Source organism: Streptomyces sp. NPDC022910, assembly GCF_055561075.1.
Window position 1 is genome coordinate 56916 of sequence record NZ_JBVHHL010000015.1, and the last position, 55422, is coordinate 112337.

52 protein-coding genes and 4 pseudogenes (2 of these 56 running past the window's edge) are annotated in these 55422 nt (G+C 69.9%); 14 read left to right on the forward strand and 42 right to left on the reverse strand.

Going from position 1 to position 55422, the window contains the following annotated elements:
* The 7 genes in view from ACZ3TS_RS16905 to ACZ3TS_RS16935 are tightly spaced (at most 13 nt apart) and all read right to left on the reverse strand, a layout consistent with a single transcriptional unit that may run on beyond the window.
* Nucleotides 1–424, reverse strand: the start of a protein-coding gene (locus ACZ3TS_RS16905; protein WP_467618444.1) for an NADH-quinone oxidoreductase subunit G. It extends 2081 nt beyond the left edge of the window; only the first 424 of its 2505 coding nucleotides appear in the window; it begins with the start codon at nt 422–424; its stop codon lies beyond the left edge, outside the window.
* On the reverse strand, nt 421–1809 hold the full coding sequence (gene nuoF, locus ACZ3TS_RS16910) for an NADH-quinone oxidoreductase subunit NuoF (protein WP_467618447.1): 1389 nt from the start codon (nt 1807–1809) through the stop codon (nt 421–423). The genes ACZ3TS_RS16905 and nuoF overlap by 4 nt, the downstream gene beginning before the upstream one ends.
* The gene (gene nuoE / locus ACZ3TS_RS16915; protein WP_467618448.1) at nt 1806–2678 is read right to left on the reverse strand and encodes an NADH-quinone oxidoreductase subunit NuoE; all 873 of its coding nucleotides are present in this window, start codon (nt 2676–2678) and stop codon (nt 1806–1808) included. Before nuoE ends, nuoF begins: the two co-directional genes overlap by 4 nt.
* Nucleotides 2675–4006: an NADH-quinone oxidoreductase subunit D gene (locus ACZ3TS_RS16920; protein WP_467618450.1), complete on the reverse strand. Its 1332-nt coding sequence runs from the start codon at nt 4004–4006 to the stop codon at nt 2675–2677. The genes nuoE and ACZ3TS_RS16920 overlap by 4 nt, the downstream gene beginning before the upstream one ends.
* The gene (locus tag ACZ3TS_RS16925; protein WP_467618453.1) at nt 4003–4794 is read right to left on the reverse strand and encodes an NADH-quinone oxidoreductase subunit C; all 792 of its coding nucleotides are present in this window, start codon (nt 4792–4794) and stop codon (nt 4003–4005) included. The genes ACZ3TS_RS16920 and ACZ3TS_RS16925 overlap by 4 nt, the downstream gene beginning before the upstream one ends.
* On the reverse strand, nt 4791–5345 hold the full coding sequence (locus ACZ3TS_RS16930; RefSeq protein WP_023547484.1) for a NuoB/complex I 20 kDa subunit family protein: 555 nt from the start codon (nt 5343–5345) through the stop codon (nt 4791–4793). Before ACZ3TS_RS16930 ends, ACZ3TS_RS16925 begins: the two co-directional genes overlap by 4 nt.
* A 13-nt stretch (nt 5346–5358) precedes the next feature.
* The gene (locus ACZ3TS_RS16935) at nt 5359–5718 is read right to left on the reverse strand and encodes an NADH-quinone oxidoreductase subunit A (RefSeq protein ID WP_007383963.1); all 360 of its coding nucleotides are present in this window, start codon (nt 5716–5718) and stop codon (nt 5359–5361) included.
* Between the two features lie 798 nt (nt 5719–6516).
* On the opposite strand from ACZ3TS_RS16935, the gene ACZ3TS_RS16940 reads away from it, so the two are divergent.
* On the forward strand, nt 6517–7320 hold the full coding sequence (locus tag ACZ3TS_RS16940; RefSeq protein WP_467618455.1) for a C40 family peptidase: 804 nt from the start codon (nt 6517–6519) through the stop codon (nt 7318–7320).
* Nucleotides 7321–7417: 97 nt separating this feature from the next.
* On the opposite strand, the gene ACZ3TS_RS16945 is transcribed toward ACZ3TS_RS16940, so the two are convergent.
* Together ACZ3TS_RS16945 and ACZ3TS_RS16950 are read right to left on the reverse strand one after the other, a co-directional pair.
* A complete protein-coding gene (locus ACZ3TS_RS16945) occupies nt 7418–9205 on the reverse strand; it encodes a hydroxysqualene dehydroxylase (RefSeq protein WP_467618457.1) in 1788 nt (595 codons plus the stop codon).
* A gap of 158 nt (nt 9206–9363) precedes the next feature.
* Nucleotides 9364–10653, reverse strand: a complete 1290-nt coding sequence (locus ACZ3TS_RS16950; RefSeq protein ID WP_467618459.1) for a geranylgeranyl reductase family protein — start codon at nt 10651–10653, stop codon at nt 9364–9366.
* Between the two features lie 156 nt (nt 10654–10809).
* On the opposite strand from ACZ3TS_RS16950, the gene ACZ3TS_RS16955 reads away from it, so the two are divergent.
* Together ACZ3TS_RS16955 and ACZ3TS_RS16960 are read left to right on the forward strand one after the other, a co-directional pair.
* Nucleotides 10810–11316 (forward strand): GNAT family N-acetyltransferase, encoded by a 507-nt coding sequence (locus tag ACZ3TS_RS16955; protein ID WP_467618462.1) that lies wholly within the window; start codon nt 10810–10812, stop codon nt 11314–11316.
* A 148-nt stretch (nt 11317–11464) separates the two neighbouring features.
* A complete protein-coding gene (locus ACZ3TS_RS16960) occupies nt 11465–11749 on the forward strand; it encodes a PASTA domain-containing protein (protein WP_467618639.1) in 285 nt (94 codons plus the stop codon).
* Nucleotides 11750–11866: 117 nt separating this feature from the next.
* Here ACZ3TS_RS16960 and ACZ3TS_RS16965 read toward each other — a convergent pair whose 3' ends face one another.
* From ACZ3TS_RS16965 to ACZ3TS_RS16980, 4 genes are all read right to left on the reverse strand, one after another.
* Nucleotides 11867–12562 carry a demethylmenaquinone methyltransferase gene (locus ACZ3TS_RS16965; protein WP_467618464.1) on the reverse strand — a complete coding sequence of 232 codons (696 nt, stop codon included), beginning with the start codon at nt 12560–12562 and terminating at the stop codon, nt 11867–11869.
* A gap of 79 nt (nt 12563–12641) precedes the next feature.
* Nucleotides 12642–13940: an acyltransferase family protein gene (locus tag ACZ3TS_RS16970; protein ID WP_467618466.1), complete on the reverse strand. Its 1299-nt coding sequence runs from the start codon at nt 13938–13940 to the stop codon at nt 12642–12644.
* Nucleotides 13937–16300, reverse strand: a complete 2364-nt coding sequence (locus tag ACZ3TS_RS16975) for a bifunctional polysaccharide deacetylase/glycosyltransferase family 2 protein (RefSeq protein WP_467618468.1) — start codon at nt 16298–16300, stop codon at nt 13937–13939. Before ACZ3TS_RS16975 ends, ACZ3TS_RS16970 begins: the two co-directional genes overlap by 4 nt.
* A gap of 19 nt (nt 16301–16319) precedes the next feature.
* Entirely contained in the window at nt 16320–16619 is a 300-nt protein-coding gene (locus ACZ3TS_RS16980) for a hypothetical protein (RefSeq protein WP_467618470.1), read from the reverse strand.
* 401 nt (nt 16620–17020) lie between these two features.
* On the opposite strand from ACZ3TS_RS16980, the gene ACZ3TS_RS16985 reads away from it, so the two are divergent.
* Nucleotides 17021–18058, forward strand: a complete 1038-nt coding sequence (locus tag ACZ3TS_RS16985; protein WP_467618473.1) for a chitinase — start codon at nt 17021–17023, stop codon at nt 18056–18058.
* Between the two features lie 3 nt (nt 18059–18061).
* On the opposite strand, the gene ACZ3TS_RS16990 is transcribed toward ACZ3TS_RS16985, so the two are convergent.
* The 5 genes from ACZ3TS_RS16990 to ACZ3TS_RS17010 form a co-directional block, all read right to left on the reverse strand.
* Nucleotides 18062–18709, reverse strand: coding sequence for an imidazolonepropionase-like domain-containing protein (locus ACZ3TS_RS16990; RefSeq protein ID WP_467618475.1), 648 nt, complete (start codon nt 18707–18709; stop codon nt 18062–18064).
* A 7-nt stretch (nt 18710–18716) separates the two neighbouring features.
* Nucleotides 18717–19916 (reverse strand): cyclic dehypoxanthinyl futalosine synthase, encoded by a 1200-nt coding sequence (mqnC, locus tag ACZ3TS_RS16995; RefSeq protein ID WP_467618478.1) that lies wholly within the window; start codon nt 19914–19916, stop codon nt 18717–18719.
* A 141-nt stretch (nt 19917–20057) separates the two neighbouring features.
* Nucleotides 20058–20783: a prepilin peptidase gene (locus tag ACZ3TS_RS17000; protein ID WP_467618481.1), complete on the reverse strand. Its 726-nt coding sequence runs from the start codon at nt 20781–20783 to the stop codon at nt 20058–20060.
* A gap of 50 nt (nt 20784–20833) precedes the next feature.
* Entirely contained in the window at nt 20834–22552 is a 1719-nt protein-coding gene (locus ACZ3TS_RS17005) for a serine/threonine-protein kinase (RefSeq protein WP_467618641.1), read from the reverse strand.
* A gap of 93 nt (nt 22553–22645) precedes the next feature.
* On the reverse strand, nt 22646–23494 hold the full coding sequence (locus tag ACZ3TS_RS17010; protein WP_467618483.1) for a menaquinone biosynthetic enzyme MqnA/MqnD family protein: 849 nt from the start codon (nt 23492–23494) through the stop codon (nt 22646–22648).
* Between the two features lie 355 nt (nt 23495–23849).
* On the opposite strand from ACZ3TS_RS17010, the gene ACZ3TS_RS17015 reads away from it, so the two are divergent.
* Nucleotides 23850–24053 carry a cold-shock protein gene (locus ACZ3TS_RS17015; RefSeq protein WP_043442843.1) on the forward strand — a complete coding sequence of 68 codons (204 nt, stop codon included), beginning with the start codon at nt 23850–23852 and terminating at the stop codon, nt 24051–24053.
* Between the two features lie 164 nt (nt 24054–24217).
* Here ACZ3TS_RS17015 and ACZ3TS_RS17020 read toward each other — a convergent pair whose 3' ends face one another.
* From ACZ3TS_RS17020 to ACZ3TS_RS17030, 3 genes are all read right to left on the reverse strand, one after another.
* Nucleotides 24218–25423 carry a cytochrome P450 gene (locus ACZ3TS_RS17020; protein ID WP_467618486.1) on the reverse strand — a complete coding sequence of 402 codons (1206 nt, stop codon included), beginning with the start codon at nt 25421–25423 and terminating at the stop codon, nt 24218–24220.
* Between the two features lie 107 nt (nt 25424–25530).
* Nucleotides 25531–26535 carry a DUF1259 domain-containing protein gene (locus ACZ3TS_RS17025; RefSeq protein ID WP_467618488.1) on the reverse strand — a complete coding sequence of 335 codons (1005 nt, stop codon included), beginning with the start codon at nt 26533–26535 and terminating at the stop codon, nt 25531–25533.
* A gap of 145 nt (nt 26536–26680) precedes the next feature.
* The gene (locus tag ACZ3TS_RS17030) at nt 26681–28618 is read right to left on the reverse strand and encodes an AMP-dependent synthetase/ligase (protein WP_467618490.1); all 1938 of its coding nucleotides are present in this window, start codon (nt 28616–28618) and stop codon (nt 26681–26683) included.
* A gap of 387 nt (nt 28619–29005) precedes the next feature.
* On the opposite strand from ACZ3TS_RS17030, the gene ACZ3TS_RS17035 reads away from it, so the two are divergent.
* The 5 genes and pseudogenes from ACZ3TS_RS17035 to ACZ3TS_RS17055 all read left to right on the forward strand — a co-directional run bounded on the left by ACZ3TS_RS17035 (nt 29006) and on the right by ACZ3TS_RS17055 (nt 34120).
* Nucleotides 29006–29857 (forward strand): MaoC family dehydratase, encoded by an 852-nt coding sequence (locus tag ACZ3TS_RS17035; protein ID WP_467618492.1) that lies wholly within the window; start codon nt 29006–29008, stop codon nt 29855–29857.
* Nucleotides 29858–30079: 222 nt separating this feature from the next.
* Nucleotides 30080–31372 carry a DUF6716 putative glycosyltransferase gene (locus ACZ3TS_RS17040; RefSeq protein ID WP_467618494.1) on the forward strand — a complete coding sequence of 431 codons (1293 nt, stop codon included), beginning with the start codon at nt 30080–30082 and terminating at the stop codon, nt 31370–31372.
* Nucleotides 31369–32049: pseudogene (locus ACZ3TS_RS17045) on the forward strand (acylneuraminate cytidylyltransferase family protein); the annotation flags it as partial. The gene ACZ3TS_RS17040 and the pseudogene ACZ3TS_RS17045, both read left to right, overlap by 4 nt.
* 117 nt (nt 32050–32166) lie before the next feature.
* Nucleotides 32167–33099, forward strand: a pseudogene (locus ACZ3TS_RS17050) (N-acetylneuraminate synthase family protein).
* Between the two features lie 25 nt (nt 33100–33124).
* Nucleotides 33125–34120 carry a hypothetical protein gene (locus ACZ3TS_RS17055; RefSeq protein ID WP_467618496.1) on the forward strand — a complete coding sequence of 332 codons (996 nt, stop codon included), beginning with the start codon at nt 33125–33127 and terminating at the stop codon, nt 34118–34120.
* On the opposite strand, the gene ACZ3TS_RS17060 is transcribed toward ACZ3TS_RS17055, so the two are convergent.
* The 6 genes from ACZ3TS_RS17060 to ACZ3TS_RS17085 form a co-directional block, all read right to left on the reverse strand.
* On the reverse strand, nt 34117–34764 hold the full coding sequence (locus tag ACZ3TS_RS17060) for a TetR/AcrR family transcriptional regulator (RefSeq protein WP_467618498.1): 648 nt from the start codon (nt 34762–34764) through the stop codon (nt 34117–34119). The two genes, ACZ3TS_RS17055 and ACZ3TS_RS17060, sit on opposite strands and share 4 nt — an antisense overlap.
* Nucleotides 34765–34805: 41 nt before the next feature.
* A complete protein-coding gene (locus ACZ3TS_RS17065; RefSeq protein ID WP_467618500.1) occupies nt 34806–35105 on the reverse strand; it encodes a DUF4229 domain-containing protein in 300 nt (99 codons plus the stop codon).
* Nucleotides 35106–35241: 136 nt separating this feature from the next.
* The gene (locus ACZ3TS_RS17070; RefSeq protein WP_467618502.1) at nt 35242–35766 is read right to left on the reverse strand and encodes a GNAT family N-acetyltransferase; all 525 of its coding nucleotides are present in this window, start codon (nt 35764–35766) and stop codon (nt 35242–35244) included.
* Nucleotides 35767–35876: 110 nt separating this feature from the next.
* A complete protein-coding gene (gene mqnE, locus ACZ3TS_RS17075) occupies nt 35877–37040 on the reverse strand; it encodes an aminofutalosine synthase MqnE (RefSeq protein ID WP_467618504.1) in 1164 nt (387 codons plus the stop codon).
* Between the two features lie 86 nt (nt 37041–37126).
* The gene (locus ACZ3TS_RS17080; RefSeq protein ID WP_467618507.1) at nt 37127–37582 is read right to left on the reverse strand and encodes an Lrp/AsnC family transcriptional regulator; all 456 of its coding nucleotides are present in this window, start codon (nt 37580–37582) and stop codon (nt 37127–37129) included.
* A gap of 116 nt (nt 37583–37698) precedes the next feature.
* Complete coding sequence (locus ACZ3TS_RS17085; protein ID WP_467618509.1) at nt 37699–38388, reverse strand: UbiX family flavin prenyltransferase; 690 nt, start codon at nt 38386–38388, stop codon at nt 37699–37701.
* A gap of 90 nt (nt 38389–38478) precedes the next feature.
* Between ACZ3TS_RS17085 and ACZ3TS_RS17090 the strand changes: the two genes are divergently transcribed.
* Entirely contained in the window at nt 38479–39087 is a 609-nt protein-coding gene (locus ACZ3TS_RS17090) for a rhomboid family intramembrane serine protease (RefSeq protein WP_467618511.1), read from the forward strand.
* Here ACZ3TS_RS17090 and mqnP read toward each other — a convergent pair.
* Nucleotides 39084–39986 (reverse strand): menaquinone biosynthesis prenyltransferase MqnP, encoded by a 903-nt coding sequence (gene mqnP, locus ACZ3TS_RS17095; RefSeq protein ID WP_467618513.1) that lies wholly within the window; start codon nt 39984–39986, stop codon nt 39084–39086. The two genes, ACZ3TS_RS17090 and mqnP, sit on opposite strands and share 4 nt — an antisense overlap.
* Nucleotides 39983–41440 carry a menaquinone biosynthesis decarboxylase gene (locus tag ACZ3TS_RS17100; protein ID WP_467618515.1) on the reverse strand — a complete coding sequence of 486 codons (1458 nt, stop codon included), beginning with the start codon at nt 41438–41440 and terminating at the stop codon, nt 39983–39985. The genes mqnP and ACZ3TS_RS17100 overlap by 4 nt, the downstream gene beginning before the upstream one ends.
* An 89-nt stretch (nt 41441–41529) precedes the next feature.
* Here ACZ3TS_RS17100 and ACZ3TS_RS17105 point away from each other — a divergent pair, with 89 nt between their 5' ends.
* Nucleotides 41530–41922 carry a PLD nuclease N-terminal domain-containing protein gene (locus tag ACZ3TS_RS17105; RefSeq protein ID WP_467618517.1) on the forward strand — a complete coding sequence of 131 codons (393 nt, stop codon included), beginning with the start codon at nt 41530–41532 and terminating at the stop codon, nt 41920–41922.
* Nucleotides 41923–42089: 167 nt separating this feature from the next.
* On the forward strand, nt 42090–43523 hold the full coding sequence (locus ACZ3TS_RS17110; protein WP_467618520.1) for a purine-cytosine permease family protein: 1434 nt from the start codon (nt 42090–42092) through the stop codon (nt 43521–43523).
* A 71-nt stretch (nt 43524–43594) separates the two neighbouring features.
* Here the strand turns inward: ACZ3TS_RS17110 and ACZ3TS_RS17115 are convergent.
* The 3 genes and pseudogenes from ACZ3TS_RS17115 to ACZ3TS_RS17125 form a co-directional block, all read right to left on the reverse strand.
* Nucleotides 43595–43923, reverse strand: a pseudogene (locus tag ACZ3TS_RS17115) (ArsR/SmtB family transcription factor); the annotation flags it as partial.
* Nucleotides 43924–44230: 307 nt separating this feature from the next.
* Nucleotides 44231–45211, reverse strand: coding sequence for an isopenicillin N synthase family dioxygenase (locus ACZ3TS_RS17120; protein ID WP_467618522.1), 981 nt, complete (start codon nt 45209–45211; stop codon nt 44231–44233).
* Nucleotides 45189–45641 carry a nucleoside deaminase gene (locus ACZ3TS_RS17125; RefSeq protein WP_467618523.1) on the reverse strand — a complete coding sequence of 151 codons (453 nt, stop codon included), beginning with the start codon at nt 45639–45641 and terminating at the stop codon, nt 45189–45191. The genes ACZ3TS_RS17120 and ACZ3TS_RS17125 overlap by 23 nt, the downstream gene beginning before the upstream one ends.
* Nucleotides 45642–45738: 97 nt before the next feature.
* Between ACZ3TS_RS17125 and ACZ3TS_RS17130 the strand changes: the two genes are divergently transcribed.
* Entirely contained in the window at nt 45739–47088 is a 1350-nt protein-coding gene (locus ACZ3TS_RS17130; protein WP_467618525.1) for a PucR family transcriptional regulator, read from the forward strand.
* A 69-nt stretch (nt 47089–47157) separates the two neighbouring features.
* On the opposite strand, the gene ACZ3TS_RS17135 is transcribed toward ACZ3TS_RS17130, so the two are convergent.
* The 10 genes and pseudogenes from ACZ3TS_RS17135 to hemL all read right to left on the reverse strand — a co-directional run.
* Complete coding sequence (locus ACZ3TS_RS17135) at nt 47158–47568, reverse strand: SRPBCC domain-containing protein (protein ID WP_467618643.1); 411 nt, start codon at nt 47566–47568, stop codon at nt 47158–47160.
* 38 nt (nt 47569–47606) lie between these two features.
* On the reverse strand, nt 47607–47798 hold the full coding sequence (locus ACZ3TS_RS17140) for a hypothetical protein (RefSeq protein ID WP_467618649.1): 192 nt from the start codon (nt 47796–47798) through the stop codon (nt 47607–47609).
* Nucleotides 47799–47835: 37 nt separating this feature from the next.
* Nucleotides 47836–48112, reverse strand: a pseudogene (locus ACZ3TS_RS17145) (RNA polymerase sigma factor); the annotation flags it as partial.
* A gap of 67 nt (nt 48113–48179) precedes the next feature.
* Nucleotides 48180–49262 (reverse strand): c-type cytochrome biogenesis protein CcsB, encoded by a 1083-nt coding sequence (gene ccsB, locus ACZ3TS_RS17150; RefSeq protein WP_467618528.1) that lies wholly within the window; start codon nt 49260–49262, stop codon nt 48180–48182.
* Nucleotides 49259–51106, reverse strand: coding sequence for a cytochrome c biogenesis protein ResB (resB, locus tag ACZ3TS_RS17155; protein ID WP_467618530.1), 1848 nt, complete (start codon nt 51104–51106; stop codon nt 49259–49261). The genes ccsB and resB overlap by 4 nt, the downstream gene beginning before the upstream one ends.
* A 3-nt stretch (nt 51107–51109) precedes the next feature.
* Nucleotides 51110–51880 carry a cytochrome c biogenesis CcdA family protein gene (locus ACZ3TS_RS17160; RefSeq protein ID WP_467618532.1) on the reverse strand — a complete coding sequence of 257 codons (771 nt, stop codon included), beginning with the start codon at nt 51878–51880 and terminating at the stop codon, nt 51110–51112.
* A 1-nt stretch (nt 51881) separates the two neighbouring features.
* Nucleotides 51882–52523: a TlpA family protein disulfide reductase gene (locus ACZ3TS_RS17165; protein WP_467618535.1), complete on the reverse strand. Its 642-nt coding sequence runs from the start codon at nt 52521–52523 to the stop codon at nt 51882–51884.
* 66 nt (nt 52524–52589) lie between these two features.
* Complete coding sequence (locus tag ACZ3TS_RS17170; RefSeq protein WP_467618538.1) at nt 52590–53882, reverse strand: polysaccharide deacetylase family protein; 1293 nt, start codon at nt 53880–53882, stop codon at nt 52590–52592.
* Between the two features lie 202 nt (nt 53883–54084).
* A complete protein-coding gene (locus tag ACZ3TS_RS17175; RefSeq protein WP_467618540.1) occupies nt 54085–54759 on the reverse strand; it encodes a histidine phosphatase family protein in 675 nt (224 codons plus the stop codon).
* Nucleotides 54756–55422, reverse strand: the 3' portion of a protein-coding gene (gene hemL / locus ACZ3TS_RS17180) for a glutamate-1-semialdehyde 2,1-aminomutase (RefSeq protein WP_467618543.1). 653 nt of this gene lie beyond the right edge of the window; 667 of the gene's 1320 nt are visible here — the last part of the coding sequence; its start codon lies off the right edge, out of view; the stop codon is at nt 54756–54758. The genes ACZ3TS_RS17175 and hemL overlap by 4 nt, the downstream gene beginning before the upstream one ends.

Genomic DNA, 55422 nt, shown 5'->3' on the forward strand with positions numbered 1-55422 from the left:
CGGCGTGGCCGTGCGACATGGCCTGGTTCTGCAGCGGGCACTCGCCGCCCTTGTCGCAGACCGGGCAGTCCAGCGGGTGGTTGATGAGCAGCAGCTCCATCACACCCTTCTGGGCCTTCTCTGCGACGGGCGAGGTGAGGTGGGTCTTCACCACCATCCCGTCCGTGCAGGTGATCGTGCAGGACGCCATGGGCTTGCGTTGGCCCTCGACCTCGACGATGCACTGGCGGCAGGCGCCCGCCGGATCGAGCAGGGGGTGGTCGCAGAAGCGGGGGATCTCGATGCCGAGCTGTTCGGCGGCGCGGATGACCAGGGTGCCCTTGGGCACGCTGATCTCGACGCCGTCGATCGTCAGCGTGACGAGGTCCTCCGGCGGGACCGCCGCCTCTCCCCCTCCCGAGGGAGCGCTGGTGGTCACAGTCATGCGGTCACCTCCGCGGGCTTGTCCGCCCAGGCCGTGGACTTGGCCGGGTCGAAGGGGCAGCCCCGGCCCGTGATGTGGTCCTCGTACTCCTCGCGGAAGTACTTGAGGGAGGAGAAGATCGGCGAGGCGGCGCCGTCGCCGAGGGCGCAGAAGGACTTGCCGTTGATGTTGTCGGCGATGTCGGCGAGCTTGTCGAGGTCGGACATCGTGCCCTTGCCCGCCTCGATGTCCCGCAGCAACTGGACGAGCCAGTACGTCCCTTCCCGGCAGGGCGTGCACTTGCCGCAGGACTCGTGGGCGTAGAACTCGGTCCAGCGGGTGACGGCGCGCACCACGCAGGTCGTCTCGTCGAAGCACTGCAGGGCCTTGGTGCCAAGCATGGAACCGGCGGCGCCCACGCCCTCGTAGTCCAGCGGGACGTCGAGGTGCTCGTCGGTGAACATCGGCGTGGAGGAGCCGCCCGGCGTCCAGAACTTGAGGCGGTGGCCGGGCCGCATTCCGCCGCTCATGTCCAGCAGTTGGCGCAGCGTGATGCCGAGCGGTGCCTCGTACTGGCCAGGGCTCGCGACATGGCCGCTGAGCGAGTAGAGCGTGAAGCCGGGGGACTTCTCGCTGCCCATCGACCGGAACCATTCCTTGCCCCGGTTCAGAATCGCGGGAACCGACGCGATCGACTCGACGTTGTTCACTACAGTCGGGCACGCGTAGAGGCCCGCGACCGCAGGGAAGGGGGGACGCAGCCGCGGTTGGCCACGGCGGCCTTCGAGCGAGTCGAGCAGTGCGGTCTCCTCACCGCAGATGTACGCGCCCGCGCCCGCGTGCACGGTGAGTTCGAGGTCGAGTCCGCTGCCCAGGACGTTCTTGCCGAGGTAGCCCGCCGCGTAGGCCTCGCGTACGGCCGAGTGCAGCCGCCGCAGCACGGGGGCGACTTCACCCCGCAGATAGATGAAGGCATGCGACGACCTGATGGCGTAACACGCGATGACGATGCCCTCGATGAGGCTGTGCGGGTTCGCGAAGAGGAGCGGGATGTCCTTGCAGGTTCCGGGCTCCGATTCGTCGGCGTTGACAACCAGATAGTGAGGTTTGCCATCACCCTGGGGAATGAACTGCCACTTCATTCCCGTCGGGAAGCCCGCGCCGCCGCGTCCGCGCAATCCGGAGTCCTTGACGTACGCGATCACGTCGTCCGGCGACATGGCGAGAGCCTTGCGGAGCCCCTCGTACCCCTCGTGCCTGCGGTAGACGTCCAGCGTCCAGGACTTCTCCTCGTCCCAGAAGGCCGACAGCACGGGTACCAGCAGCTTCTCGGGGCTGGTCTCTCCCCCACCCTCGAATCCGCTCGGGCGGGCGGTGCCCCCGTTCTCGGGTGCCAAGGTCATCACTGCCCCTCCTCGTCGACGGGCCCGGCCGGGTGCGCAGGGTCGGAGGCCGATGTGTCCTGTGGCGCGTCGTGCGAGCTGAGGTGCTCGGCCGGTGACGGCTCGTGCGCCGTCCCGTCCCGCGGCTCGTCGTGCGGCCCGCCGTCTCGCGGGTGGACCACGCGCGCGGCGGCCGTCTCCCCCTTCGCCAGCCGCAGCCCGACCAGCGAGGCCGGACCCGCGCTGCCGGTCGCCTCGACGGCACCGTCCCGTTCGTCGGGGAAGCCCGCCAGCATCCGGGCGGTCTCCTTGAAGGTGCACAGGGGAGCACCGCGGGTGGGCTCGACCTGCCGTCCCGCTCGCAGGTCGTCCACCAGGCCCTTGGCGCTCTCGGGGGTCTGGTTGTCGAAGAACTCCCAGTTGACCATCACGACCGGCGCGTAGTCGCAGGCCGCGTTGCACTCGATGTGCTCCAGGGTGACCTTGCCGTCTTCGGTGGTCTCGCCGTTGCCGACGCCCAGGTGCTCCTGGAGGGCGGAGAAGATCGCGTCGCCGCCCATCACCGCGCACAGGGTGTTGGTGCAGACGCCCACCTGATAGTCACCGGACGGCCGCCGCCGGTACATGGTGTAGAAGGTGGCGACCGCGGTGACCTCGGCCGTGGTCAGATCCAGAATGTCCGCGCAGAACTGCATCCCGGTCCGCGTGACGTGTCCCTCCTCCGACTGCACGAGGTGCAGCAACGGCAGCAGGGCGGACCGCGAGTCCGGGTAGCGGTCGATGATGTCGCGCGCGTCCCGTTCGAGCCGGGCTCGAACGTCGCCCGGGTAGTCGGGCGCGGGCAGCTCGGGCATGCCCAGGCTTACGCCCCGCTCCGAGGAACTGGTGGTCACCGGTCGACGCCTCCCATCACGGGGTCGATGGACGCGACGGCGACGATCACGTCGGCGACCTGGCCGCCTTCGCACATCGCCGCCATGGCCTGCAGGTTGGTGAAGGACGGGTCCCGGAAGTGGACCCGATAGGGGCGGGTGCCGCCGTCGGACACGGCGTGCACGCCGAGTTCGCCCTTGGGCGACTCGACCGCCGCGTACGCCTGTCCCGGTGGGACCCTGAAGCCCTCGGTCACCAGCTTGAAGTGGTGGATCAGGGCCTCCATGGAGGTGCCCATGATCTTCTTGATGTGGTCGAGGGAGTTGCCGAGCCCGTCCGGCCCCAGGGCGAGCTGGGCGGGCCAGGCGATCTTCTTGTCGGCGACCATGATCGGGCCCGGCTGCAGCCGGTCCAGACACTGCTCGATGATCCTCAGCGACTGGCGCATCTCCTCCAGGCGGACCAGGAAGCGGCCGTAGGCGTCGCAGGTGTCGGCGGTCGGGACGTCGAAGTCGTAGGTCTCGTAGCCGCAGTAGGGCTGCGCCTTGCGCAGGTCGTGCGGCAGACCGGCGGAGCGCAGGATCGGACCGGTGGCACCGAGGGCCATGCAGCCGGCCAGGTCGAGGTAGCCGATGTCCTGCATACGGGCCTTGAAGATGGGGTTCCCGGTGGCGAGCTTGTCGTACTCCGGGAGGTTCTTCTTCATCTTCTTCACGAACTCGCGGATCTGGTCCACCGCGCCGGGCGGCAGGTCCTGGGCGAGTCCGCCGGGGCGGATGTAGGCGTGGTTCATCCGCAGGCCGGTGATCAGCTCGTAGATGTCGAGGATCAGCTCCCGGTCGCGGAAGCCGTAGATCATGATGGTGGTGGCGCCGAGTTCCATGCCTCCGGTGGCGATGCACACCAGGTGGGAGGACATCCGGTTCAGCTCCATCAGGAGCACGCGGATGAGCGTGGCGCGGTCGGGGACCTGGTCCTCGATGCCGAGGAGCTTCTCGACCGCGAGGCAGTACGCCGTCTCGTTGAAGAACGGCGTCAGGTAGTCCATGCGCGTCACGAACGTGGTGCCCTGCGTCCACGTGCGGTACTCGAGGTTCTTCTCGATCCCGGTGTGCAGGTAGCCGATGCCGCAGCGGGCCTCGGTGACGGTCTCGCCCTCGATCTCCAGGATCAGCCTCAGCACGCCGTGCGTGGACGGGTGCTGCGGACCCATGTTGACGATGAGGCGCTCGTCGTCGGCGCGGGCCGCGGACTGGACGACCTCGTCCCAGTCGCCGCCGGTGACGGTGTAGACGGTGCCCTCGGTCGTCTCGCGCGAGGAGGCGGAGGACGGAGTCTGCGTGCTCATGAGTACGACCTCCGCTGGTCCGGAGCCGGGATCTGGGCGCCCTTGTACTCGACGGGGATGCCGCCGAGGGGATAGTCCTTGCGCTGCGGGAATCCCTGCCAGTCGTCGGGCATCATGATCCGCGTCAGCGCCGGGTGGCCGTCGAAGATCAGGCCGAAGAAGTCGTACGTCTCGCGCTCGTGCCAGTCGTTCGTGGGGTAGACGGAGACGAGCGAGGGGATGTGCGGGTCGGCGTCGGGGGCGCTGACCTCCAGGCGGATCAGCCGGTTGTGAGTGATCGACCGCAGGTGGTAGACGGCGTGCAGTTCCCGGCCCTTGTCGCCGGGGTAGTGCACTCCGCTCACGCCCGTGCACAGTTCGAAGCGGAGCGCCGGGTCGTCGCGGAGGGTCTGGGCGACGGTGACGAGGTACTCGCGTTCGATGTGGAAGGTCAGCTCGCCGCGGTCGACGACGGTCTTCTCGACGGCGTTCCCGGGAACGAGGCCCTGTTCCTCCAGGGCGCCCTCCAGTTCGTCGGCGACCTCGTCGAACCAACCGCCGTAGGGCCGGTTCGAGGCACCGGGCAGCCGGATGGAGCGGACCAGGCCGCCGTAGCCGGAGGTGTCGCCGCCGTTGTTGGCGCCGAACATGCCGCGCTGGACGCGGATCTCCTCGCCGTGGTCGCCACGCATGCCCGGAAGGTTCGCGGCGCCGAGGTCCTTCTCGGGGTTGACGCCGTTGCCGTTCGCCGCGGCACCGTTCACGCCGTTGCCGGGCGTGTTCGCGCCGTTGCTCTTCGCATCGCTCATCGCAGCAGCCCCTTCATCTCGATCGTCGGGAGGGCCTTGAGCGCCGCTTCCTCCGCCTCGCGGGCCGCCTCCTCGGCGTTGACGCCGAGTTTGGAGGTCTGGATCTTGTGGTGGAGCTTGAGGATCGCGTCCATCAGCATCTCGGGGCGCGGCGGACAGCCGGGCAGATAGATGTCGACGGGGACGATGTGGTCGACGCCCTGGACGATCGCGTAGTTGTTGAACATGCCGCCCGAGGACGCGCAGACACCCATGGAGATCACCCACTTGGGGTTCGGCATCTGGTCGTAGACCTGCCTGAGGACGGGCGCCATCTTCTGACTGACCCGGCCCGCGACGATCATCAGGTCCGCCTGGCGGGGCGATCCGCGGAAAACCTCCATGCCGAAGCGCGCCAGGTCGTAACGGCCGGCGCCCGTGGTCATCATCTCGATGGCACAGCAGGCGAGGCCGAAGGTGGCGGGGAAGACCGACGCCTTGCGCACCCAGCCCGCGGCCTGCTCGACGGTGGTCAGAAGGAAACCGCTCGGCAGCTTTTCTTCGAGTCCCATGACTAAAGGCCCCTCAGTCCCATTCCAGGCCGCCGCGCCGCCACACGTACGCGTACGCGACGAAGACGGTGAGCACGAAGAGCAGCATCTCCACGAGCCCGAAAACCCCGAGGGCGTCGAAGGTGACGGCCCACGGGTAGAGGAAGACGATCTCGATGTCGAAGACGATGAAGAGCATCGCCGTCAGGTAGTACTTGATCGGGAAGCGCCCGCCACCGGCCGGCGTGGGGGTCGGTTCGATACCGCACTCGTACGCCTCGAGCTTGGCGCGGTTGTACCGCTTCGGACCGATCAGCGTGGCCATGACCACGGAGAAGATCGCAAAGCCTGCCCCGAGGGCTCCCAGTACGAGGATGGGCGCATACGCGTTCACCGCTCCTCGCTCCTCTCAGTCGGCACTGACTGCTGGCGGTTGCGCTGGACTCACGGCCGTCCCACCGGTCCCACGAACCCCGCTGGCCCCAGCGAAGATCGCGTACATGTGAAGCAGGTCACAAGCCCAACTGCCCCGCATCTTATGCCCGCCGGTATGTGATCTGCGACACGGGGGTCACCATGTACTTTGTGATCTCCACCACCCGGCGAAGGATCATGAAGTCGGATGAGCAGTGATCTTCGTACGCGAAGCAGTCGAGCGATCACCAAGAGGTGACATTTTCGCTCGTTTCCGCTGGTCGGAGCGTCCTTCCCCTATCAAAGAGAGGACGCTCAAGGCAAATTAGCGCTGGACCGTGTCCCTTGATAAGGGAGCCCGTTCACACATCAGAGGTAGATGCGGAGACGAATGTGGACGTGTGCATGCGTTCACGAGCGACGGGCACGCCCCGGCCGACTGCATGCGCGGGTTCACGAGCAGCGGAGGGCACGCGGAGGACACCACCCCGCGCGCCGGACGCCACCGCGACGGTGACCGTTCCGTGACCTGTGCCACATCTATGTGAGGGTCCGATAAAGCGGGCTTGGCCACGCGGTGCATCCAGTGGTAAGCGCAGAGCAATTCGGGCGTAACGACGAAACCCCATGATCACAGGCTTGATCACTACTGTCCAAAATGCCCGTTACGGCGTCAATAAAGAGCGACACTCTGGGGATTCACGGTCTCGATTGAACAACTGTGGCGCAGCACACGTTTCTTGAAGGTATGGAGGAGCCCCTGATACCGCTTGTACCCATGTCCCACACCGCTCACATACGCAGCCACCGGAAGCCCCGCAGCCGCAGCGCGTCGACGATCGCGATGCGGGCCGGAGTTGCCGGTGGTGTGCTCAGCACCCTGGCCGCGGCCGGTGCGTCGGCTTCGGCCAACGCCGCCGAACCGGTGACGCAGACGCTCGAACTGCCCACCCTGACGGCCGATCTGGCCACTCAGGTCGCCCAGTCCGCGGAGGCCACCCAGCAGGCCGCGGCCAACTACCAGCTGCAGGCCGAGCGCGACGCCGCCGCCGCAAAGGCCGCGAAGCAGGCCAAGGCGGACCTTGCGGAGGCCAAGAAGAAGTCGGCGGAGGCCAGGCGGAAGGCCGAGGCCGCACGCAAGACCGCCGCGGCCGCCTCGCGCAGCGCAGAGCGGACCGTCCTCGCCACCACCTCGAGCAGCGCCTCGACGAGCACGTCCACGGCCACCGGTTCGGCCGCGGCGGTCATCGCCTTCGTCAAGGCGCAGCTCGGCGACTCGTACGTCATGGGCGGCACCGGCCCCAACTCGTGGGACTGCTCCGGTCTCGTGCAGGCCGCGTTCAAGCAGGTCGGCGTGGACCTGCCGCGCGTCTCGGGGAGCCAGTCGACGGCCGGTACGCAGGTCTCGCTGAGCAATCTGCAGCCGGGCGACATCCTCTACTGGGGCGGCGCGGCCAGCGCGTACCACGTGGCGGTGTACGTCGGCGACGGCATGTTCGTCGGTGCGCAGAACCCCTCCACCGGCGTGGTCGAGAAGCCGCTGTCGTACGACCCGCCGTCCGGTGCGGTCCGGGTGCTCTGACCGCTCCCGCCCGAGGTCGTACGGGGTGAAGGGCCGCAGCCGTTCGGGAGCGGCGGCCCTTCCGGCTCACATCACGCACCGCGTGCGCCGCACGGCCTCAGCCGAGGTCGAAGGTGTTGGGCAGGCCGAGCCGGTAGCGCACCTCGTCGACACGCTTGAGGGGCTCCAGCTCCGGCGGGCGGTACAGCTCCCAGATCCTGCACCGCTCGGCGCCTGAATTGTCCGCATCGAGGAGTGCGTTGACGGCTCGTCGTGCCGATTCGTTGGCACCCTCCATCGTCGCCAGGTCCACATCGGTGCGGACGTAGTCGCCCGCGAGGAAGAAGTTCGGCACGGCGGTCCTCGCCGACGGCCGGTTGTAGAGCGTGCCGGTGGGATGGATCAGGAGCGGCTCGCGGTTCTGCGGATCCGGTCCGCCCAGCCCCGTCACCGCCGGGTCCATGAACCAGCCGAGCCGGTCGGCGTCCGTGAGCGTCGTCTTGCCGGAGTCGTTCAGCGCGTCCTTCAGCTGCGCCCAGCACTCCTCGACGATCTCCTCCCGAGTGCACTCACGGGCCTTCTTGCCGTAGAGGATCCCGGGCTTGTCCCACTCCGAGACGATCACGGAGAGGCAGTCGTGGGCCCCGCCGTCGCCGTAATCCTGCGAAAAGTTCCGTACGTCCCAGAACTGCGCCTGCCCGATACCCGTCACCGACCACGGTGAGTCGAGGCAGTTGATGTGCCCGTGGACGACGGGCGTGGGCGTGCGCAGATAGAACTGCACGCCGGTCATCCAGTCCGTCTGCAGCGCGTCGCACCGGGCGAGCTGCGGGTCGGCGGCGCGCAGGGCCGTGCCCCAGGTGTGGCGGGCGTGCTCGACGGGCATGGCGGAGACGTAGTGGTCGGCGGTGACGGTGCGTTCGCCACTGCCGTCGCGCTCCACAACGCGTATGCCGGTGACGTGCCCGTCCGCATACAGCACCTCACGCACCTCGGTGCCGACCACGAACTCCACGCCGAGCGAACGCAGGTGTGCGGCCCAGGGGTCGATCCACGCCTCGCTCGTCGGAGCGTTGAGCACCCGGTCGATGTCCGCGTCGCCGTCCATGCCGCGGCCGAGCAGGCCCCACAGCAGCAACGCCTCGATGATGACGCGGCCGACGGTGCGGGTGGAGGCGACCTCGGCGCGGGTGGCGACGAGGTTGCGGGTCTGTCCGATGCCGAGGAGCGTGCGGTACTCCTCGCTCATCCGCTCGGCGCGGATGAACTCCCACCAGGAGGTCTTCTCCCATTGGTCCTCACGGCGGGCGTCGCAGCTGGTGAGGTGGACCAGGAGGCGGTCGGCGAAGTACCCGGCCTCGTATGCGGGCAGCCGGCTGCCCAGGTCGAGCACGGACAGGATCTGGTCGCGGATCCAGGACGGGGTGATGTCGCCCGACGCGGGCGGGGTGGTGGCCCGGCGCAGGGGGAAGTGGAGGTCCGGGCGGCCGGCCTCACGGGCGAAGAGGGCCTCGGTACCGCTGCGGAGGTTGTCGTGGACGCCGTTCGCGTTGCCGGGGAAAGGGATGCGGCGCATGGTGTCCGGCAGGTTCCGGTAGAAGCCGGGGAAGAAGCGGAAGCCGTGTTCGCCGGGCAGCGGTCTACGGCCGCCCGTGCCCGTGCCTGGGACGTCCATCGAGCGGGCCTTGCCGCCGAGCACGTCGTAGTACTCGTAGACGGTGACGGCGTAGCCGCGCTCCGCGAGTTCCTGGGCGGCACTGAGCCCGGAGACGCCGCCGCCGAGGACGGCGACGTGCTTGCCGGCGGCGGCAGCGGCCGTGCCCGACCATAACGCGAGGGCGCCCACCGCGCCCCCGGCGCCCGCAATGAACCGTCTGCGGGTCGTTCCCTGGTGTTCTGTTGTCATGGATACGGGAGGGTAGGGAGGGAACCGACCCGGCGGTAGGTCGCGGTTCGGTCACCCACGGCATCCTCACAGCGGTGCAGGAATCACCCGAAAGAGAACACGAGCGTGACGACGCCGGGCCGGGCCCGATGACGGTTCGGTGCCCCGCACCGTGGGGCTCACGCCTTCGGGGCCACCTTCGACAGACCGTTGATGACCCGGTCCATCGCGTCGCCGCCCGTCGGCTCCGTCAGGTTGGCCAGGAGCTTCAGCGTGAACTTCATCAGCAACGGATGCGTCAGGCCCCGCTGTGTCGCGATCTTCATCACCTTCGGGTTGCCGATCAGCTTCACGAAGGCACGGCCCAGCGTGTAGTAGCCACCGTAGGTGTCCTTGAGGATCTTCGGGTAGTGGTGCAGGGCCAGTTCGCGCTGGCCGGGGGTCGCCCGGGCAACGGCCTGGACGATGACGTCCGCCGCGATCTGACCCGACTCCATGGCGTACGCGATGCCCTCGCCGTTGAAGGGGTTCACGAGGCCGCCCGCGTCGCCGACGAGCAGCAGACCCTTCGTGTAGTGCGGCTGGCGGTTGAAGGCCATGGGAAGGGCGGCGCCGCGGATCGGGCCGGTCATGTTCTCGGGGGTGTAGCCCCAGTCCTGAGGCATCGAGGCGCACCAGGCCTTCAACACCTCGCGCCAGTCCAGCTCCTTGAAGGAGGCCGAGGTGTTCAGAACGCCCAGCCCGACGTTGCTCGTGCCGTCACCCATGCCGAAGATCCAGCCGTAGCCAGGCAGCAGCCGCTCCTGGCCGCCGCGCCGGTCCCACAGCTCCAGCCAGGACTCCAGGTAGTCGTCGTCGTGGCGCGGGGACGTGAAGTACGTACGGACCGCGACACCCATCGGCCGGTCCTCGCGGCGGTGCAGGCCCATCGCCAGCGACAGGCGGGTGGAGTTGCCGTCGGCGGCCACCACCAGGGGTGCGTGGAAGGTGACCTCGCGCTTCTCGTCGCCCAGCTTGGCGTGCACGCCGTTGATCCGTCCGGTGCGGTCGTCGATGATCGGCGCGCCCACGTTGCAGAGCTCGTACAGGCGCGCGCCCGCCTTCTGCGCCTGCCGGGCCAGCTGCTCGTCGAAGTCGTCGCGCTTGCGGACGAGCCCGTAGTCCGGGTACGAGGCGAGATCCGGCCAGTCCAGCTGGAGCCGCACCCCGCCGCCGATGATGCGCAGGCCCTTGTTGCGCAGCCAGCCGGCCTCCTCGGAGATGTCGATGCCCATCGAGACGAGCTGCTTGGTGGCGCGGGGTGTGAGGCCGTCGCCGCACACCTTCTCGCGCGGGAAGGCGGTCTTCTCCAGCAGCAGGACGTCGAGCCCGGCCTTCGCCAGGTAGTACGCGGTGGTGGAACCGGCTGGCCCGGCCCCGACGACGATCACATCGGCGGTGTGTTCGGTAAGGGGCTGGGGCTCGGTCACGGCGGGTTCTCCCCAAGACTGGACGACGGCAACGACGACCCAGGCACCGGCAGCGGCGACAGCGCCGAAATCATCGGCGAAAACGGCGTGCTGACGGGCACTGGACATGGGCAGTCTATTCAGCGGTACTGATCCCCCGGCTGAAGGGCTGCCCCCGTGAACCGAGCTCTCCCCGACGTACGGCTGCGCGTTCCCAGCGACGAGGACGCCTTCGCGTGGCACCGGGTCTTCGACGACCCCGAGGTCATGGAGTTCCACGGAGGCCGGGCCGCCGAGCTGTCCGTGTACGAGGAGCTCACCGCCCGCCAGCGCAGACACGACGCCGAGCACGGCTTCTGCCTGTGGACCATGCTCGACGAGTCGGGCGAGGTCATCGGCTTTACGGGCGCGCAGCCGTGGCCCGGCGAGTGGGGCCCGAAGGGCGAGATCGAGATCGGCTGGCGGCTCGGGCGGGCGCACTGGGGCAAGGGGTACGCCACCGCGGCCGCCCTCGCCACGCTGGAGCGGTTGCGAGGTGCGGACGTGCCCCGGGTCGTGGCGATGGTCATGGCCGCCAACGAGCGGTCGATCGCGGTGACCCGGCGCCTCGGCATGGAACTGGCCGAGGTCTTCCCGCACCCCACGCTGACGGAGCCCGCGCACTGCTACCGGCTCGATCTGTGACACCGGGTAACCGACTGCTACAGAAAGACACATGACGCTTCCGGGTGGCACCCTCGGCCGGTTACCCTTCCAGTACCGCTGGGGGTGACATTCTGTGCCTATAACACCCAAAACACCCGAAGTGCGCGTGCCACGGCTGGTCGGCCTGATGGCAATGGACGCACGGGAGGCCGCCGCGAAGCAGGGCGTACTCCTGGCCGCGCCCGACCGGCCGGACTTCCACCGCACCGTCGTCGACTACGTCGTACGTCAATATCCCCTGCCCGGCGCCGAGGTGCCGCGCGGTGCCGTGGTCACCGTGTGGTTCGACCTCAGTGAGGGCGAGGGCGGCGGCGGCGCCGGGGTGCGCGAGCCACGGCTGCCCATCCCGCCACCGGGCGGGCTGCGCCGGGAGCTCGACGAACCGGGCGATGCGTTCGAGGTGCTCAGGTGACCCGCACGGCCAGGCCGTCTTGAGGGCCGTCAGACCGTCATGAGGGCCGTCAGACCGTCATGAGGGCCGTCAGACCGTCATGAGGGCCGGGCCGTCAGACCGTCTTGAGGGGGGCCGTCAGGCCGTCTTGAAGCCGCGGTGCAGCGCCACGATCCCGCCGGTGAGGTTCCGCCACGCCACCTTCGACCAGCCCGCCTTGCGCAGCCGCTCGGCGAGGGCAGGCTGGTCGGGCCAGGCGCGGATGGATTCGGCGAGGTAGACGTACGCGTCGGGGTTGGACGACACCGCACGGGCCACCGGCGGCAGCGCCCGCATCAGGTACTCGGTGTAGACCGTACGGAACGGCGCCCAGGTCGGGTGCGAGAACTCGCAGATGACGACGCGGCCGCCGGGCTTGGTCACCCGGTACAGCTCGCGCAGCGCCCCGTCCGTGTCCTGCACGTTCCGCAGCCCGAAGGAGATCGTCACCGCGTCGAAGACGTCGTCCTTGAACGGCAGCCGTGTCGCGTCGCCCGCGGTGAACGGCAGCCAGGGGTGCCGCTTCTTTCCGACCTGGAGCATCCCGAGCGAGAAGTCGCAGGGGACGACGTAGGCTCCCGTGCGCGTGACGGGGAGCGACGAGGTCGCCGTACCGGCCGCGAGGTCGAGGACCTTCTGCGCGGGGCGCGCGTCGACCGCCTTCGCGACCTCCTTGCGCCACACCCGGTCCTGGCCGAGCGACAGCAGGTCGTTCGTCAGGTCGTACCGTTCCGCCACGTCGTCGAACATCGAGGCGACTTCGTGCGGCTGCTTGTCCAGGGATGCGCGGGTCACGGTGCCCATTGTGGCAGTACGAGCCGGGCGCGGCTCAGGCGCCCGGCCCGTACGCCGGTCATCGCGATCCCCGGGAGACCTACGGGAGCAGCTTCGGCTTCTTCTTCGCGGCCACGTCCTCGACCCACCCCACGAGCGCGATCGCGATCCAGATCAGCACCCAGCCGATGCCGTACATGAACCACTGGCTGTCCAGCGGCAGCCACTTCTCGAACGCGGGCACGTCCCAGAAGCGGTCGATCAGCGGCACGGCCAGGACGAGAGCGATCTCGTGCCAGAGGTAGATCGTCACCGCGCGCGCGTTGAAGATCGTCACGATCCGGTCGAGCCGCTTGAAGCGGGCCAGCCGGGCGAAGTCGATGCGGAAGTACGCCTTGGCGAACATCAGCAGCGTCACATAGCCGGCCGACCAGAACGTCTGGGCGAGCGGGATGTCGTCCAGGTCGTAACTGCTGGTATCGGCCTGGTGACTGAGGGCGTACCAGCCGCCGTACGCGATCGCCGCGAGGGAGAGCACGACGACGGGAGCGGGCCTCAGCCGCCGCAGGACGCCCTCGCGGTGCGCGAAGCCGAGCAGCCAGCAGAAGAGGAAGGTGGCGAAGTCGTACAGACCGCTGCCGAAGCGGTTTTCCGGGGGCGACCACACGTACTGGAACACCACGATCGGGGCGAGCGAGGCGAGCAGTACGCGGACGGGGGCCGGCCGGAAGACCTTCAGCAGGAACGGCGAGAGGAGGACGAACCACAGATAGGTCCTCAGGTACCAGAGGATCTCCCAGGCCTGCTCGCCCCAGGCGTTGCCCGGCGGGTCGCCGATCGGCACGATCCAGTAGACGATCTGCCAGCCGGGCATCCAGTCGTGGACCAGCATGGCGAGCACGACGAAGAAGCCCCAGAACCAGAACGGGGGCAGGAGCCGGCGCAGGCGGCTCCTGCCCACCGTCAGGGCCGGGCGCTCCAGGGACTTGGCCATGAGGGTGCCGGCCAGCGCGAACATGACGCCCATGGAGGGGAACACCAGGCCCGCCCAGGGCCACCCGAAGGTGTGGTACGTGACCACGCGCACGAGCGCGATGGCTCTGAGGACGTCGAAGTAGCGGTCGCGTCCGGTCGCCTTCGGCCCGGGCCGGTCCGACGGTGGCTCCTCGGCCTCGGCGACGACAGGTTCCGGTTCCGGCTCGGGTACGGGCTCCGGTTCCACCACGGGCAGTGGTGCGGTGTCGGTGGCGTACGCCTGACCGTGGTCCACGTACTGCTGCTGCCCGTACCCGTACGACTGCGGCTGGGCCTGCGGCTGCGGCCCGTAGCCGTGGCCGTAGCCAGAAGCCTGACCGTATCCGTAGCCCTGGCCGTATCCCTGCTCCTGCCCCCAGCTCACGAGCTCGCCCCCGCCGGTGTCCCCACTTCGCCCGTGCGCTTGAGTTTCTGCCAACGCAGGCGGCCGCCGGTGAGGGCGGTGATGCAGGAGTGGATCAGGACCAGGTACATCATCTGGCGGTAGGCCAGCTGCTGCAGCGGCATCATCAGCAGATAGCGGTACTGCTCGCCGTCCAGGCGGAACGCGTAAGCCGCGCACAGGAGTTGGATGGCCAGGACCGTCAGCCACGCCAGCAGCGCCGCCTGGAAGTCCACGAAGATCATCGAGTAGATCGTGAAGACGTCGATCAGAGGCGCGAAGACCGGCGTGACGATCTGGAAGATCACCACCAGCGGCATGCCCACCCTGCCGAAGCGGCCCGAGGGCCCCTTGTCCGTCAGCGACTTGCGGTGCTTCCACAGCGCCTGCATGGTCCCGTAGGACCACCGGTACCGCTGCGACCACAGCTGCTTCAGCGAACCCGGTGCCTCCGTCCAGGCCCTGGCGTGCTCCTGGTAGACGACCCGCCAGCCGGCGCGGTGCAGCGCGATGGTGACGTCGGTGTCCTCGGCGAGCGTGTCCTCGCTCATGCCGCCCACGTCGAGCACCGCGTCACGGCGGAACGCCCCGATCGCGCCCGGGATGGTGGGCATGCAGCGCAGCAGGTCGTACATGCGCCGGTCCAGGTTGAAGCCCATCACGTACTCGATGTGCTGCCAGGCGCCGATGACGGTCCTGCGGTTGCCGACCTTCGCGTTGCCCGCGACCGCGCCGACCTCTGGGTCGGCGAACGGCTGCACCAGCTGCCGTACGGTATCCGGCTCGAAGACCGTGTCGCCGTCCATCATCACGACGATGTCGTACCGCGCGCTGCGGACACCGTTGTTGAGGGCGGCCGGCTTGCCCGCGTTGTCCTGGCGGATGACCCGCACGTTCGGCAGGCCGAGGCCCTCGGCGATGTCCGCGGTGCCGTCCGTCGAACCGTCGTCGACCACGATGATCTCGATCGGATGGGTGCTCAGGGCGAGCGAGTTGAGCGTGTTGGCGATGCACTCCTTCTCGTTGTACGCGGGCACGATCACGCTCACCGGCCGTGTGACCGGCGGCCCCCAGTTGAACCTGCGTTTGTTGCGCTGCCGGTCGTGACGGCGGGCCAGGACCAGCATCATCCCGAACCGGCCCATGACGGCGAAGCCGACGACGGCCAGCCCGCTCGCGAGCACCGGCACGGTCCACTCGGCGATGGCGACCGTCCAGATGAGGGCCTTGCCTTCATAGAGGGTCGCGCCGGTAGCGGTGCGGTGTGCGGCCTGGAGTCGCGAGACCGCGGAGCCGGTCTGCCCGGTGCCGCCGGTGCGCTGCCCGTTCGGCGGGGTGCCGGTTTGACCGCCGCTCGCGGCGGGGGCACCGGTGGCGGCACCCGCCGGCTGGTTCGTGCCCGCCGTCACGGTGCCCGAGCCGGTTCCCGAGAGGGCCCCGGTGCCCGCGGTCGCCCGCCTGCTCGCGTTGTCCTTCGCGACGACCCCGCTGATCGTGGTGAAGGTGTAGCCCTTCGCCTTCATCTTCTTGATGTACCGCGGCAGCGCCTTGATGGTCTGTGAGCGCTCCCCGCCCGCGTCGTGGAAGAGGACCGAGGCGCCCTTGTTCTTCTTCGGCGTGGCCCACTTGATGATGTTCGAGACGCCGGGCTTCTTCCAGTCGTCGCTGTCCGTGTCGACGAAGACGCTGGTGTAGCCCTGTTCGCCGAGCTTCTTGTAGACGGGCCAGCTGTAGTCGTCGATGGCGTCCGTCTCCGAGGAGTAGGGCGCGCGGAAGAGCGTCGTGGTGATGCCGGCCGCGCCCGCGAGGGCGAGCTGCGTCTGGTCCATCTCGCGGTTGACGCGGGCGTCGCTCTGGTACGACAGGTCGACGTGCGTGAACGTGTGGATGCCCACCTCGTTGCCCTGCTGAACCATCGTCTTCACGATGTCCGGGTAGCGCGAGACCATCGAGCCGACCAGGAAGAACGTGGCCGGCACGTCGTTCTCCTGAAGGATCTTCAGGACCCGGGGCGTCCAGGTCGGGTTCGGGCCGTCGTCGAAGGTGAGCGCGATCGTCTTGTCCGGCACGGACTCGGTCACTGCCTGCCCGCCCCGGAAGGTGAGGATCGGGCCGCCGTCGAGGACCTTGTCGGGAACGTCGCCGGCGCCGGCCCCGGTGCGTACGCGCTGGTCGCCGCCCACCTCGGCGCGCAGATAGCCGTCGAGCAGCATCACGCTGGTGAGGGCGAGCAGAAGCAGTCCGGCGAGGATGATGCGCGGTCTCTGGAGTGCGGCGGCCTTTCCGGCGGCCCGCTCGATCTTCGAAGGGGCGCGTCGGCGGCCGCGTGAGGACGTCGTCATGGGGGTGACCGCGTTCCCCTCAGTTGGTGCCGGTGGAGGCGGACGAGGCGGGCGCGGCCGGGTCGGTCGACACGCCCGAGGGCGGGGCGCCGGTGGGCGTTCCGGTCGGCGCGACACCGCCCAGGCCGCCCTGCGGGCGGATGCCGCCGGGTGCGGCCTGGCCTCCGCCGAAGGGCAGCAGTGAGGACGGGGCCAGCGAGGTGCCCCAGCCCATGAAGGCCATGCCGAGTACGACCGCGTACCCGAGGCAGACGGCGCCGACGAGGAGGCCGAACCGGCGCAGGAGCTTCGCCCTGCGCCCGGAGTTGTCAACGAACACGGGTCCCTCCGCGGACCCGCTGCCGCTCTTGCGGCGGCGACCGCGAGCGGGGGCCGTGGAGGCACGTTTTTCGATGGCGGACTCGGATTGCATTCTCCGGAGATTAGGCCCGCTTTATGTGGCCTAATCTCTGGCCATCTTGTGAGCGACCCATGAGAAATTGTCGAAGCTGTCTCCTTCCTGAGAGTTCCCCAGAATGGCTGCACAACCCAGAGCCGGGCACAACGAGGCGAATGCCTCGAGTTTCGCCCCGATCCGTCCGGTTCGCGAAGCACTCTCCAGGAAATTACCTGTGCGTTCGTTGTCCAAATGAATCACAGACGGATGTGATTCATTTCCGTTTTGGAAACGCACTTTGTTTCCGTCCTGAGACAGAAATCACGAGAGCGGGTGCATGCGCAATGAGGAGTTTCCTGAAGCCGGCGACCGGGCTCACCTGCCTGTTCGCTCTGGCCGTCACGGGGTGCTCCTCCGGCTCCGGCGGCTCCTCCGACGCCGCGACCGGCGAGACCCCGCGGGCCGGTGCGTCCGCGTCGGCGGCCGAGGAACAGGCGGCGTCGTCGACCGCGTTCGAGCCGTACGTCAGCGCCACGGAAGCCTCCGAACTGGACGCGGCCGGGTCCCCGTCGACGTACAACCTCGCCTTCGTGATCTCCGACGGCAGCAGCTGTACGCCGAAGTGGAACGGGACCGAGGCCGTCGGCTCCTCGGCGGTGAAGGCCCGGATCGCCGCGCTGAAACGGCACGGAGCCGAGGTACGCGTCTCCTTCGGCGGTGCGTCCGGGAAGGAACTGGCATCCGTCTGCGGCAGCGCGAGCGCGCTGGCGGCGGCGTACGCGAAGGCGCTGGACGCCGCCGGGGCGACACGGGCGGACTTCGACATCGAGGGCGCCCAGCTGACGGACTCGACGTCGGTCGAGCTGCGCTCGAAGGCGATCGCACTGCTGCAGAAGGAACGCGGCGACCTGACGGTGTCCTTCACCCTGCCCGTGATGCCGTCGGGCCTGGACGCCGGCGGCAAGGCGCTGCTGGAGTCGGCCAACGACCACGGCGTGCAGGTCTCCACCGTCGACATCATGACGATGAACTACGGCGAGTCGTACGCCGGCGACATGGGCGACTACGCGATCACGTCGGCGGAGGCGGCCCACGACCAGCTGGCCGACATCTTCGGCCTGTCGCCGAAGGCCGCGTGGCAGGGCCTCGCGCTGACCTCGATGATCGGCGTGAACGACGTGGCGGGCGAGACGTTCACGCTCTCCGACGCCGCCCGGGTACGCGCGTTCGCGGAGGAGAAGGGGGTGGCGTGGGTGTCGATGTGGTCGACGTTCCGCGACCGGCGGTGCGAGGAGGGAGACGCGGCATCGGACGACGCGGCGACCGACTGCAGTGGGGTGAAGCAGAGTTCGGGGGCGTTCGGGAGGACGTTCTCCGGGTGAGCTCTACCGGCGGCGGTACAAAAGCCGCCCCTCGACAACCGTCGCCACACAACTCCGGCCCCCGCGCTCGGCGAGGGCGTTCTCGTCCGGCACGTCGAAGACCGCGAAGGTCGCGTGCATGCCGGCGTACGGCAGCAGAGGCATGAGGATCGCCTTCGTCAGGCTCCGCCCGGCCAGCGGATCGAGGGTCGGCGGACCGGCAGGATCCTCGAACCGCTGCTCGACCGTCAGCCCCGCGCGGTGCACGGCGTCCGAAACCGCGGGCCGCCACAGGTCACCCGCCACCGCGACGGTCCCGTGCGCCAGCATCCGCTGCACCCCGCGCCGCGCGCTCGCGCCCCAGCGGGCGTCTGTCATGGGCAGCGCGGCGAGCGCCGCGCCCGTGAGCGGCTCGGTGCCGAGTTCGTCGGCCTCGCGCGGGTCGGGATGGTAGGCCTGCTCAAGGAGTTCGGGCCCGTACGGGTTCAGCAGTCCCGGTGTGAGCAGCCCCGGCCAGCGCCGGACCCGGGCGGCCGGATGCGCGGCCGCCAGCTCCTCGTACGGCCCCACGGCCTCGATCTCCCGGCCGTCCACGAGCACCGCGCCACCCGGCACGCACGGCCACCGCCGATCCCCCGGCACCAGGAGGTCGGCCACATGAAGCGTCGGCATCCCGGCCCTAGTTGGACGCGAGCAGCTTCAGCTCCGGATGCGCCGTGCCGCCCTCGATCGCCGTCGACGAGATGTGGGACATGACCCGCTCGTCGACCGGGTCGTTCGCCGGGTCGTCGTGGACGACGAGGTGCTCGTACGTCGTGGCGCGCTGGGCCGGGACACGGCCTGCCTTGCGGATCAGGTCGATGATCTCCATCCGGTTGGAGCGGTGCTTCGCGCCGGCGGAGGAGACCACGTTCTCCTCGAGCATGATCGAGCCGAGGTCGTCCGCGCCGTAGTGCAGTGACAGCTGGCCGGCCTCCTTGCCGGTGGTCAGCCACGAGCCCTGGATGTGCCGGACGTTGTCGAGGAAGATGCGGGCGATCGCGATCATCCGCAGGTACTCGAAGACGGTCGCCTGGGTGCGGCCCTTCAGGTGGTTGTTCTCGGGCTGGTAGGTGTACGGGATGAAGGCCCGGAAACCGCCCGTGCGGTCCTGTACGTCACGGATCATCCTCAGGTGCTCGATGCGCTCGGCGTTGGTCTCGCCGGTGCCCATGAGCATGGTGGACGTCGACTCGACGCCGAGGTTGTGCGCCGTCTCCATGATCTCCAGCCACCGCTCGCCGCTCTCCTTCAACGGGGCGATGGCCTTGCGCGGCCGCTCAGGAAGGAGTTCGGCACCGGCACCGGCGAAGGAGTCGAGTCCCGCGGCGTGGATGCGCGTGATGGCCTCTTCCACCGTCACGCCGGAGATCCGCGCCATGTGCTCGACCTCCGACGCGCCCAGGCTGTGGATGACCAGCCGGGGGAAGGCCTCCTTGATGGCGCGGAAGTGCTTCTCGTAGTACTCCACGCCGTAGTCCGGGTGGTGACCGCCCTGGAACATGATCTGCGTACCGCCCAGCTCGACGGTCTCCGCGCACCGGCGCAGGATGTCGTCGAGGTCGCGCGTCCAGCCCTTGGCGGTGTCCTTCGGGGCCGCGTAGAAGGCGCAGAACTTGCACGCCGTCACGCACACGTTCGTGTAGTTGATGTTGCGCTCGATGATGTACGTCGCGATGTGCGCGACACCGGCGTACTTCCGGCGGCGTACGGCGTCGGCGGCGGCGCCCAGCGCGTGCAGCGGGGCGTCGCGGTAGAGGGCGAGCGCTTCTTCCGGGGTGATCCGCCCACCGGCGGCGGCGCGGTCGAGGACGGACTGGAGGTCGGCCTTCTCGGTCACCGGGCGTCCCTTTCGTAAGGGTTGGAGAAAACAGGCGCGAAGCGCATTCGATACAAGGGTGGTGGTGGGAGACGGGCGGGCGGACGTAAGGGTCGTGGAGGACCCGAACCAGCCTACGCCAGCGGCTTTGCCGGGCCGACGTCAGGCGGCATACGCGCCGATCAGCAGCCCGACGAAGGCGCCAGTGATGAGGAACGGCCCGAACGGGATGGCCGTCCGCCGCCCGGCGCGCCGCAGGGCGACAAGCCCGAACCCGTACAGCCCTCCGAAGAGGAACCCGGCGAAGGTCCCGAGCACCACGGTGGACCAGCCGTACCAGCCCAGCACCGCCCCGAGCCCGAGGGCGAGTTTGACGTCGCCGAAGCCCATGCCGTTCGGGTTGACGAGGAAGAGCAGGAAGTATCCGCCGCCGAGCACGAGCGCGCCGAGCAGCGCCGTGAGCCACTTCCCCGCGTGCTCGGGCAGGGCCGCGGCGGCGGCCAGCAGAACGAGGGCGAGGGCGGCGAGCGGCAGGGTGAGTACGTCCGGCAGCCGCTGCACCCGGAAGTCCACGATCGTCAACAGGACGCCGACGGGGGCGAGCAGCAGCCAGACGAGCAGTTCGGGGCGGGTGCCCGTGGCAAGCGCGAGCCCCGCGCAGACCAGCGCGGTGACCGTGCCCACGAGCACGGTCCCGGGGCCGTACGGCCGCCCGTCGTCACACCGCGCCCGGCCGACCCACCCGCCGATCGGATGCCCGTGCGGGCACCGGTCCCGCCACGGCTGCTCGGGGTCGACGGAGAGCCGGTAGGCGGCCCGGGGCACCAGCACACCGGCTACCGCACCCCACAGCGCTGCACCGGCGGTCAGCCAGAGATCCAGATCCACGCCGCCAGGGTAAGCGCCGGTGCACGGGCCCGACCCCGCGGATCCTTGGGCTACTCGACCTTCGCCATCCGCGACGTCGGGTTGCCGGCGTCCGGGTTGTCCGTCTCGTACTTGAGGTCGGCGCCGACCGGTGTCAGACGCACCTCGTGGCGTCCGGTCGTGCACGTCGACGGGTTCGATTTCCTGGCCACGCTCGTGGCGACGAGCTGCCGGGCCGAGGCCCGCTTCAGCAGCAGTACGTCGTCACAGATGCCGCCGAGCTGGTCGATGGACCGGAAGGTGCCGATCTCCTCGCCGGCACCCGCCTGCCGGATGGTGACGCGGAAGGTGCCCGCGGGAAGCGTGCCGCCGAGCGCCAGGGCATCGCCCTGCCAGGTGCCGAGATAGGCGGCGGGCACCTCCGTCCGCCCTGTGCCCGGGACGGCCGAACTGTGCGTGGGTGCCCCGCCCCCGGCTGATCCGTCCTTCTGCGAGCCGCCCTTGTCCAGCAGCCCGAACAGGAACGTCGACCCGACCGTCACCGCGGCCAGCGCTCCCGCGACCGCGAGCGCGACCGTGCAGCTGACGCGCCGGCCACGACCGCCGGTTCCGGGCACGGAGGTCGCGGCGACACTCACCGATACCTTCCCGGGCCCGCCGTCAGCGGAGGGCACGGCGTCCCGCGGCTGTGGCCGCACCACGTGGGCGGGAGGGTCCGCAGGAGCGGTCATGTCGGGCGGTGGGCCGAAGACCCCCGCGGGCTGTGGCCCGAAGCTCCCGCCGGGCAACGGCACTTCGGAGCCGGCTGAAGCGTGGTCCGCCTCCGACCCGACCGCCGAGGACCCGCCCACCGCGGCCCTGCTGAACCCCACCGGCCCGGACGGCTCCGCCTCCCCCGCCTCCAGATTCAGCAGTTGTACGGCCTTGCGACTGACCTGTTCCACCAGCGGGCCGGGCAGCCAGCCCGCGGTGACCAGGGGGGCCGCGCCCTGGGGGGCGAGCCGCCCTGCCACCTGTGCCGGTGCGGGGCGCGCGGCCGGGTCCTTGGCGAGGCACGCGGACACCAGCTCGCGCAAGGCACCCTCGAGCGCGCCGAGTTCCGGCTCCTCGTGGACGACCTTGTACAGCAGCGCCGCGGAGGAGTCGCCCGGGAAGGGGGACTGCCCGGTCGCCGCGTACACCAGCACCGCGCCCAGTGAGAAGACGTCCGCCGCGCCCGTGACGCCCTTGCCGAGGATCTGCTCGGGCGACATGTAACCGGGCGAGCCGACGGAGACTCCGGTGGAGGTCAGCGACGCCGTGCCGTCCGTGGCGCGCGCGATGCCGAAGTCGATGAGGAGCGGGCCGTCGAGGGTCAGCAGGACGTTCGACGGCTTCACGTCCCGGTGGACCAGTCCGAGGCCGTGCACCGCAGTCAGGGCTTCCGCGAGTCCCGCGCCCAGGACCCGTACCGAATGGAGCGGAAGCGGGCCGTCGTCGGTCACCGCCGCGCTCAGGGACGGGCCCGCCGCGTATCCGGTCGCGACCCACGGCACCGACGCCTCCGGGTCCGCGTCGAGGACCGGCGCGGTCCAGGCGCCGCCGACCCGCCGCGCGGCGTCCACCTCACGGCGGAAGCGGGCGCGGAACTCCTCGTCCAGCGCGAAGTGCGGATGCACGACCTTGACCGCGACCGTGCGCCCGCCCGCGCTGCGTCCCAGATAGACGCGGCCCATCCCGCCGGAGCCGAGCCTGCCGAGCAGCCGGTAGGGCCCCACGACCGTGGGTTCGCCGGCCTCCAGCGGCTGCATGGCGTCCACCCCTCCCCCGTATGACTCCCAGCAGGGTAGTGCCGGCGGTGCGCGCTACGGTGCCCCTCTGCCGCGGCCCCCCGGGCAACTCCCCTACTGCTCCAGGAGCTTCACCTTCACGTCCGCCGGGAAACCGGTCGTCGGTCCGACCCGCCGGGCGAACTCGGCGACCGCCGCCAACTGGTGACTGCCGAAGCGGAAGTCGAGCGTCGTGAAGTAGCGCTCCAGGACCTGCTCGTCGAAGGCCTCCCAGCGGGCCGCCTGCTCCGCGACCTTGCCGACCTCCTCCAGGGACAGGTTGCGGGAGGCCAGGAAGGCCTCGTGCACCTTGCGGGTGATGGCCGGCTCGCGGTCCAGGTACTCGCGCCGCGCCGCCCACACCGCGAAGACGAACGGCAGGCCCGTCCACTCCTTCCACAGCGAGCCGAGATCATGCACCGCGAGGCCGTAGCGCGGCCCGTCGAGGAGGTTGGCGCGCAGGGCGGCGTCGCCGATCAGCACCGCCGCCTCGGCCTCCTGCATCATCAGGCTGAGGTCGGGCGGACACGCGTAGTAGTCGGGTGTCACCCCGTAGCGCTCGGCGAGCAGCAGCTGGGCGAGGCGCACGGAAGTACGCGAGGTGGAGCCGAGGGCGACCCGGGCGCCGTCCAGCTGGTCCAGCGGAACCTGGGAGACGATCACGCAGGACATCACCGGGCCGTCACAGCCGACCGCGATGTCGGGGAAGGCGACCAGCTCGTCGGCGTGCTTGAGGAACTCGACGAGGGTGATGGGCCCGATGTCGAGGTCGCCCTGCACCAGCTTCTCGCTGAGCTTCTCGGGGGTGTCCTTGGTCAGCTCGAAGTCCAGGAGCGTGCCGGTTCTCGCGAGCCCCCAGTACAAGGGCAGGCAGTTGAGGAACTGGATGTGGCCGACGCGCGGCCGGGTGCGAGAATTGTCCACATCGCGAGACTAGACCCCGTGCGGTACGGCGCTCGCCCCAGGGTGCGCGAGCGGCCTCGCGAACGCCCCGGACGCCTGATGTCAACCTCTGCGACTACGATGTGACACGGCGACGTCAACCCAGTTCACCACCCGTTGAAACATTCGGGTGAAGTGATCTTGACCTCTATTGCTTTCGGCTGCCCGCGTGCTAGGCTCGCCGCAAGTTGCAGTTTGGTTTCCTTGCAGTACAGAGCCTGCGGAGCATGTGACCGCGGGCTCTCGTCGTTTTCAGAGACGTGCAGTTGTGCGGCGCTTCAGTTTTCACACTTGCAGGTTCTGGAGCAGGGCAACCCTTTGGGCCCAAGGAGGGCTTATGGCTACCGGAACCGTGAAGTGGTTCAACGCCGAAAAGGGCTTTGGCTTCATCGCCCAGGAAGGCGGCGGTCCCGACGTCTTCGTCCACTACTCCGCGATCAATGCGAACGGCTTCCGTTCGCTCGAGGAGAACCAGCAGGTGAGCTTCGACGTGACGCAGGGTCCGAAGGGCCCGCAGGCGGAGAACGTCACCGCCATCTGAGTCACCGGTCTCGGAGTTTCGGTCTTCGGTTCCAGGCCTTCGGCTCACTGAGCCCGATTGCTTTGATCCGGAACGGACAGCAGTACCCAAGGAGCCCCGCGCGCCGTCCGGCGCAGGGGGCTCCTGCTTTTTTGCCTGGATGTGCGCACGGTCGCCGCGCGGCCCTACCAGGCCACGGGCAGCTCGAGCGGGAAGCGGCGGATCGTCTCCGTGTCCCAGCGCACGTCCTCCGGCGGTACCGCGAGCCGCAGCCCCGGGAACCGCTCCAGCAGCCGCCCGATGGCCACTTCCAGCTCCGCCATGGCCATCGGGACGGCGATGCACCGGTGCCCGCCCCACCCGAAGGTCATGTGCGGCGCGGGGGGCCGGTCCGGGTCGATGACGTCCGGGTCCGGGTAGCGCTTGGGGTCACGGTTCGCCGTCAGGTACGACACATGGACGAACTCACCCGCCCGGATCCGTACGCCGTCGATCTCCACGTCCTCCAGCGCCACCCGGGGAATGCCGACCCCCTTGCGGAAGGGGATGACGCGGAGCAGCTCGTTCAGGACGTCCGTCAGGGTCTCCGGCCGGTTCCTGAGGTGGTTCACCAGCTCGGGGTGGGTCAGCAGGAGATAGGAGATGTCGCTGATCTGGCAGGTGGCCGTGTCCTGCCCGCTGAGCACCAGCGTCAGCGCCATGACCGCCAACTCCTGGTCGTCGAGCGCGTCCTCGCCGTCCTTGGCGGCGGCCAACGCGCTGATCAGATCGTTTCCCGGGGAGCGCCGCCGCTGTTCGACCAGTCCGCCGAAGTACTCCCGCAGCTCGGCCTTGGCCCGCGCGGCGGTCTCACGGCCGTCCGGACCCGTGGCGAGCAGTTGATGCGCGTACTGCTGCATCCGGGGCCAGTCCTCCCGGGCGATCCCGAGGACGTCGTAGATGGTCTGCTGCGGCAACTGGTTCGACAGATGGTGGACCAGATCCGCCGGCGGCCCCTGCTCGGCCATCTCGTCGAGCAGGGTGTCCGCGAGCCGCGTGATCCGCTGCCGCATCCGCTCCACGTGCCGCTTGGTGAAGGCCTGCGACGCCAGGTGGCGCAGGCGGGTGCTGTGCGGCGGATCGATCACATTGATCGACTCCGGGGAGACGATGGGCTCCGGTGTCAGCCGCGGATAGTCGGACCCCATGATCCCCGCCCGGCTGAACCGCTGGTCGGTGGTCACCTGCCGCACGCCCTCGAATCCGGTGACCAGCCAGGCGTCGGCGTCGCCGTACGGAAGCCGGATGCGGGTGATGGAATCGCGGGCCATGAGCGCCGCGAGCGTGGGATCGAACTCCAGGGCGTCGCTGAAGTCGAACGGACAGGGGATTGCTTCGCCGCTTGAGGTCATCGCGCAGTTCTCCGTTTCCAGCCGCCTTCGCCGCTATTCCATGCATATGCCCTTTCCGCCTTGTAGCGCCGTCGGGATACCGCCACATGCGCTATGCGGCCCGGCGGTCAGCCGAGCGGGATCGGCATCGGCGCGACGTTGGTGGCGTCGACCGCGGCGCGAAGCCCCCGGGCGAGCCGGACCGCGTCGCCGACGGCCCAGAAGTGGACGAAGAACAGCCGGGGCTCGTCCCTCAGGCCGTGGTTGTGCAGCTCGACGAGCTGCACTCCGGCACGCCTCAGGGCCATGAGGACGACCTGGACCTCTCCGGCGATCATGGCGCAGTCGCCGCTGATCGCGGCCCGGCCGCCGCCCAGCGGCTGGAAGTTGATCGCGGTGGTCGATCCGAGGCCCGGCGGCAGCACCATCTGGCCGTCGGTGACGGTCTCACGGCGGATGAACGTGCTCTTGTAGATCCCGTCGTCGGGGGCACCCTTGACACCCAGCGCGGCATCGATGCCCGCGGTGTCCAGGTCGACGGGCGGCGGTGGGATGAGCGGCGGCCGGGCAGGGGGTGGGGTGCCGGTGCGGTCGAACGCGGCGCGCAGGCCCCGGGCGATGCGCACGGGGTCGTGGCCGTGCGCGTGGACGTGGATCCACCAGATGTCGGGTGACTGGGAGAGCAGGTGCTTGTGGATCGCGGTCTGCTCGATCCCGTGGGCGTACAGGGCATCGCTGAACGGCTGCATCTCGTTCTCGGTGACCACCACATCGCCCATGAGCAGCGTGCCCCCGTCGGCGTAACGGACGAAGGCCACGTGCGAACCCAGGGCGAGCGCCGGTTTGACGACGACTCCGTGGGAGACCACCGCGAGGTCCCGGCGCGGGAGGCCCGTGTGGTACATCACGTTCCGCTTCATGTCGCCCGTCCGGCCCAGCGCGTCGGCCACTCCCGTCCAGTCCGACAGGGCGGTGCGCACCGGCGCGACCGGCTCACTGTGTCTCCCCCGTGTCGCTCCCGTGGACAGGGCGCACGCGGGCGTCGCCCCGCCCAGCATGGGCGCGAGGGCGGCCGCGGCCAGCATGCGCCGCCGCGACGGGTGGGTGTCCTGCTGTCGGTCCTCAGCCATCATGTGAGCCTCCTGACGGGATGGAAGCACGAAGGCTGACGGACACCCGCCATCACCGCCACGGCTGCGGCCAGGTGGGCTAACCAGTCGTCGGCGATCGGGTGAAACCGCCCAAGTCGAGGGTGCCGTGGAGATGCGCTCTGGGGACCTACCGCGCGTAGAGCTGCTCCACCTGGGCCGCGAAGTCCCGCATGACCGCCCCTCGGCGCAGCTTCATCGAGGGGGTCAGATGGCCTGCCGCCTCCGTGAAGTCCACGGGGAGGACGGCGAAGCGGCGGATCGACTCGGGGCGGGAGACCAGCTTGTTGGCCTCGTCCACCGCACGCTGCAGGACCTCGTTCAACTCCTCGTCGTCCACGAGGAGTTCCGGCGGCACCGGGTGCTTGCCGTTCATCTGACGCCAGTGGACGATGCCCTCCGCATCCAGGGTGATCAGGGCACTCACGTACGGGCGTCGGTCGCCGAGGACGATGCACTGGGAGATCAGGGGGTGGGAACGCAGCCAGTTCTCCAGCGGGGCGGGGGCCACGTTCTTGCCCCCTGCCGTGATCAGGATCTCCTTCTTCCGGCCCGTGATCGTCAGATAGCCCTGGTCGTCCAGACGGCCGATGTCACCCGTCGGGAACCAGCCGTCGGGGGTGGCCGGGACCACCCCGCCCGCATGAGGGTCCCAGTAGCCGCGGAACACCTGGCCGCCGGAAAGCAGCACCTCACCGTCCGCCGCGATGCGGACCCTCGTGCCGGGCAGCGGCCAGCCCACCGTTCCCAGGCGGGGTTTGAGCGGGGGCGTCACCGTCGCAGCGCCGGTCGTCTCCGTCAGGCCGTAGCCTTCGAAGACCTCTATGCCTGTGCCCGCATAGAAGGCCGCGAGCCCGCGGCCCAGCGGGGAGCCGCCGCAGATGACATGGCGGACGTGGCCGCCCAGGGCGCGGCGGATACGGCGGAACAGAAGCGGGTCGTAGAAGGCGCGGGCCGTCTTCAGGGCACGGCTGGGACCCGGGCCCGTGCCGTGCTGACGGGCCTCCTGCGCCTCCCCGTAGCGGCGGGCCACCCCTGCCGCGCGGTCGAACAACGCGCCCCGGCCGGCGCGCTCGGCCGTCGCCCGCGCGTTGTTGTAGACCTTCTCCAGCATGTACGGGATGGCCAGCAGGAAGGTCGGCCGGAAGCTCGCCAGGTCGGCCAGCAGATCCTCCGCCTTCAGACTGGGCGCGTGACCGAGGCGCACCCGCGCGCGGATGCAGGCGACCGCCACCATGCGGCCGAAGACGTGCGACAGGGGCAGGAACAGCAGCGTGGACGGCTCCTCGCTCATCTGCGCCCTGAACACCGGGTAGAGGAGCTCGATCGCGTTGTCGACCTCCGCCAGGAAGTTGCCGTGCGTCACCGCACAGCCCTTCGGGCGGCCCGTGGTGCCCGAGGTGTAGATGAGCGTGGCCAGTGTGTCCGGACCGAGGACGCCCCGGCGTACGGTCACCTCCTGGTCCGGCACCGCCTGGCCGAATTCCGCGAGGCGTTCGACATGCCCCTTCTCCATCACCCACACGTGCTGCAGGTCGGGCAGGAGGCTGCGCTCCGGCCCCATGGCCGCCGCCTGGCCGACCGTCTCCGTCACCAGGGCCACCGCGCCGGAGTCCTGGAGGATCCAGCGGGTCTGGAAGACCGAGGAGGTGGGGTAGACGGGGACCGTCACCAGGCCCGCCGCCCAGGCCGCGAAGTCGAGCAGCGTCCACTCGTACCTCGTGCGGGCCATGACCGCGATCCGGTCGCCCGGCATCAGGCCCTCGGCGATCAGCCCCTTCGCGAGAGCCAGCACCTGGTCCGCGAACTGAGCCGCCGTCACGTCCGTCCAGCCGCCGTCCGCGTCACGGCGGCTGAGGACCCGGTGGTCGGGCATCTCGCCGGCGTTCTCGAACGGCAGATCGGCGAGCGAGCCATGGGTCACCGGCGGTACCAGCGGAGGTACGTACGCCTCCCGCACCTCGCCGTTCAGCCGCCGTGTCACCGGCTCCACGAGCACCGGACCGCCGTCGTGGTCGAGATCCGTCGGGGGGGCGGCAACGGGCGTGGACGAGTACGAGATGGGCATGGGGCAGCTCCTGGGGCCTGCAGCTGTGCACTGCTCTGCTGCATGAGGTACGCGCTGTGCGCACCGAGACGTTCACGCGACGGTTCACGACTCGCTGTTACCGCGAGTTAGAACCGCGATCGTACGGCGCTCGCGTGGGGAGTCTGTGCGGGTTCCGGGATGGTCCGGGGCCGGGGCTGTGCAACCTCCTCCCCACGACTTTCCCCCTTACCCCGGGTAACCTTACTCCAGAGTAAAGAGTTACACTGACGAGCGAGCTGGGAGCTGGGCCTTGGCCGACCGCTATCTGCGCTTCACGGGGACCGCACCCGGTCGCTTCCTCACCAGGCGGCTCGGGCTGCCGCAGCCCGTGGCGCTGCACCGCTGGTCGGCCGAACGGCCCACGCCATGACCGCCGCCAGTGACTCCGTCGCCCTCTCCGGCTCCCCCTCCCTCGTTCCGCTCCTCGCCCGGGGTGCGCTGCTCTCCCCCTTCAAGCGCCCCAGGCCCGACGCCGGCTTCCCTCGCACCCGGCTCGTGCTGCCCGGTGTGCGGATCGAACTCGGCCGGCTCGCCGCCTACGAGCGCGTCTGCGGGTTTCCCACCGGAGTCGACGCGCTGCCCGTCACCTATCCCCATGTCCTCGGCTTCCCGCTCGCCATGCGGATCATGGCCGGCCGGGAGTTCCCCCTCCCTCTCCTCGGGCTGGTGCACACGTCCATCGAGATCGCCCAGCGGGAGGCGCTCAGTCCCACCGCCGAGTACGAAGTCGCCGTACGGGTCAGAGGACTGGTTCCGCACCGGCGCGGCACCGAGGCCGTCGTCGTCACCGAGGTCCGTACCGCGGACCGGCCCGTGTGGGAGTCGACGAGTACGTATCTCGCCCGGCACCGCACCTCCCGTGCGGGCGGGGCGCCGCCCTCCGAGCGCAGACCCCTCCCGGCACACGCCGAGTGGCGCTTCGCCGAAGACGTCGGACGGCGGTACGCGGCCGTGTCCGGGGACCGGAACCCCATGCATCTGCACGCCCTCACCGCCCGGCTCTTCGGCTTTCCGCGTGCCATCGCGCACGGCATGTGGACCGTCGCCCGGTGCCTGGCCGAGCAGCCGGCCCACCCCGCGGTGCGCGTGCGCGCGGAGTTCAAGGCACCGGTCCTGCTCCCGGGCACTGTGACGTACGCGGCCGACGACGGGCGTTTCGAACTGCGCGGCGGGGAGAGGCTCCACCTGACGGGTCAGACGCGTCGGCTCTCCACTTGAGGCACCTCGGATAAAGATCGGGCAAACTTCTCGTCACCACAGCCCATGAGAGAGCTGTGCGTCACGGCCAACTCGCCGTTCACAAGGGGACGTCGAGGAACTTCTCACAGTTCACCCCCAGTTCTCCCCAGGTTCCTTCAAGGACACGCTCATACCAGGCTCAGGAGCCCTTCTTACTGTCGGCTCACTCCCCCGGCCCCCGTCACCGAAGGGCTCCTGAGCATGCCCCCCAGACGTATCGCCGTACTCGCAGACTCGGACACCCGCTGGAAGTGGGGCGCGTCCGTCGCCCGGCAGATCGCCCCCGACCACGCCCTCGACGCGTACTTCCTGCGCACCCGGGCGACCCCGACCGAGCGTCAGCTCGCCGAGGTCGGCATCGAGCCCGACACCACCCGCAAGGTCGCCGCGTCCGAGCTGGTGGACGACGAGGACCTGGCCGCCGCGGACGTGGCGGTGCTGGCCACCGCCGGCGGTACGGTCCTCGCGCTCGCCCACAGTCTGGGGATCGCCTGGGCGGCCCGCGAGGACAGGCCCGTGACCGTCACCGGGTACGTCGGGGTCGTCTACGAGAAGATGGTCGACGGTCTCCTCACCCGCGGCGGAACCGACGTGGTCCTCGCCAACTCGGCCTATGACGCCCGGCGTTTCCGCGCCGCGTTCCACAGCGTCGGCGTCGACCCGGAGTCGGTCGTCGAGTGCGCGCTGCCCTTCCTCGGCGGCGATCCCTACCAGCCGTCCGACGAACGGCCCTTCACCGTCACCTTTGCCGTCCAGCCGTCCGTGCCCAGGGACAAGGAGGACCGCCTCAGGTTGCTGGAGCACGCGGCCGCGCACGCCTGGCGCCATCCCGAAAGGCTCGTCCTGATCAAGCTGCGCAGCCTGCCCGGCGAGCAGACCACCCATGTGGAGGCCGACCCGTACCAGCTGCTCGTCGAGGAGCTGGCCGTGCCCGCGCCCGCCAACCTCCAGCTGGTCTACGGCAACATGGGTGACGTCCTCGACCGGACGGACCTGCTGGTGACGGTCAGCTCCACGGCTGCCCTGGAGTCCATGCACCGGCGGATACCCACGGCGATACTCACCGACTTCGGCGTCCGAGAGGCCCACGGCAACCACTACTTCATCCACTCCGGCTGCCTCGCCTCCTGGGACGACATCGACGCGGGCGCCCTGCCGCAGGCCGATCCCGTCTGGGCGGCGGCGCAGGGCATCGGCAAGACCGACCCGTACTCCGCCGCCCGCTCCCGCATCGCCGCGCTGCGCGCCGCGGGCCCGCTGCCTACGCTGCGGCCGTACTACTCGCCCCAGCGGGCCGGGGCCTACCTGGGCGGGATCCTGGAACGCAACGGCTTCGACGAGAAGGGCCGCCCGCTGCCCGCGCCGCTGGGCGCCGGCGGATCGGGGCGCATGCAGACGGCCGTACGCCGGGCCGCGCGCCGGGGCGCCAAGTCCCTGTACCGCGTGGGCTACCAGAAGATCGCGCCCACACTGCGCCGGTGGGGTGCCGTATGAGCGCGGCCACCGTGCTGGCCGTCATCCCGGCCCGCGGCGGGTCCAAAGGTGTCCCCGGCAAGAACACCGCTCCGGTCGGCGGGGTCCCCCTCGTCACCCGTGCCGTGCGCGCCTGCCGGACCGTCCCGCTCGTCACGGATGTCGTCGTGTCCACCGACGACGAGCACATCGCCCGGGTGGCGCTGGCCGCGGGCGCCGGGATCGTCGAGCGGCCCTCGGACATCTCCGGCGACACCGCCTCCAGCGAGGACGCCCTGCGGCACGCACTCGACACGTACGAGAAGGAGCGCGGCATTCCCGTCGACGTGCTGCTGCTCGTGCAGTGCACCAGCCCGTTCCTGACCGGGCAGGACGTGGAGCGCGTCGCGGCGGCCGTCGTCGGGGGCGGAGCCGACACCGCGCACACGGTCGCGCCGTTCCACGGGTTCCTGTGGCGCGAGACGCTCGACGGCGCCTTCGGCGTGAACCACGACAGCGCCGTGCGCCCGCGCCGCCAGGACCGGCCGGAGGACTTCCTGGAGACCGGTGCCGCGTACGCGATGCGCGCCGAGGGTTTCCGCCGGGCGCACCACCGCTTCTTCGGGCGCACCGCGCTGGTGCGGACCGACCCGGACCGGGTCCTGGAGATCGACGAGCCGGGCGACCTCGCCCGCGCTCGCGCGCTGGCCCCTCTCTTCGGCTGAGGGACAGCACCGAACAGCCCGTGCCGCCGCCAGGACCACCACGACCGGACGCGGCGGACACGGGCCGCATGAGACAGCCGTCAGGCTGCTCGGAAGGGAACTCTACGAAAAATGAAGCAGTCCAAGGAAATCGCCGGCGTGCGCTCCCGCAGGATCGGCGAACGGCTCGTCGGCCCCGGCCAGCCCGTCTACGTCGTCGGTGAGATCGGCATCAACCACAACGGCTCCCTGGAGGACGCGTTCGCGCTGATCGACGCGGCGGCCGAGGCGGGCTGCGACGCCGTGAAGTTCCAGAAGCGCACCCCCGAGATCTGCACCCCGCGCGACCAGTGGGAGGTCGAGCGCGACACGCCCTGGGGCCGGATGACGTACATCGACTACCGGCACCGTGTCGAGTTCGACCAGGACGGCTACCGGGCCATCGACGCCTACGCGGCGAAGAAGGGCGTCGACTGGTTCGCCTCGCCGTGGGACGTGCCGAGCGTGGAGTTCCTTGAGCGGTTCGAGAGCGTCAAGGCGCACAAGGTGGCGTCCGCGTCGCTGACCGACGACGAACTCCTGCGCGCGCTGCGGGCCACCGGCAGGACGGTGATCCTGTCCACCGGCATGTCGACGCCGAAGCAGATCCGGCATGCGGTGGAGGTGCTGGGCAGCGCCAACGTCCTTCTCTGTCACGCCACCTCGACGTATCCGGCGCCCGCACAGGAACTCAACCTGCGGATGCTGGACACCCTCGCGCGCGAGTACCCGAACGTGCCGATCGGCTACTCCGGCCACGAGATCGGGCTGCAGACCACTCTCGCCGCGGTCGCGCTCGGCGCCTGCTTCGTCGAGCGGCACATCACCCTCGATCGCGCCAAGTAGGGCTCGGACCAAGCGGCTTCGGTGGAACCGCAGGGGCTCGTCCGGCTGGTCCGCGACATCCGGATCATCGAGGAGGCGCTGGGCGACGGTGTGAAGCGGGTCTACGAGTCCGAGCTGGGCCCGATGAAGAAGCTGCGCCGGGTCCAGAGCGAACCGAGCGAACTGGCCGAAGTCTCATGAACCGGCGCGTGACACGGAGTCTCCGGTGACCCGTACCCTCGCGCTCGTCGAGTCGCCCGCGCAGCTGCTCAACCTGCTGGAGTGGGCGCTCGGCGAGCGCGGCGGGGCCCCGGACCCGGCCCGCTGCGAGGTCGCGGTCCTGCTGCCGCTCGCCCCAGTCACCCGCCATCAGCTGCGGGTGATGGCGGAGGTGGCACGCTCCGAGGGGCTGGACGTCGGCCTGTACGACATCCGCAGGGTCCCGGTCGGTGTCACCCGCGCGCTTGCGGCTCTCGCGCCGAAGCTGGGCGGGGCCGGCCGGCTCGTCATCGGCGACCCGTTCTCCGGGATGATCCAGCGGCTGCTGCCCCTGGCCCGCACCCGGGACGTGGTCCTCGTCGACGACGGCACGGCGACGCTGGAGCTCTCGCGCCAGCTGCTCGCGGGCCGGCCTCTGGTCCGCTGGCACCGCTCGGGCCGGGCGCCGGCCGCCGCGGCGTGGGCGTCGCGGCGGATCACTCCCGTTCGGGGCCGGCGCCTCGAGGTCTTCTCCTGCCTGACGAGGGGCCTGCGGCTGCCGCCGGGCGCCGTCGCCTCCGTCAACACCTATGTGTGGGCGCGGCAGCGCTTCGGGCCGCCGCAGGTGCACCCGGGGACGGACCTGATCGGTACGTCGCTGGCGGAGACGGGCCTGATCGACCCCGGCCGTTATGTGCACGAGATCACGTGCCTGGCCGACCGGTTGAACGCGGAGCGCTACTACGCGCACCGCCGCGAGGCCCCGGACAAGCTGCGGCTGATCGCCGAGCACAGCGGGCTGGAGATCGTACGTCCCGAACTGCCCCTGGAGCTGGAGCTGCTGCGGGGACCGGTGGCGGCCACGCTGGTGAGCCTGCCGTCCACGGTGCTGCACACCCTGCCGCTCGTGCTCGCCGGGACGGGCGTGGAGATCACCGTGTGCGCGGGCGTCATGGAGTGGCTGGAGCCGGGTGCGCCGGACCGGGCCGTGGCGTTCCTCGAGGAGGTGACGGCTCGGGCCTAGTCGTGGTCGGGGGACGACCAGGGACGGTCCTCCATGAGGTTGCCGAGGCCCGCCCAGGCGAAGTTCATCAGGGTCGCCGCCGCCTGCCGGGCGGAGACGCCGGGGGTCGCGTTGGCCCAGGCCGCGAGCGATTCAGCGGCGCCGACCAGGGCCTCGGCGAGCCCGGCGACCTCGCGCTCGGGCAGGTCGGGGTCCCGGTGGGCCTCCCGCGCCGCCACGACGATGAGCTGCGTCACGAACGCGACGATCTCCTCGCGCATCGCGGTGACCTCGGCGGCGAAGGGTTCGCCGTGCGTACGGGCCTGAAGGTGCAGGATCGACCAGCCGTCGGGGTTCTGCGCGGTGTGCGTGAAGAACGCGCGCAGCCCTTCCCATAGTTGGCGGTCGGCGTCGAGACCGGGCCGGACGCCGGAGCGCACCGCCTCGGTGAGCGCGGCGGCCTCGCGGCGGATGCAGGCGGTGAAGAGGTCTTCCTTGGAGTTCAGATACAGATACACCAACGGCTTGGACACACCCGCCAGTTCGGCGATCTCGTCCATGGACGCGGCCATGTAGCCACGTTGCCCGAAGGTCTTCACGGCGGCGTCCAGCATCTGCTGCTCACGGACCGCCCGCGGCATCCGCTTGGTCTTCACGGCACCCATACGGGCAAGACTACGGTCAGCCCGTCGACGCACGGTCCGGCCTAGGACGTCTGGCCCTGGGCCCTGGCGGAGTCGTCGGCCACGTCCTCCTGTGCGCGGTTCGCCTCGATGTTGGCCTTCATGCGGTCCACTCGCTCGACGATCTGCACGGACGCCCGGTCGCGCTCCCTGCGCAGGACCACGAAGCTGATCGGGGCCGAGATCACCAGGGCGAGCAGCACGGCCCAGATGCCGTTGGAGTCGCCGAGGCCGCGCGGGACGATGCCCGAGTAGACGAGGCCCCAGACGACCACGAGGCAGCCCGCGAAGATACCGAGGCGCATCAGCGTGTAGCGGAACATCTCAATCCACTCTTCCGTTCCGTGGGGGTGCCCCCTGTTCGATCGAAGCCGAGAACTTGGGGGATTTCCCAAAGGGGCATCGTCCAGTGAAGCACGCCGGGCATCCGATCTTGCAAGGGGGTGCGCTGCCCGCGGTTCACCCCAGCGGCAGCAGCATCGTGATGTCGTCGCGGTCGTCCCCGGGCGCCACCCGTATCGCACCGGGCACCCGGCCGACCTCCTTGTAACCGCAGGAGCCGTAGAACCGCTCCAGACCGAGTCCGCCCCGGCAGGTGAGCCGTATCGCCTCGACGCCCTCGAAGCCGCGGGCCGCGTCGGCGGCGGCGTCCAGCAGGTCACGGCCATACCCCTTGCCCTGGTGCCGCGGATGCACCATCACCGTGTAGAGCCACACCCAGTGCGTCATCAGCCGGTGCGTGTTGAAGGTGAGGAACGCGGTCGCCGCCACCCGTCCGTCCTCGTCATGACCCACCAGCAGCCGGGTGCGCCCCTCGCTCATCGCCGCGAGGTGCTTCACGAGTTCCGGACGTATCACCTCGCGTGTGACCGGCGGCACGAAACCCACGGCTCCGCCGGCGTCGGACACGTCCGCCCACAGGTCGAGGACGCCGTCACGCAGGTCGGGGGTCATGGCCGGGTCGAGGGTAAAGGTAAGGGGCATGACCGGAGGGTACCTATTACCACGGCGGAGACTCAAGCCTTTTCCGTGTGCCCCGCCGCACATGCGAAAAGCCCCGGCGGGGCCGGGGCTCGTCCGGGTTCCGATGCGGGTCAGACCCGCATGGGCTGCGGCTCGTCCCGCCGCGCCGGGTCCGGACCCTCGTACTCGCGGATGATCTCGTACCGCGTGTTCCGCTCCACGGGCCGGAAGCCCGCGTCCCGGATCAGGTCGAGCAGGTCCTCACGGGTGAGCTTGTTCGGCGTGCCGAAGTTGTCCGCGTCATGCGTGATCTTGTACTCGACGACCGAGCCGTCCATGTCGTCGGCGCCGTGCTGAAGGGCCAGCTGCGCGGTCTGCACGCCGTGCATGACCCAGAAGACCTTGACGTGCGGGACGTTGTCGAAGAGGAGACGCGAGACCGCGAAGGTCTTCAGGGCCTCGGCGCCCGTCGCCATCTGCGTCCGTGCCTGAAGGCGGTTGCGCACCTTGCCGTCCTTCACGTCCACGAAGTCGTGCTGGTAGCGCAGCGGGATGAAGACCTGGAAGCCGCCGGTCTCGTCCTGGAGTTCACGCAGGCGCAGCACGTGGTCCACACGGTGGCGCGGCTCCTCGATGTGGCCGTACAGCATGGTGCACGGGGTCTTGAGACCCTTCTCGTGCGCCAGGCGGTGGATGCGCGACCAGTCCTCCCAGTGGGTCCTGTGGTCGACGATGTGCTGCCGGACCTCCCAGTCGAAGATCTCCGCGCCGCCTCCGGTCAGCGACTCCAGGCCCGCGTCGATCAGCTCGTCCAGGATCTCGGAGGCCGAAAGACCGGAGATCGTCTCGAAGTGGTGGATCTCCGTCGCCGTGAACGCCTTCAGCGAGACGTTCGGCAGGGCGGCCTTCAGCTCGCGCAGCGAGCGCGGGTAGTAGCGCCACGGCAGGTTCGGGTGCAGGCCGTTGACGATGTGCAGCTCGGTGAGGTTCTCCGACTCCATCGCCTTGGCCAGCCCTACCGCCTCCTCGATGCGCATCGTGTACGCGTCCTTCTCGCCCGGCTTGCGCTGGAAGGAGCAGTAGGCGCAGGACGCGGTGCACACGTTGGTCATGTTGAGGTGGCGGTTTACGTTGAAGTGGACCACGTCACCGTTCTTGCGGGTCCGCACCTCGTGCGCAAGGCCGCCGAGCCACGCCAGGTCGTCCGACTCGTACAGCGCGATGCCGTCCTCGCGGGTCAGCCGCTCACCGGCCCGGACCTTGTCCTCCAGCTCGCGCTTGAGCCCGACATCCATGCTTCTGCCTCTCCCTTTGGACGAACCCACCAACCGTACCCCCCCACGCCCCGGGCGGGAGGTGCCCCCTCCACGGCGCTTCGCGCCTAGCGCTCCTCCGGGAGCTCGCCCACCCGGTTCTCCCACTTCGTGGAGAGCACGATCGTGGTACGGGTACGGGAGACGCCCTTGGTGCCGGACAGCCGGCGGATGGTCTTCTCCAGGCCGTCCACGTCGCTCGCGCGCACCTTGAGCATGAACGAGTCGTCGCCCGCGATGAACCAGCAGTCCTCGATCTCCTGAAGGTCCCTCAGCCGGCGTGCCACGTCCTCGTGGTCGGCGGCGTCGGAGAGCGAGATACCGATGAGGGCGGTGACGCCGAGGCCGAGGGAGGCGGCGTCGACGGTGGCACGGTAGCCGGTGATGACACCCGCCGTCTCCAGGCGGTTGATACGGTCGGTGACGCTGGGTCCCGACAGGCCGACGAGGCGCCCCAGCTCCGCGTAGGAGGCCCGGCCGTTCTCCCTCAGGGCCTGGATGAGCTGCCTGTCCACCGCGTCCATGCGATCGAAGCCTTCCGCTGAAAAGGTCTGAAGAGTTCCTGAAAGTGATGAGTGGTACTGCTGCGTGCTGCCACGTGCTGCTGTGTGCTCAGCTGTGGCGACCGCTCCGGGGGTTGTCACGTGCCGCGGGTTCCGCCGCCGAGCTCTCCCTCCCAACGGCGGTACAGCCGGTGCGCCACCCCTGCCGCGTCCAGCACCCGCCCCGCGACGAAGTCCACGAGGTCCTGGATGTGCGTCGCCCCCGCGTAGAACGCCGGCGACGCGGGAAGCACGACCGCGCCCGCCTCGTCCAGCGCCACGAGATGCCTGAGGGTCTGCCCGCTGAGCGGGGTCTCGCGCACGGCGACGGCCAGCGGCCGCCTCTCCTTGAGCGTGACGCTCGCGGCCCGCTGCAACAGGTCTTTCGAGAGCCCGAGGGCGACACCCGCCACACAGGCCGTGGACGCGGGCACGATCAGCATCCCCTTCGCGGGGTACGACCCGGAGGACGGCCCGGCGGCCAGGTCGCCCGCGCTCCAGTACCGAACGCGGTCCCCGTCGACGTCGACCGCGAACGTCCCGGCCTTGCCGTCGGCGCCCCGCCCCAGCCACTCCCGCAGGTCCTCCCGCCAGTGCACGTCCCGGAAGGCGATGCCCGTCTCGTCGAGCAGCGTGAGCCGCGAGGCACGGGAGACGATCAGGTCGACGCTCTCGCCCGCGGCGAGGAGCGCGCGCAGCACGGCAGCGGCATACGGGGTGCCGGAGGCGCCGGACACCCCTACGATCCAAGGCGTACGCGACTTCTCTCCTGGCCTGACTGGGTTCACGACACCGAGCCTATCCGGCGCCGCGCGGCGGGATCCGGCCAAGGGGGTCCGGCCGATTCCCCGAGGGGCGAGCGAGGGGTGGGGGTTGCCATGCGGGGTACGGAACCGGAGTGGTCGCGGGGCGGACGCGCCAAGGCGGCGGCCCGCCTGATGGTGGGCTGGGTGGCGCTGCTGTGGCTGCTCGAAGTGGTGGATTCGGCCAGTGGTCACGCCCTGGACGACTTCGGCATCATGCCGCGCACCGCCTCCGAGCTGATCGACATCGTCCCGGCCGCCTTCATCCACTTCGGCTTCGCCCATGTCGCCGCCAACACCGTGCCGCTGCTGGTCCTCGGTTTCCTCTCCGCCCTCGGCGGCCTGCGCCGGTTCGCCGCCGTCTGCGCGCTGATCATCGTGGCGGACGGCCTGGGCGTCTGGCTCACCGCACCGTCGAACAGCAACACGGCGGGCGCATCCGGTCTGATCTTCGGCCTCTTCGGCTTCCTGCTGGTCGGCGGGTTCGTCGCACGCCGCCCGCTCGGCGTCCTGGTCGGCCTGCTGGTCGGCGCGGTCTGGGGCGGGTCGATCCTCATGGGTCTCGCCCCCACGCAGACCGGCGTCAGCTGGCAGGGGCATCTGATCGGTCTGGTGTCGGGCGTGGCGGCGGCGTTCGTGTTCCGCCGCCCGGCCACCGGGCGGGAGCTCCTCGCCCGGGCCTAGACCGTCAGGCCGCGCACCAGCAGATCCAGCAGCGCGCACACGAACAGGGCGATCCCGATGAACCCGTTGACGCTGAAGAAGGCGCGGTTCACGCGGGTCAGGTCGTGGGGGCGGACGATCGTGTGCTCGTAGACGAAGGCGCCCGCCACGATCACCAGGCCCAGCCAGAAGAAGGCGCCGGCGCCGGTGGCGACGGCGTACCAGACGAACAGCGCAGTCGTGACGGCGTGGCAGACGCGGGCGCCCCAGATGGCCGCGGGGATGCCGAAGCGGGCGGGCACCGACATGACCCCGATCTCGCGGTCCGTCTCCACGTCCTGGCAGGCGTAGATCAGGTCGAAGCCGCCGATCCAGACACCGACGGCGAGACCGAGGACCACCGCGTCCCAGTCCCACCTGCCACTGATCGCCAGCCAGCCGCCGACCGGGCCCATGGCCTGGGCGAGACCGAGGATGGCCTGCGGGAAGTTGGTGAACCTCTTGCCGTACGGGTACACCACCATCGGGATCACCGCGATGGGGGCGAGCGCCAGGCAGAGCGGGTTGAGCAGGGCCGCGGCGCCCAGGAAGAAGACCAGGGCGACCAGCGCGCCCGTCCAGGCGTGCCGCACCGTCATCGTTCCGGTGACCAGTTCGCGGTGGGCGGTGCGCGGGTTGCGGGCGTCGATCTCCCGGTCGATGACCCGGTTCGCCGCCATGGCGAAGGTGCGCAGGCCCACCATGGCGACCGTGACGAGGAACAGCCGGCCCCAGTGGATGTTCCTGTCCCACTGGTACATCGCGGTCAGCGAGGCGATGTACGCGAAGGGCAGGGCGAAGACGGAGTGCTCGATCATCACCAGGCGCAGGAACGCCTTGGTGCGTCCCGGCTGCGGGATCGCGGCGGAGGCGCTGCTCACAGGCCGTACTCCTTCCAGCGGCTGGTGACCTTCGCCGCCGTCTCCGGGTCGGACAGGACCATGTCGGGCCAGCCGCCGTCCCTCGTGTAGCCCTCCTCGGGCCACTTCCTGGTCGCGTCGATGCCCGCCTTGCCGCCCCAGAACTGCTGGTACGAGGCGTGGTCGAGGTGGTCGACGGGTCCTTCCACGACCGTGAGGTCACGGGCGTAGTCGGTGTTGCCGAGGGCGCGCCAGGCGACCTCGTGCAGATCGTGCACGTCGCAGTCGGAGTCGACGACCACGATCAGCTTGGTGAGGGACATCATGTGCGCGCCCCAGATGGCGTGCATCACCTTCTGGGCGTGCTTGGGGTACTTCTTGTCGATCGACACGATCGCGCAGTTGTGGAAGCCGCCCGCCTCGGGGAGGTGGTAGTCCACGATGTCCGGCACGATGATCTTGAGGAGCGGGAGGAAGAACCGCTCGGTCGCCCGGCCGAGGGGTCCGTCCTCCGTCGGGGGGCGGCCCACGACGATCGACTGCAGCAGGGGGCGGCGGCGCATGGTGACGCAGTCGACCTTCAGGGCGGGGAAGGGCTCCTGCGGCGTGTAGAAGCCGGTGTGATCCCCGAACGGGCCCTCGGGGAGCATCTCGCCGGGCTCCAGCCAGCCCTCCAGCACGACTTCGGCATGGGCGGGGACCTGGAGCGGGACCGTCTTGCAGTCGACCATCTCGATGCGCCTGCCCGCGATGAACCCTGCGAAGAGGTACTCGTCGATGTCGCCGGGGAGCGGTGCGGTGGAGGCGTACGTCACCGCCGGGGGGCACCCGAAGGCGATGGCGACCGGGAGCTTCTCGCCGCGCCGGGCCGCCACCTGGTAGTGGTTGCGGCTGTCCTTGTGGATCTGCCAGTGCATGCCGATGGTGCGCTTGTCGTGGCGCTGAAGGCGGTACAGCCCGAGGTTGCGGATCCCGGTCTCCGGATCCTTGGTGTGCGTGAGTCCCAGGTTGAAGAAGGAACCGCCGTCCTGGGGCCAGGTGAAGAGGGCGGGCAGGGTGTCGAGGTCGACGTCCTCGCCGCGCAGGACCACTTCCTGTACGGGCGCGTTGTCCGCTTTGACCTTCTTGGGGGGTACGTGTGTCATCGCGCCGAGCTTTCCGAAGGCCTCGCGCACCCCGACGAACCCGTGCGGCAGCTCCGGCTTCAGCAGACCGCCGATCTTGTCGGAGATCTCGCCGTACGACTTTAGACCGAGGGCCTTCAACAGGCGCCGGTCGGTGCCGAACACGTTCATGGCGAGTGGCATGCTCGACCCGCGCACGTTCTCGAAGAGCAGGGCCGGCCCGCCGGACTTCTGCACCCGGTCGACGATCTCCCCGACCTCCAGATACGGGTCGACCTCCGCTTTGATGCGCTTGAGGTCTCCCTCGCGCTCCAGCGCCCGGAGCAGGGACCGAAGATCGTCGTAAGCCATGCGTTCCAGTATCCGGTACCGGCTAACCTGGCCCCGTCACCGGGGCCCGTCCCATGCCCCGTCGCCGTCTCCTGGGGGATCGCACCACCATGTTCAGGTATCTGCCCTTCCTGTTGGTCCTGGCGCTGTGGATATACGCCTTCATCGACTGCCTGAACACGCCCGAGGAACAGGTACGGGGACTGCCCAAGGTGGTCTGGGTCATCATCATCCTGCTCTTCGGCGAGGTACTGGTCGGCCCGATCGCCTGGCTCGTCGCCGGCAAGGTGCGCCACGCCCCGGCGAACGGCTCCACCCCCTCCGAGTGGCACCGCAACCACCGCACGACCTGGGTCGCGCCCGACGACAACCCCGAGTTCCTGAGGACGTTGAAGGAAGAGAACAAAAAGGACGAGGCGCTCCTGAAGGACTGGGAGGCCGACCTGCGCCGCCGCGAGGAAGAACTGCGACGCCGGGAAAGCGGTGGGGAGTCCAAGGACTGAGGACTCCAAGGACTGAGGACTCCAAGGGCTGAGGACCCCGAGACCCGGCTGATGGAGCTCCGGCTGCTGGTCACCTTCGATGCCTACAGGTTGTACGCCGGCAAGCCTCCCGAAACGGACAGTGCGCCTCTGGGCCGGGGCTTGCCCGGACCGGACACTTACCTCGCATGACGACTGCTCCCGCCAGCTCAGCCACCACGATCGCCCCCGGGTACGGCGACCGGGTCATCGCCGTCGAGACGGCGGGCTCGGAACCCATTCCGGACGCCGAACGGCATGGCGGCCCACTTCAGTTGCTCTGGACGTGGGCCTCCCCGAACATCGAGTTCGCGACCGTCTACATCGGCGTGATCCCGGTCCTCTTCTTCGGTCTGGGCTTCTGGCAGGCGACCGCCGCCATCCTCCTCGGCACCGCGCTCGGCGCGTTCACCCAGGGCGTGCTGTCCCTGGACGGCCCGCGATTCGGCGTTCCGCAGATGGTGATCGGCCGGTTCTCCTTCGGCCACCAGGGCAACCTCCTGCCGTCCGGCGTCAACGCCCTGGTGGCGGGGGTGGGTTGGTTCGCGGTGAACAGCCTGAGCGCGGCCTTCGCGCTGAACACGCTGACGGGCCTGAAGCCGCTGCCCTCCCTGCTGCTCGTGGTGGTGGCGGAGATCGTGATCGGCTTCATCGGCCACAACTTCGTCCACGCCTTCGAGAAGTACGCGTTCCCGGCACTCGCGGTGATCTTCCTGCTGGCCGGGGTGTGGACCTTCAAGCACGCAGACCTGGGCGGGGGTGGCACGGGCGGCGGCATCGGCGGCTTCCTGCTGGCGTTCAGCACCGCCTGGGGCTATGCGGCGGGCTGGAACCCCTACGCGACGGACTACTCGCGCTACCTGCCGCGCACGGCGAGCCGTTTCAAGACGGTCCTCTACCCGGCGCTCGGGCTGTTCGTGTCGGTCGCGGTGGTGGCGGTCATCGGCGCGGCCTCGGCGACGATCGCGGCACCGAAGGACGCGACCCCGACGGCGGCGTTCACGGGCCATCTCCCGGGCTGGCTGAGCAACCTGGTGCTGCTCGCCGTCATCCTCGGCGCGGTTTCCGCGAACGCCCTGAACATCTACTCCTCCGCGATTTCGGTCACCTCGCTGGGCCTCAGGCTCCCCGCCTGGCTGGGCCGCAGCGTGCTGGTCGTGCTGTCCGGGATCGTGGGCACGGCGGCGGCGTGGGCGTCGCTGTCGGACGCGGGGGCGGCGTACGAGGCGTTCCTGCTCGTCATCGCGTACTGGGTGGGCCCCTGGCTGGGCGTCGTGCTGACCGAGCGGTGGCTCCGGTCGCGCACGCCGCACGAGGAGCTGACCGCCCGGCTCACCGACCGTTCCTTCACCAACTGGCCGGGCGTCGCCGCACTGTTGATCGGCGTGGCGGTGTCCGTCCCGCTCTTCTCCAACCAGGAGAAGTACGTGGGCTGGGTCCCGAAGCACCACCCGTCCTTCGGTGACATCACCTGCCTGGTCGGCTTCGCGGTGAGCGCGGGGGTGTACGCGGCGCTGCGGGGGCGGGAGGCGACGGCTCCCGCCCGGGAGAAAAGCCGGCAGGAACCGGCGTCCGAGGTGTGACGTTCCGCGTCAGTCGCTGACGGGGTCTGGGGGCACGTACTTCCGGACTCCGTCAGCGACTCACCGAGGGGATCCTCGTGCAGGACGAGCGCGAGGAGTCCCGGGAAGCGGGCGTCGGACTCCGTGCACCTGAGGCGGCTGACCCGCCTCGGGCCCTCGTCCCGCTGTTCCACCAGGCACGCCTGGCGCAGGAACGGTGAACTGGTCGGTGAAGTGGTGGCTCAGGGGCCGCCTTGCCGACCGGGACGTCGAAACTGCCGCAGCTGCGGGACCGGTCGGCGGATGCCGTGGGCTCCCGTACGAGCGTGATGCGTACGGGATCGGCGAGGGCGGACAGGGCGGTCTGGACGGGGACGTCGTCGGGGTCGGTGTGCTCGGGCGCGGCCCGATGACCGGTGCCGGAGTGCTCGCGAGCACAGAGCCCGCCTGGCCGGTGGGCCGGCCGGAGCTCTGCCCCCGCGCTCGGTCGGTCTCCGGGCTTCTCCGCCCTCGCCCTGGCCCAGACGGCCCCGGGCGAGCTGCGCACCCGGGCCGAACGGGCCTTCGCCACGGCGGTGGAGGGGACCGTCACCCTGCCGGTGACCGCGGAGTTCGGCCTCGAGGAGGCGGCGGAGGCGCACCGGCTGATGGGGCGCGGACGAGCACGGGAAGATGCTGCGGGTGTCTTGGGCCCCGTCCGGGGTCCGGCCTCCGGGGCGGCGTCGGGCTCAGCCCACAGTGATCGAGTCCAGCTTCTCCCGCAGATACACATGGGAGTCGACCGGCTCGTACGCCACCCGCCCCACCGGCGCCGGAACCGACTCGACGACGGTCCCCGGGGTGCACTCGCCGAAGTAGACGAGGGACATCAGCTCCTCGGCGGGCGCGTCCGCCGGCGGCGGCAGGACGCGGTGGCGGCCCGAGCGCCAGCGATCACCGGTCCAACGGGCCATCAGATCACCGATGTTGATGGTGAACGCCTCCGGGTCGTACGGCGCGTCCTCCCAGCCGCCCTCGTCCGTGTAGACCTGGAGACCGCCCTTGCCGGCCTGCCGGTCGAGGATCGTGACGGTCCCGAAGTCGGTGTGCGGACCGATGCGGAACTGGCCCGGCTCCGGATCGCCGATGACCTCCGTGCCCGGATACCAGTTGATATTGAAGCCGTAGGTGGGGTGTGCCATGTGCCGTGTGAAGAACTCCGGTTCGAGGCCCAGCGCCTCGCCGAGCAGCGACAGCAGATGGTTCTCCAGCTCCGCCATCCGCTCCAGGTACTCCCCGCACAGCACCCGCAGCTCCGGCACCTGTGCCGGCCAGACGTTGGGCGCGTACCACTCCGCGTTGATCTCCGGGTCCTCGAACGGCTCATGCGTCGCGAAGGTCAGCGATTCCTTGAGGTCGGGCGGCGTCTCGGTACCCTCGGAGTAGCCGTTGGCCTCGGCACCGGGGCCGAGCCAGCCGCGCCCGCCGACCTTGGCGGTGTACGTCTCCTTGACCTCGGGAGGCAGCGTGAAGAACGTCCGCGCCGCCTCCCGGATCCGGGCCCGCAGTCCCGGGTCCACGCCGTGGCCGGTCACCAGGAGGAAACCGGCGGTCTGAAGCGCCGCGTCGACGGTATGGGCGATACGTGCGCGGGCGTCCGGATCGCCGTCCAGCCAGGGCCGCAGATCGATGGTGGGGATACGGGGCTCAGTCACTTCCGATGTCCTCATTCCACAGAGCCGGGTTCTTCTCGATGAAGTCGCGCATCAACGTCGTGCACTCGGGGTCGTCCAGGAGGACCACCTCCACACCGTGGTCCGCGAGCCAGTCGTGGCCGCCGTGGAACGTGGTCGCCTCTCCGACGATCAGCCGGGAGATGCCGAACTGGCGGACCAGACCGCTGCAGTACCAACACGGCGACAGGGTGGTCACCATCGTCGTACCCCGGTACGAGCGCTCGCGCCCCGCCGCACGAAAGGCGGACGTCTCCGCGTGCATCGACGGGTCGCCGTCCTGGACACGGCGGTTGTGGCCGCGGCCGAGGAGGGTGCCGTCCGCGCCGTAGAGCGCCGCGCCGATGGGAATACCGCCCTCGGCGAGGCCGGCGCGGGCCTCCGCGACGGCCGTGGCGAGCCACTCGTGTGCCTGTGCCTGATCCATGCCTTCACTCTCCGTCGGCCGAAACACCGGGGCAACGTGCGGAAAGTACTCTCCGGACAACCCGCAGCCGGACGAACTGTCGCCCCCGGAGGTTCTCGTGCCCGCACTCACCCTTCGCGAGATCCTGGCCCTCGACCCGGTACGGGCGGCCGAGCCCGAGTTGCTGGCGGGCGAGGGATCGCTCGACCGCCCGGTGCGCTGGGTCCACTCGAGCGAGGTGTACGAGGACGCGAACTTCCTGGACGGCGGCGAGCTGCTGCTGACGAACGGCTTCGGGCTGACAGACACCGGCGAGGAGATCCGGCGGCGGTATGTGCGCGAGCTGGCCGCGCGGGGCGCGGCGGGACTCGCGGTCGAGGTGGGGCGGTCCCTGCCGCGCATGCCGGACGAGGTGACGGACGAGGCGCGGCACCTCGGGCTGCCGCTGCTCGCACTGCACCGGGTCGTGCCCTTCGTGCGGATCACCGAGGCCGCGAACCGGGCGATCGTCGCCCGCGGGCTGTCCGGGCGGTCCGTCGTGCGGCCCTGGGGCGACGACCATACGGCGGCCCTGCTCGCCGACCTGGCCGACGGGCAGGCGCTCAACCAGCCCGAGGTGGAGGCGCGGGCGGGCCTCGCCGGGTTCCAGCCGGGCCCGGGGGCGCGGCTGGTCGGAGTGTCGGTGCACAGGGCGCGGGATGCCGGGGTTGTGCAGCGGGCGGTACGGGCGCTGGGCGGGGGTGGGGTGCTGGCGGCCGCGTTTCCGGGGGATGTGCTGGCGTTGCTCGCGTTGCCGGGAACGGCGGAGTCGGCCTTCGGCCGGGTGCGGGGCGCGGACGGGCGGGCGGTCGCGGGTGTGCGTGGCGGCGCGCGGGGCGCCGAGCGCGCGCGGCGGCCGGCGCGCGACCCGGTGCGCGCCGTGCAGGATGCCTTCCACACCGTCGCCGAGGCCGAGCTGACCGTCGCGGTCGGACACGCCGTGGCGGCGGGCGGCGGCTGGCTGCGGTGGAGCGAGACACTGCGGGCGGCCCGTACGACGCTGGAGCTGGCCCTGACCGTCCCGTCCGCCGAACCGTCCGCCGCCCGCGGCCCGCTGGTGACGTCGTCACGCGCGCTCACCCTCGAACGCGAGCTGACCCGCGGCGGCATGGACGCCAACCGCGACCGCCTCGCCCGCCTGGTCCAGCACACGCTGGGCCCGCTGCTGGCCTGGGAGGCGGCGCACTCCAGCGACCTGACCCGCACCCTGGAGGTCCACCTCCGGCACGGCTGCTCACCCACACGCACGGCGGCCCTGCTGCACATCGGCCGTCAGTCCCTCTACCAGCGCCTGGACCGCATCGAGTCCCTTCTCGGCCTGGAGATAGCCGACCCGGACCTGCTCGGCGAACTGCTCACCGCGCTGTGCGCACACCGCATCGTGCGGGGCGCACCGGCCGCGGCGGGGGAGCTGCGGCCGGTGGCGTGAAGGACCGAACCAACTCCCCTTGTTCACTGCGGCATTGGTGCCCCTCACAGCAGCGCCGACCGATCGGTCTCATACGGTGCTGCCGCCCACGTACGCGAGCAGGCGCTCGAAGCGCTCCCTCCAGCCCGGGTCCCTGTCCTCCTCGGTCTCGTGCGTGAAACGCACGGTCGTGCCCGAAGGACGGTCGGGCTCCAGGTGGAAGCGGATGCGTCCGCGGCCCTCCACCGTGTACTCGGCGACCCGTTCCACGTCCCACGCCGTGATGCGCCCCCGGTCCGGGCCGTCGGGCAGCCGGAGTCCCACCGCGCCGCCGAGCCGTGGTTCGAACGGCTCCGCGGCGGCCAGCCAGCCCCGCAGGCCGTCGGAGGAGGCCAGCGCGGGCCAGACCTCCTCCACGGGCCGGGGCAGGTGCAGCAGGAAGTGCCGTACGTGCATGTCCCCCCGGTGCTCGACGGTGCCCTCTTCGATGGGATCGGTCATGACACCAGCCTGGCCCGCGAACGGACGTTTTGCACGTGTTACGGGCGCTCTCCCGTCTTGTCCACCACGGCCCGCGTGAGGACCGCGCTCACGCCCGTGACCTTGCCTTTCGCGTCCAGCCCGCGCTCCCCGAGGAAGGTGTACGTCTTCGGGTCGAAGATCAGTTGCTCGAGCTCGCCACCGCTTGCCCGGGTGACCGCGACGCCTTCGCGGCCGGCCGAGTCCTCCACGTTCCGGACCACCTGGACGCCGGGGATCTTCGCCGCGGCGCGGTAGAGCGCGGCACGCGTTGCGCGTGACGTTGGTCGCGATGCCCAGCAGCCAGGGCCACAGGGCCCCGCCGTCCTCGTCGACCTTGCCCCGCAGCCGCCAGGCGTCGCGTCCAGGAAGGCCAGCGACACGGCGTCCTCCGCCTGCGCCCAGTCCCCGGTGAGCCGGAAGGCGTGGTTGCAGACGGACCGTGCGTAGGCGTCGAAGAGCTCGCCGAACGCGCGTGATCGCCCGCGCGGATGCGTCTCCTCAGGTTCGTGTCCACATTCCCCATCTGTCCGTACGACAAAGGCCGGTTCCGGTGACTCACGTCACAGGAACCGGCCTTGGGCGCAGGCGGCTCACACGCCCGCGTACGAGTGCTTTCCGGTGACGAAGATGTTCACGCCGTAGTAGTTGAACAGCCAGCAGCCGAAGGCGATGAGCGCGATGTAGGCAGCCTTGCGGCCCTTCCAGCCGGCCGTGGAGCGGGCGTGCAGGTAGCAGGCGTACGCGACCCAGGTGATGAAGGCCCAGGTCTCCTTGGGGTCCCAGCCCCAGTAGCGGCCCCAGGCGGACTCCGCCCAGATGGCACCCGCGATGATCGTGAACGTCCACAGCGGGAACACGGCGGCGTTCACGCGGTAGGCGAACTTGTCGAGGGACGCCGAGGCGGGCAGCCGCTCCAGGACCGAGGTGGCGAAGGTGCCCGGCTTGCCGCCGTTCTGAAGCTTGCTCTCGTACGAGTCCTTGAAGAGGTAGAGGAGCGTGCCGACCGCGCCGACGTAGAAGACCGCGCCGCAGAGGATGGCGGTGGAGACGTGGATATACAGCCAGTACGAGTGGAGGGCGGGGACGAGCTGGTCGCTGGCGGTGTACAGGACGGTGACGGCGAGGCCGAGGTCCAGCAGGACCGAGGTGGTGAGGAAGAGGCCCAGCCACCGCACGTTCTTCTTCAGCGCGAGCAGCACGAGGTACACGCCGACGGCGACCGTGGAGAAGCTGATGTTGAACTCGTACATGTTGCCCCACGGCGCCCGCTGTACGGAGGCCGCGCGGGCGACGACGCCGGCGAGTTCGACGAGGAAGGACAGCACGGTGAGCGACACGGCGATCCGGCCGTAGAGGTCGCCCTGCTCGTCGCCGCCGTGGGCGCCGGGGCCGTCCGGCACGTCCCGGGCACCGGCCGCGGAGCGGGTGACGACCTTCGGCCGCTCGAGCACCGCGGTGCCCCCGGCCTTCTTGACCGTGACGGCGGGGGCCGCCGCCTTCTTCGCGGCATCGGTGGTGAGCGCGTTCGCCGTACGGGCGACCTTGCTGCGGCTGCCGAAGAGCCATTCGGCGATGTACGCGAAGAAGGCCAGGGTGTAGACGGCCATCGCGGAGTAGATCAGCGTGTTGCTGAGGTTCGCGAGATGTTCGTTGGTGGCGGTGGCGAGGGTCACTTCTTCTGAGCCCCTTCAGCGGCAGGTACGGGGGTTGCGGCGCCCGGCTCCTGATCGGGGTCGGCGTCGGAGGTCGGTTCGTCGTCGGTCTTCGTGGGCGCCTGGTCGTGGACGAGCGCGGCCAGGTCGCCGAGTTCCTCGGGCAGTTTCGCGGATTCGCTGCGGCCGAGGCCCGCCATCTCGACGACGGTGACGCCGTCGGCTCCGGTCCTCGCACGCACCCAGACGCGGCGGCGCTGGATGAACAGGGAGGCGGCCAGGCCGAAGATCGCGGCGATCGCACCGCCGAGCGCCCAGCCGGTGCCGGGCTGCTGCACGACCTGGAAGCCGGCCCACTGCTTGATGTCCTTGTCGAAGGTGATCGAGCCGTTGCCGCCGGGCAGCTTCATGGTCTCGCCGGGCAGCAGACGGGCCTTGACGAGGTTGCCCTTGGAGTCCTTGAACGGCTGCAGGTTCTTGTTCTTGGTGTCCAGCTGGTACACGTTCTGCGGGATGCCCGCGTTGACGCCCAGGTCCCCGTGGTAGGCGGACACCGCGAGCGCAGGGAAGTCGAGCGCCGGGAACTGGGAGAACATGTCGCCCTTGCCCGCGCCCGCGAAGGTCGGCACGAAGAACGCGGCGAAGCCGAGCTGGTCGTGCACGCCCTGGGCGTTCTTGTAGCCGTCGTAGACCTTGATGGCCCCCTGCGAGGTCACGTTCGAGTCAATGGGCAGCAGCGGTACGGCGTCGTGGTAGACGACATTGCCCTTGCCGTCGCGGACGGTGACGACGGGTGCGTACCCGTGGCTGACGAGGTAGACCTTCGCGTCGCCGATGTTCAGCGGTTCGTTGACCTTGACGGCGGTCTTCTTCTCCTTGCCGTAGGCGCCGACGCTGTAGGTGATGTCCGCCTGGTAGGTGCGCGGGGTGCCCTTGTTCGGGCCGGTGCGCTCGTACGTGCCGATGAACTTCTTCAGGTCGAAGCTGAACGGCACCAGGTCGTCGTCGGTGAAGAGGCTGCCGGACTTGAAGTCGTCGTACTGGGTGAGCGTGTTGGAGAAGCCGTCACCCTCGACGATCAGCTTGTTGCCCTCGGACTTGTAGAGCTGGCCCCAGGCGAAAGCGATCAGCATCACGATCAGGGCCATGTGGAAGACCAGGTTGCCGGCCTCGCGCAGATAGCCCTTCTCGGCGGCGATCGCGTCGCCTGCGACGTGCGCACGGAAGCGGCGCCGCTTGAGCACCTTCAGCGCGGCCTCGCGGACCTGCTCGGGGTCGGCGTCGGTGCGCCAGGTCGCATACGCGGGCAGCCGGGTCAGCCGCTTGGGCGCGCCCGGCGGGCGGCCCCTGAGCTGGCCGACGAACTGCCAGGTGCGCGGCACGATGCAGCCGATGAGCGAGACGAACAGCAGGATGTAGATCGCCGCGAACCACACCGAGCTGTACACGTGGAACAGCCCGAGCTTCTCGTAGAGGGGGCCCAGCGTCCTGTGGGCGTCCATGAAGTCCTGCACCTTCAGCGCGTCGGTGCCGGACTGCGGGATCAGCGAGCCGGGGATGGCGCCGAGCGACAGCAGGAACAGCAGGATCAGCGCGACCCGCATGGAGGTCAGCTGCCGCCAGAACCAGCGGGCCCAGCCGACGGTCTCGCGTGCGGTCCAGATGATCCAGCCCTTGGTGCCGGGGGCCCGGGAACCGCCGAAGGAGCCGGGCATGGCCGTCTCGACGGGGGCGGTGGACAGTTGCGAGCCCGCCTCGCCGAGGTCGGGCTCGGCGCCGTTCGCGGTGGTGTCGGACTCGGTGTCGCCCGCGAGGGCGCCGGGGGTCACGTCGCTGTGCACGTCGGTGCTCCGTGTGTCGCTCATGGATCAGATCCCCACCGTGAAGCCGTCGGACCAGCTCTGCATGTGCTGCACGATGCCGTCCCAGGCACCGGTCACCAGCAGCAGACCCGTCGCGATCATCATGCCGCCCCCGATGCGCATCACCCAGGCATAGTGCCGCTTGACCCAGCCGAACGCGCCGAGCGCCTTGCGGAAGGCGACCGCGGCGAGGACGAACGGCACACCGAGGCCGAGGCAGTACGCCACGGTCAGCAGGGCCCCGCGGCCCGCGCTGCCCTGGTCGGAGGAGAGCATCAGCACGGAGGAGAGGGTCGGGCCGATGCACGGGGTCCAGCCGATCCCGAACAGCGCGCCCAGCACGGGCGCGCCGATCAGCCCGGCCACGGGCCGTTTGTGGAGGCGGAACTCCCGCTGGGTGAGCCAGGGCATCAGCCCCATGAAGAAGACGCCCATGAGGATCATGAACGCGCCCAGCACCTTGGACAGGACGTCCTTGTGCTCCTGCAGGCTGGAACCGAAGTAGCCGAACAGCGCCCCGCTGGAGACGAACACGGCGGTGAAGCCGAGCACGAAGAGGGAGGCACCGGCGACCATCCGCCCGCGCCGCGCCTCGGCGAGGTCGGTGCCGGTCACCCCGGTGACGTACGACAGGTAGCCGGGGACCAGCGGCAGGACGCACGGCGAGAAGAAGGAGACGAGGCCGCCGAGCAGGGCGATGGGCAGGGCCACCAGCAAGGCCCCGTTGAGCACGGTGCCGTTGTAGCCCGTGGCGGCGAGCGTGGAGACTCCGCTCACGTCACTTCTCCGCGACGACCGGGTCGAGCATCTCGCGCAGCTTGTCCTCGCTGAGGGCCTGCAGCGTGCGCGCGGCGATCTTCCCGTCCCGGTCGATGATCAGTGTGGAGGGGATCGCCTGCGGGTTGAGCGTGCCCTTCTCGAAGCGGAGCATCAGCTTGCCGGTCGGGTCGTACAGGCTCGGGTACGTGACCCCGTACTGCTTCTCGAAGGCGCGGGCGGGCTGCGTACTGGTGTCGCGGGTGTTGATCCCCACGAACTGGACGCCCTTGCTCGCCGTGTCCGCGGCGACCTTGACGAAGTTCGACGCCTCGGCGCGGCAGGGCGGGCACCAGGAGCCCCAGACGTTGATGACGACGACCTTGCCCTTGTAGTCGGCGACGTCCAGCTTCTTGCCGTCGATCGTCGTGCCGGACAGGTCGGGGGCGGCGGCCCGCTCGCCCTTCTTGACGGTCGCGATGCCGTCCTTGCCGGTGATGAAGTTGGTGTTGCCGGAACCCCCGGAGGTGCCGCCGGAACCGCAGGCGGACAGGACGAGCACCGCGACGGCGGCCCCGGCGGTGGCCAGGGCGGCGCGTCGGCGGCTGCGACTACGGGTGCGGGTGCGGTTCAGGCGCCGGGGGGCGCGGCAGGCGGCACTCATGTGAAAAGTTTCGCATGTCCGATCCGGGGATCTTGCCCACCCCCCTTGTGGGCCGAAAACCGCATTTCAGGCGGCCTTTGACGGGTCGCCCGAAGCCCCGTTGCCGGCACCCCCCAGGAACTCCTTCCAGCCACCGGCCGGCCGCTGCCCCACGTCCAGGGACTGCAGCTTGCGCACGACCTCGGGCCGCTGGACGTCCAGCCAGTCCGTGAACTGCCGGAAGGAGACGAGCCGTACGTCGGCGCCCTTCTCCTTCTCTCGCGCGATGTGCTTGAACGCCTCTTCGACGGCGTCCATGTAGATGCCGCCGTTCCAGTGCTCGAAGTGGTTGCCTATGAAGAAGGGGGCGCGGTTCGTCTCGTATGCCCGCCTGAATCCGGCTATGTAGGCATTCGCCGCCTGGGTGCGCCAGCCCGGGTAGTTGGAGGGGGGCGCCTGTGTCGTCCTGATCGACTGGTTGGCAAGGATGTTGTAGTCCATCGAGAGCACCTCGAACCGGTGCCCGGGGAACGGGATCAACTGGAGCGGGTAGTCCCACAGGCCCTGCCGCCTCACCGGCCAGCGCTGACGGCCGCCGGGCGAGGAGGCGTCGTAGCGCCAGCCGAGTTCGCGGGCCGTGGGCAGCAGGTTGTCCTGGCCGAGGAGGCAGGGCGTACGGCCGCCGATGAGCTCCTTTTCGTAATCGAAGGGCAGCGGCGGCAGGTCGGTGAACCCGGTGTTGGTGCGCCACTCCTTGACGAAGGACTTGGCCTGGTCGATCTCGCTGCGCCACTGCTTGGGCGTCCAGTGCGCGACGGTGCCGAATCCGGAACAGAAGTGGCCGTTGAAGTGGGTGCCGATCTCATGGCCCTCGAGCCATGCGCGGCGGACGTTCTGCAGCGTGGAGCGGATGTGGGCGTCCGTCAGATAACCGATGTCCGAGGCGCCCGGCCGGTTGTTCGGCGGCAGGTATGTCCGCTTTTTCGACTCCGGCAGCAGATAGACCCCGGAGAGGAAGAAGGTCATGTGCGCGCCGTGTTCCTCGGCGAGATCGAGGAAGCGCGGGAAAAGCCCGTTACCGACCTCTCCGGCGCCGTCCCAGGAAAAGACGACGAACTGCGGCGGCGTCTCACCGGCCTCCAGGGGAACCGGCTTTCCCGGCTGGTTGGGCTGCTTGCCCGTGTCGGAGGTGGAGCCGTCTCCGAGGGGACGCGCGGTGGCCGTGGGGCTGCTGGAGGTGCCGGGGCTCTCCTTGCCGGAACCGTGACCGGGGTTCGCACCGTCATGCCGTTGGGATTGGGAACCGCACGCGGCCAGTCCTATCGCGGCCGCCGCCCCCGCCCCGAGTCCTATCAGTCCCCGTCGGCTGAACTCCCGCATGTCGTCCCCATCTCATAGCGCCCTCTCAGCGGTCACACAATGAGAGGGCGCGACGGAGAGAAAGGTTCCGCCGAAGGCGCGTATGTGCAGCGGATTTTACGAAGATACGGCTACATGACGGGACTGCATACGTTTTGTGACGAAGCGTACGCCTTGGCGCAAGGCGTACGCCGTCACGGTGCGGCAAGGCAGGGGAAAGCGCTCAGGCCCCGAACGCCTTGTCCTTCCCCTTGACCGGCTTGGCGCCCGCGAGCAGGTGCGCAGGGACCAGATCCCGGGCCGGCTCGGTGTACCCCACGGACACGATCTTGTCGCCCTGGTACGTGAACGTGGTCAAGGAGGCGAGCGTGCACTGCCGCTTGCGCGGGTCGTGCCACAGCCGCCGCTTCTCCACGAAGCTGCGCACGATCCAGATCGGCAGCTGGTGACTGACGCACACGGCCTCGTGTCCGCGCGCCGCGTCCTTGGCGGCGTCCAGCGCGCCCATCATCCGTACGACCTGGTCGACGTACGGCTCGCCCCAGGACGGCTTGAACGGGTTGACGAGGTGCTTCCAGTTCTCCGGCCGCCGCAGCGCACCGTCCCCGACGCCGAAGGTCTTGCCCTGGAAGACGTTCTCGGCCTCGATGAGCCGCTCGTCGACGGCGAGATCGAGCCCGTGCGCCTTGGCGATCGGGGTGGCCGTCTCCTGCGCCCGCTCCAGCGGGGACGCGACGACGTGGGTGATGTCCCGGGAGGAGAGGTGGTCGGCGACCCGCTCGGCCATCCGCCGCCCCAGCTCGGACAGGTGATAGCCGGGCAGCCGCCCGTAGAGCACTCCGTCCGGGTTGGCGACCTCGCCGTGCCGCATCAGATGGACGACGGTGATGTCACTCATGCTGCCGTGGCCTCCGCTGCTGCACGGGCCGCCGCCGGAAGGGCGTCGGCGATTCGCTGGATCGCCCGCTCGTCGTGAGCGGTGGAGACGAACCAGGATTCGAAGGACGAGGGCGGCAGATAGACGCCCTGCGCGAGAAGAGAGTGGAAGAAGGCGGTGAACCGGAAGGACTCCTGACCCTTGGCGTCCTCGTAGTCGACCACCGGGCGGTCGGTGAAGAACACGGAGAACATGTTGGAGGCGCTCTGGAGCCGGTGCGCCACGCCTTCCTTGGTCAGCGCATCGGTGACGAGCGTACGGATCTCCTCGGACACGGCATCGACCTTCTCGTACGCGGCGTCGTCGAGGAGCCGCAGCTGGGCGAGGCCGGCGGCGGTGGCCACCGGGTTTCCGGAGAGGGTGCCGGCCTGGTAGACGGGCCCGGCCGGGGCGAGGTGCGCCATGACGTCCTCGCGTCCGCCGAAGGCGGCGGCGGGGAACCCACCGCCCATGACCTTCCCGAAGGTCATGAGGTCGGGCGTGACACCGTCGATCCCGAACCACCCGGCACGGCTGGTCCGGAAACCGGTCATGACCTCGTCGGAAACGTAAAGGGCGCCGTTCTCCCGGCAGAGATCCTTCAGCCCCTGGTTGAACCCCGCAAGCGGCGGCACGACCCCCATG

Excerpts from the sequence above, each read along its gene's own strand:
- ACZ3TS_RS16940 (WP_467618455.1), top strand. The coding sequence starts at position 6,517 with ATGTCCCACACCGCTCACATACGCAGCCACCGGAAGCCCCGCAGCCGC.
- ACZ3TS_RS17070 (WP_467618502.1), bottom strand. The coding sequence starts at position 35,766 with ATGCCCCTTACCTTTACCCTCGACCCGGCCATGACCCCCGACCTGCGT.
- ACZ3TS_RS17080 (WP_467618507.1), bottom strand. The coding sequence starts at position 37,582 with ATGGACGCGGTGGACAGGCAGCTCATCCAGGCCCTGAGGGAGAACGGC.
- ACZ3TS_RS17030 (WP_467618490.1), bottom strand. The coding sequence starts at position 28,618 with ATGCCCATCTCGTACTCGTCCACGCCCGTTGCCGCCCCCCCGACGGAT.
- ACZ3TS_RS17035 (WP_467618492.1), top strand. The coding sequence starts at position 29,006 with ATGACCGCCGCCAGTGACTCCGTCGCCCTCTCCGGCTCCCCCTCCCTC.
- ACZ3TS_RS17090 (WP_467618511.1), top strand. The coding sequence starts at position 38,479 with ATGCGGGGTACGGAACCGGAGTGGTCGCGGGGCGGACGCGCCAAGGCG.
- ACZ3TS_RS16975 (WP_467618468.1), bottom strand. The coding sequence starts at position 16,300 with ATGACGACGTCCTCACGCGGCCGCCGACGCGCCCCTTCGAAGATCGAG.
- ACZ3TS_RS16985 (WP_467618473.1), top strand. The coding sequence starts at position 17,021 with ATGAGGAGTTTCCTGAAGCCGGCGACCGGGCTCACCTGCCTGTTCGCT.
- ACZ3TS_RS17005 (WP_467618641.1), bottom strand. The coding sequence starts at position 22,552 with ATGCAGCCGCTGGAGGCCGGCGAACCCACGGTCGTGGGGCCCTACCGG.
- ACZ3TS_RS17175 (WP_467618540.1), bottom strand. The coding sequence starts at position 54,759 with ATGAGTGACATCACCGTCGTCCATCTGATGCGGCACGGCGAGGTCGCC.
- ACZ3TS_RS16945 (WP_467618457.1), bottom strand. The coding sequence starts at position 9,205 with ATGACAACAGAACACCAGGGAACGACCCGCAGACGGTTCATTGCGGGC.
- ACZ3TS_RS17165 (WP_467618535.1), bottom strand. The coding sequence starts at position 52,523 with ATGAGTGCCGCCTGCCGCGCCCCCCGGCGCCTGAACCGCACCCGCACC.
- mqnE (WP_467618504.1), bottom strand. The coding sequence starts at position 37,040 with ATGGATGTCGGGCTCAAGCGCGAGCTGGAGGACAAGGTCCGGGCCGGT.
- ACZ3TS_RS17170 (WP_467618538.1), bottom strand. The coding sequence starts at position 53,882 with ATGCGGGAGTTCAGCCGACGGGGACTGATAGGACTCGGGGCGGGGGCG.
- ACZ3TS_RS17025 (WP_467618488.1), bottom strand. The coding sequence starts at position 26,535 with ATGATGGCTGAGGACCGACAGCAGGACACCCACCCGTCGCGGCGGCGC.
- ACZ3TS_RS17135 (WP_467618643.1), bottom strand. The coding sequence starts at position 47,568 with ATGACCGATCCCATCGAAGAGGGCACCGTCGAGCACCGGGGGGACATG.
- ACZ3TS_RS16920 (WP_467618450.1), bottom strand. The coding sequence starts at position 4,006 with ATGAGCACGCAGACTCCGTCCTCCGCCTCCTCGCGCGAGACGACCGAG.
- ACZ3TS_RS17015 (WP_043442843.1), top strand. The coding sequence starts at position 23,850 with ATGGCTACCGGAACCGTGAAGTGGTTCAACGCCGAAAAGGGCTTTGGC.
- ACZ3TS_RS17020 (WP_467618486.1), bottom strand. The coding sequence starts at position 25,423 with ATGACCTCAAGCGGCGAAGCAATCCCCTGTCCGTTCGACTTCAGCGAC.
- ACZ3TS_RS17040 (WP_467618494.1), top strand. The coding sequence starts at position 30,080 with ATGCCCCCCAGACGTATCGCCGTACTCGCAGACTCGGACACCCGCTGG.
- ACZ3TS_RS17060 (WP_467618498.1), bottom strand. The coding sequence starts at position 34,764 with ATGGGTGCCGTGAAGACCAAGCGGATGCCGCGGGCGGTCCGTGAGCAG.
- resB (WP_467618530.1), bottom strand. The coding sequence starts at position 51,106 with ATGAGCGACACACGGAGCACCGACGTGCACAGCGACGTGACCCCCGGC.
- ACZ3TS_RS16925 (WP_467618453.1), bottom strand. The coding sequence starts at position 4,794 with ATGAGCGATGCGAAGAGCAACGGCGCGAACACGCCCGGCAACGGCGTG.
- ACZ3TS_RS17105 (WP_467618517.1), top strand. The coding sequence starts at position 41,530 with ATGTTCAGGTATCTGCCCTTCCTGTTGGTCCTGGCGCTGTGGATATAC.
- ACZ3TS_RS17120 (WP_467618522.1), bottom strand. The coding sequence starts at position 45,211 with ATGAGGACATCGGAAGTGACTGAGCCCCGTATCCCCACCATCGATCTG.
- ACZ3TS_RS17065 (WP_467618500.1), bottom strand. The coding sequence starts at position 35,105 with ATGTTCCGCTACACGCTGATGCGCCTCGGTATCTTCGCGGGCTGCCTC.
- ACZ3TS_RS17125 (WP_467618523.1), bottom strand. The coding sequence starts at position 45,641 with ATGGATCAGGCACAGGCACACGAGTGGCTCGCCACGGCCGTCGCGGAG.
- ACZ3TS_RS16930 (WP_023547484.1), bottom strand. The coding sequence starts at position 5,345 with ATGGGACTCGAAGAAAAGCTGCCGAGCGGTTTCCTTCTGACCACCGTC.
- ACZ3TS_RS17110 (WP_467618520.1), top strand. The coding sequence starts at position 42,090 with ATGACGACTGCTCCCGCCAGCTCAGCCACCACGATCGCCCCCGGGTAC.
- ACZ3TS_RS16960 (WP_467618639.1), top strand. The coding sequence starts at position 11,465 with ATGGCAATGGACGCACGGGAGGCCGCCGCGAAGCAGGGCGTACTCCTG.
- ACZ3TS_RS17100 (WP_467618515.1), bottom strand. The coding sequence starts at position 41,440 with ATGGCTTACGACGATCTTCGGTCCCTGCTCCGGGCGCTGGAGCGCGAG.
- ACZ3TS_RS16990 (WP_467618475.1), bottom strand. The coding sequence starts at position 18,709 with ATGCCGACGCTTCATGTGGCCGACCTCCTGGTGCCGGGGGATCGGCGG.